Annotated in this window: 53 protein-coding genes (1 of these 53 running past the window's edge); 22 read left to right on the top strand and 31 right to left on the bottom strand. The window is 68.8% G+C overall.

All coding sequences use genetic code 11. From position 1 onward, the window contains the following. The 5 genes in view from PIJ50_RS12770 to PIJ50_RS12750 are tightly spaced (at most 46 nt apart) and all read right to left on the bottom strand, a layout consistent with a single transcriptional unit that may run on beyond the window. Positions 1–902: the 5' portion of a dipeptide ABC transporter ATP-binding protein gene (locus PIJ50_RS12770; protein WP_271975820.1), read on the bottom strand. 727 nt of this gene lie to the left of the window's left edge; 902 of the gene's 1,629 nt are visible here — the first part of the coding sequence; it begins with the start codon at positions 900–902; its stop codon lies off the left edge, out of view. Continuing rightward, positions 899–2,287, bottom strand: a complete 1,389-nt coding sequence (locus PIJ50_RS12765; RefSeq protein ID WP_271975819.1) for a M20 family metallopeptidase — start codon at positions 2,285–2,287, stop codon at positions 899–901. Before PIJ50_RS12765 ends, PIJ50_RS12770 begins: the two co-directional genes overlap by 4 nt. 4 nt (positions 2,288–2,291) lie before the next feature. Beyond that, positions 2,292–3,185, bottom strand: coding sequence for an ABC transporter permease (locus PIJ50_RS12760; protein ID WP_271975818.1), 894 nt, complete (start codon positions 3,183–3,185; stop codon positions 2,292–2,294). Next, entirely contained in the window at positions 3,182–4,099 is a 918-nt protein-coding gene (locus PIJ50_RS12755) for an ABC transporter permease (RefSeq protein WP_271975817.1), read from the bottom strand. The genes PIJ50_RS12760 and PIJ50_RS12755 overlap by 4 nt, the downstream gene beginning before the upstream one ends. 46 nt (positions 4,100–4,145) lie before the next feature. Further along, entirely contained in the window at positions 4,146–5,648 is a 1,503-nt protein-coding gene (locus PIJ50_RS12750; protein ID WP_271975816.1) for an ABC transporter substrate-binding protein, read from the bottom strand. A gap of 168 nt (positions 5,649–5,816) precedes the next feature. Here PIJ50_RS12750 and PIJ50_RS12745 point away from each other — a divergent pair, with 168 nt between their 5' ends. Then, positions 5,817–6,482 carry a GntR family transcriptional regulator gene (locus tag PIJ50_RS12745; RefSeq protein ID WP_271975815.1) on the top strand — a complete coding sequence of 222 codons (666 nt, stop codon included), beginning with the start codon at positions 5,817–5,819 and terminating at the stop codon, positions 6,480–6,482. Between the two features lie 81 nt (positions 6,483–6,563). Here PIJ50_RS12745 and PIJ50_RS12740 read toward each other — a convergent pair whose 3' ends face one another. From PIJ50_RS12740 to PIJ50_RS12730, 3 genes are read right to left on the bottom strand one after another with little or no spacing between them, the layout of a single operon-like run. Further along, positions 6,564–8,801 (bottom strand): xanthine dehydrogenase family protein molybdopterin-binding subunit, encoded by a 2,238-nt coding sequence (locus tag PIJ50_RS12740; RefSeq protein ID WP_271975814.1) that lies wholly within the window; start codon positions 8,799–8,801, stop codon positions 6,564–6,566. Continuing rightward, the gene (locus tag PIJ50_RS12735; protein WP_271975813.1) at positions 8,794–9,816 is read right to left on the bottom strand and encodes an FAD binding domain-containing protein; all 1,023 of its coding nucleotides are present in this window, start codon (positions 9,814–9,816) and stop codon (positions 8,794–8,796) included. Before PIJ50_RS12735 ends, PIJ50_RS12740 begins: the two co-directional genes overlap by 8 nt. Next, positions 9,813–10,301: a (2Fe-2S)-binding protein gene (locus PIJ50_RS12730; RefSeq protein ID WP_271975812.1), complete on the bottom strand. Its 489-nt coding sequence runs from the start codon at positions 10,299–10,301 to the stop codon at positions 9,813–9,815. The genes PIJ50_RS12735 and PIJ50_RS12730 overlap by 4 nt, the downstream gene beginning before the upstream one ends. 113 nt (positions 10,302–10,414) lie before the next feature. Here PIJ50_RS12730 and PIJ50_RS12725 point away from each other — a divergent pair, with 113 nt between their 5' ends. After that, positions 10,415–10,954 (top strand): TetR/AcrR family transcriptional regulator, encoded by a 540-nt coding sequence (locus tag PIJ50_RS12725; protein WP_271975811.1) that lies wholly within the window; start codon positions 10,415–10,417, stop codon positions 10,952–10,954. A 4-nt stretch (positions 10,955–10,958) separates the two neighbouring features. Here PIJ50_RS12725 and PIJ50_RS12720 read toward each other — a convergent pair whose 3' ends face one another. The 6 genes from PIJ50_RS12720 to PIJ50_RS12695 all read right to left on the bottom strand — a co-directional run bounded on the left by PIJ50_RS12720 (position 10,959) and on the right by PIJ50_RS12695 (position 16,980). Next, positions 10,959–11,198 (bottom strand): hypothetical protein, encoded by a 240-nt coding sequence (locus tag PIJ50_RS12720; RefSeq protein WP_271975810.1) that lies wholly within the window; start codon positions 11,196–11,198, stop codon positions 10,959–10,961. Positions 11,199–11,243: 45 nt separating this feature from the next. After that, positions 11,244–12,293 carry an HlyD family secretion protein gene (locus tag PIJ50_RS12715; RefSeq protein WP_271975809.1) on the bottom strand — a complete coding sequence of 350 codons (1,050 nt, stop codon included), beginning with the start codon at positions 12,291–12,293 and terminating at the stop codon, positions 11,244–11,246. Positions 12,294–12,300: 7 nt separating this feature from the next. Further along, entirely contained in the window at positions 12,301–13,908 is a 1,608-nt protein-coding gene (locus PIJ50_RS12710; protein WP_271975808.1) for an efflux MFS transporter permease, read from the bottom strand. Further along, positions 13,901–14,341: a MarR family winged helix-turn-helix transcriptional regulator gene (locus tag PIJ50_RS12705; RefSeq protein ID WP_271975807.1), complete on the bottom strand. Its 441-nt coding sequence runs from the start codon at positions 14,339–14,341 to the stop codon at positions 13,901–13,903. The genes PIJ50_RS12710 and PIJ50_RS12705 overlap by 8 nt, the downstream gene beginning before the upstream one ends. Before the next feature lie 401 nt (positions 14,342–14,742). After that, the gene (locus PIJ50_RS12700) at positions 14,743–16,623 is read right to left on the bottom strand and encodes a DNA/RNA non-specific endonuclease (RefSeq protein WP_271975806.1); all 1,881 of its coding nucleotides are present in this window, start codon (positions 16,621–16,623) and stop codon (positions 14,743–14,745) included. Between the two features lie 75 nt (positions 16,624–16,698). Then, a complete protein-coding gene (locus tag PIJ50_RS12695; RefSeq protein WP_271975805.1) occupies positions 16,699–16,980 on the bottom strand; it encodes a hypothetical protein in 282 nt (93 codons plus the stop codon). A gap of 130 nt (positions 16,981–17,110) precedes the next feature. Between PIJ50_RS12695 and PIJ50_RS12690 the strand changes: the two genes are divergently transcribed. Further along, positions 17,111–18,364, top strand: coding sequence for a glycerate kinase type-2 family protein (locus tag PIJ50_RS12690; RefSeq protein ID WP_271975804.1), 1,254 nt, complete (start codon positions 17,111–17,113; stop codon positions 18,362–18,364). Between the two features lie 3 nt (positions 18,365–18,367). On the opposite strand, the gene PIJ50_RS12685 is transcribed toward PIJ50_RS12690, so the two are convergent. Both PIJ50_RS12685 and PIJ50_RS12680 read right to left on the bottom strand, forming a co-directional pair. Next, positions 18,368–19,021 carry an HAD family hydrolase gene (locus tag PIJ50_RS12685; protein ID WP_271975803.1) on the bottom strand — a complete coding sequence of 218 codons (654 nt, stop codon included), beginning with the start codon at positions 19,019–19,021 and terminating at the stop codon, positions 18,368–18,370. Then, on the bottom strand, positions 18,987–21,413 hold the full coding sequence (locus PIJ50_RS12680) for a glycoside hydrolase family 65 protein (RefSeq protein ID WP_271975802.1): 2,427 nt from the start codon (positions 21,411–21,413) through the stop codon (positions 18,987–18,989). Before PIJ50_RS12680 ends, PIJ50_RS12685 begins: the two co-directional genes overlap by 35 nt. Positions 21,414–21,559: 146 nt before the next feature. Between PIJ50_RS12680 and PIJ50_RS12675 the strand changes: the two genes are divergently transcribed. After that, positions 21,560–22,543, top strand: coding sequence for a Bug family tripartite tricarboxylate transporter substrate binding protein (locus tag PIJ50_RS12675; RefSeq protein WP_271975801.1), 984 nt, complete (start codon positions 21,560–21,562; stop codon positions 22,541–22,543). A gap of 306 nt (positions 22,544–22,849) precedes the next feature. Here the strand turns inward: PIJ50_RS12675 and PIJ50_RS12670 are convergent, their stop codons facing one another. Further along, positions 22,850–23,449: a nitroreductase family protein gene (locus PIJ50_RS12670; RefSeq protein ID WP_271975800.1), complete on the bottom strand. Its 600-nt coding sequence runs from the start codon at positions 23,447–23,449 to the stop codon at positions 22,850–22,852. Positions 23,450–23,677: 228 nt separating this feature from the next. On the opposite strand from PIJ50_RS12670, the gene PIJ50_RS12665 reads away from it, so the two are divergent. From PIJ50_RS12665 to ureG, 14 genes are all read left to right on the top strand, one after another. Beyond that, the gene (locus PIJ50_RS12665; RefSeq protein ID WP_271975856.1) at positions 23,678–24,115 is read left to right on the top strand and encodes a helix-turn-helix domain-containing protein; all 438 of its coding nucleotides are present in this window, start codon (positions 23,678–23,680) and stop codon (positions 24,113–24,115) included. Positions 24,116–24,321: 206 nt separating this feature from the next. Beyond that, on the top strand, positions 24,322–25,974 hold the full coding sequence (locus PIJ50_RS12660; protein WP_271975799.1) for a Hint domain-containing protein: 1,653 nt from the start codon (positions 24,322–24,324) through the stop codon (positions 25,972–25,974). Positions 25,975–26,090: 116 nt separating this feature from the next. Continuing rightward, positions 26,091–27,248: an FAD-dependent urate hydroxylase HpxO gene (gene hpxO, locus PIJ50_RS12655; protein WP_271975798.1), complete on the top strand. Its 1,158-nt coding sequence runs from the start codon at positions 26,091–26,093 to the stop codon at positions 27,246–27,248. A gap of 246 nt (positions 27,249–27,494) precedes the next feature. Next, entirely contained in the window at positions 27,495–28,844 is a 1,350-nt protein-coding gene (locus PIJ50_RS12650; protein WP_271975797.1) for a xanthine dehydrogenase small subunit, read from the top strand. After that, on the top strand, positions 28,841–31,225 hold the full coding sequence (gene xdhB / locus PIJ50_RS12645) for a xanthine dehydrogenase molybdopterin binding subunit (protein WP_271975796.1): 2,385 nt from the start codon (positions 28,841–28,843) through the stop codon (positions 31,223–31,225). The genes PIJ50_RS12650 and xdhB overlap by 4 nt, the downstream gene beginning before the upstream one ends. After that, the gene (xdhC, locus tag PIJ50_RS12640) at positions 31,218–32,165 is read left to right on the top strand and encodes a xanthine dehydrogenase accessory protein XdhC (protein ID WP_271975795.1); all 948 of its coding nucleotides are present in this window, start codon (positions 31,218–31,220) and stop codon (positions 32,163–32,165) included. Before xdhB ends, xdhC begins: the two co-directional genes overlap by 8 nt. Next, the gene (locus PIJ50_RS12635) at positions 32,162–34,285 is read left to right on the top strand and encodes a malate synthase G (RefSeq protein WP_271975794.1); all 2,124 of its coding nucleotides are present in this window, start codon (positions 32,162–32,164) and stop codon (positions 34,283–34,285) included. Before xdhC ends, PIJ50_RS12635 begins: the two co-directional genes overlap by 4 nt. Then, entirely contained in the window at positions 34,282–34,602 is a 321-nt protein-coding gene (gene uraH / locus PIJ50_RS12630) for a hydroxyisourate hydrolase (RefSeq protein ID WP_271975793.1), read from the top strand. Before PIJ50_RS12635 ends, uraH begins: the two co-directional genes overlap by 4 nt. A 1-nt stretch (position 34,603) precedes the next feature. Then, positions 34,604–36,016, top strand: coding sequence for an allantoinase PuuE (puuE, locus tag PIJ50_RS12625; protein WP_271975791.1), 1,413 nt, complete (start codon positions 34,604–34,606; stop codon positions 36,014–36,016). Further along, on the top strand, positions 36,013–36,831 hold the full coding sequence (locus PIJ50_RS12620) for a bifunctional allantoicase/(S)-ureidoglycine aminohydrolase (protein WP_271975789.1): 819 nt from the start codon (positions 36,013–36,015) through the stop codon (positions 36,829–36,831). The genes puuE and PIJ50_RS12620 overlap by 4 nt, the downstream gene beginning before the upstream one ends. Further along, positions 36,828–37,316, top strand: a complete 489-nt coding sequence (locus tag PIJ50_RS12615) for an ureidoglycolate lyase (protein ID WP_271975787.1) — start codon at positions 36,828–36,830, stop codon at positions 37,314–37,316. The genes PIJ50_RS12620 and PIJ50_RS12615 overlap by 4 nt, the downstream gene beginning before the upstream one ends. Continuing rightward, entirely contained in the window at positions 37,313–37,759 is a 447-nt protein-coding gene (locus PIJ50_RS12610) for an urease accessory protein UreE (RefSeq protein ID WP_271975786.1), read from the top strand. Before PIJ50_RS12615 ends, PIJ50_RS12610 begins: the two co-directional genes overlap by 4 nt. Beyond that, entirely contained in the window at positions 37,749–38,369 is a 621-nt protein-coding gene (locus PIJ50_RS12605; protein WP_271975784.1) for an urease accessory protein UreF, read from the top strand. The genes PIJ50_RS12610 and PIJ50_RS12605 overlap by 11 nt, the downstream gene beginning before the upstream one ends. Continuing rightward, positions 38,366–38,980 carry an urease accessory protein UreG gene (ureG, locus tag PIJ50_RS12600; RefSeq protein WP_271975782.1) on the top strand — a complete coding sequence of 205 codons (615 nt, stop codon included), beginning with the start codon at positions 38,366–38,368 and terminating at the stop codon, positions 38,978–38,980. The genes PIJ50_RS12605 and ureG overlap by 4 nt, the downstream gene beginning before the upstream one ends. Here ureG and ureC read toward each other — a convergent pair. Genes ureC through urtA form a run of 10 tightly spaced genes read right to left on the bottom strand, consistent with a single transcriptional unit; the run spans position 38,977 to position 48,407 of the window. Then, positions 38,977–40,683 (bottom strand): urease subunit alpha, encoded by a 1,707-nt coding sequence (ureC, locus tag PIJ50_RS12595; RefSeq protein ID WP_271975780.1) that lies wholly within the window; start codon positions 40,681–40,683, stop codon positions 38,977–38,979. The two genes, ureG and ureC, sit on opposite strands and share 4 nt — an antisense overlap. Next, a complete protein-coding gene (locus tag PIJ50_RS12590) occupies positions 40,673–40,987 on the bottom strand; it encodes an urease subunit beta (protein ID WP_271975778.1) in 315 nt (104 codons plus the stop codon). The genes ureC and PIJ50_RS12590 overlap by 11 nt, the downstream gene beginning before the upstream one ends. 1 nt (position 40,988) lies before the next feature. Further along, positions 40,989–41,543, bottom strand: a complete 555-nt coding sequence (locus PIJ50_RS12585) for a HupE/UreJ family protein (RefSeq protein WP_271975776.1) — start codon at positions 41,541–41,543, stop codon at positions 40,989–40,991. Positions 41,544–41,550: 7 nt separating this feature from the next. Continuing rightward, positions 41,551–41,853, bottom strand: coding sequence for an urease subunit gamma (locus PIJ50_RS12580; RefSeq protein WP_271975774.1), 303 nt, complete (start codon positions 41,851–41,853; stop codon positions 41,551–41,553). A gap of 10 nt (positions 41,854–41,863) precedes the next feature. Further along, positions 41,864–42,640 carry an urease accessory protein UreD gene (locus PIJ50_RS12575; RefSeq protein ID WP_271975772.1) on the bottom strand — a complete coding sequence of 259 codons (777 nt, stop codon included), beginning with the start codon at positions 42,638–42,640 and terminating at the stop codon, positions 41,864–41,866. Positions 42,641–42,654: 14 nt separating this feature from the next. Continuing rightward, the gene (gene urtE, locus PIJ50_RS12570) at positions 42,655–43,350 is read right to left on the bottom strand and encodes an urea ABC transporter ATP-binding subunit UrtE (protein WP_271975770.1); all 696 of its coding nucleotides are present in this window, start codon (positions 43,348–43,350) and stop codon (positions 42,655–42,657) included. Continuing rightward, positions 43,347–44,090, bottom strand: coding sequence for an urea ABC transporter ATP-binding protein UrtD (gene urtD / locus PIJ50_RS12565; RefSeq protein ID WP_271975768.1), 744 nt, complete (start codon positions 44,088–44,090; stop codon positions 43,347–43,349). The genes urtE and urtD overlap by 4 nt, the downstream gene beginning before the upstream one ends. Beyond that, entirely contained in the window at positions 44,087–45,199 is a 1,113-nt protein-coding gene (gene urtC / locus PIJ50_RS12560; RefSeq protein WP_271975767.1) for an urea ABC transporter permease subunit UrtC, read from the bottom strand. The genes urtD and urtC overlap by 4 nt, the downstream gene beginning before the upstream one ends. A gap of 1 nt (position 45,200) precedes the next feature. Next, positions 45,201–47,090, bottom strand: coding sequence for an urea ABC transporter permease subunit UrtB (gene urtB, locus PIJ50_RS12555; RefSeq protein ID WP_271975765.1), 1,890 nt, complete (start codon positions 47,088–47,090; stop codon positions 45,201–45,203). A gap of 21 nt (positions 47,091–47,111) precedes the next feature. Further along, complete coding sequence (urtA, locus tag PIJ50_RS12550; RefSeq protein WP_271975762.1) at positions 47,112–48,407, bottom strand: urea ABC transporter substrate-binding protein; 1,296 nt, start codon at positions 48,405–48,407, stop codon at positions 47,112–47,114. A gap of 255 nt (positions 48,408–48,662) precedes the next feature. Between urtA and PIJ50_RS12545 the strand changes: the two genes are divergently transcribed. Continuing rightward, entirely contained in the window at positions 48,663–48,941 is a 279-nt protein-coding gene (locus tag PIJ50_RS12545; RefSeq protein WP_271975761.1) for a DUF6525 family protein, read from the top strand. After that, positions 48,938–50,146 carry a hypothetical protein gene (locus PIJ50_RS12540; RefSeq protein WP_271975760.1) on the top strand — a complete coding sequence of 403 codons (1,209 nt, stop codon included), beginning with the start codon at positions 48,938–48,940 and terminating at the stop codon, positions 50,144–50,146. The genes PIJ50_RS12545 and PIJ50_RS12540 overlap by 4 nt, the downstream gene beginning before the upstream one ends. A 3-nt stretch (positions 50,147–50,149) precedes the next feature. Here PIJ50_RS12540 and PIJ50_RS12535 read toward each other — a convergent pair whose 3' ends face one another. Beyond that, a complete protein-coding gene (locus PIJ50_RS12535; RefSeq protein ID WP_271975758.1) occupies positions 50,150–51,559 on the bottom strand; it encodes an alkaline phosphatase D family protein in 1,410 nt (469 codons plus the stop codon). Between the two features lie 163 nt (positions 51,560–51,722). Between PIJ50_RS12535 and PIJ50_RS12530 the strand changes: the two genes are divergently transcribed. Together PIJ50_RS12530 and PIJ50_RS12525 are read left to right on the top strand one after the other, a co-directional pair. Then, positions 51,723–54,560 carry a GAF domain-containing protein gene (locus PIJ50_RS12530; protein WP_271975756.1) on the top strand — a complete coding sequence of 946 codons (2,838 nt, stop codon included), beginning with the start codon at positions 51,723–51,725 and terminating at the stop codon, positions 54,558–54,560. Between the two features lie 14 nt (positions 54,561–54,574). Further along, positions 54,575–54,931: a response regulator gene (locus tag PIJ50_RS12525; RefSeq protein ID WP_271975754.1), complete on the top strand. Its 357-nt coding sequence runs from the start codon at positions 54,575–54,577 to the stop codon at positions 54,929–54,931. Positions 54,932–54,937: 6 nt separating this feature from the next. On the opposite strand, the gene hpaR is transcribed toward PIJ50_RS12525, so the two are convergent. From hpaR to PIJ50_RS12510, 3 genes are all read right to left on the bottom strand, one after another. Then, the gene (gene hpaR / locus PIJ50_RS12520) at positions 54,938–55,393 is read right to left on the bottom strand and encodes a homoprotocatechuate degradation operon regulator HpaR (RefSeq protein ID WP_271975752.1); all 456 of its coding nucleotides are present in this window, start codon (positions 55,391–55,393) and stop codon (positions 54,938–54,940) included. A 74-nt stretch (positions 55,394–55,467) separates the two neighbouring features. Next, entirely contained in the window at positions 55,468–56,085 is a 618-nt protein-coding gene (locus PIJ50_RS12515) for a nitrilase-related carbon-nitrogen hydrolase (protein ID WP_271975750.1), read from the bottom strand. Between the two features lie 71 nt (positions 56,086–56,156). Further along, positions 56,157–56,375 (bottom strand): IS3 family transposase (locus PIJ50_RS12510; protein ID WP_271975748.1); only part of this gene is annotated, 219 nt, incomplete at its 5' end.

The following is a 56,375-nucleotide window of genomic DNA, read 5'->3' as shown; positions in this document are numbered from 1 at the left end:
AGGGCGTGAACGGTGCGCGGCTTTTTCGTCAGCGTGCCCGCAACGTGATAGGTCTTCTCCAGCCCCTGCACGCGCAGGGCGATCTCCTCGTCCAGCACGGGGGCGGCGCCGTCGCGTTTCCTTGGCACGGCGGCGATCAGCTGGCGGGTGTACGGGTGCTGCGGGCGGTTCAGGACCTCCTCCACCGGGCCTTGTTCCACGACAACGCCCTTCTGCATCACCACGACCCGGTCCGCGATTTCGGCCACCACGTCGAAATCATGGGTGACGAACAGGATGCCCGCGTTGTGCGTGGTCTTCAGCGTCTTGAACATCGACAGGATCTGCGCCTGTGTCGTCACGTCCAGCGCGGTGGTCGGCTCGTCCGCGATCAGCAGTGTCGGGTCCATGGCCAGCGCGATGGCGATCACGATCCGCTGCCGCTGCCCGCCCGACAGCTGGTGCGGGAAGCTTGCATAGACACGGGGCGGGTCGGGAAGGCGCACCTCCTCCAGCAGTGCCATGGTCTTCGCCTTGCGTTCGGCCTTCGACAGGTTGGTGTGGGCCTTGAAGATTTCCTCGATCTGGTCGCCCACGGTGAAGCAGGGGTTCAGGGCCGTCATCGGTTCCTGGAACACCATGGCGATGCGCTTGCCACGCAGCGCCCCATGCGCGCGGCGCGACATCTTCAGAAGGTCCTGCCCTTCGAACAGCATCTGCCCGGCCGATGGCTTCAGCGCCTTGGGCAGCAGCCCCATCGCGGTGAAGGCCGTGACGGACTTGCCGGACCCGCTTTCACCCACCACGCACACGATCTCGTTCGGGTGGATGTCAAAGGACAGGTCGCGGACGGCGTGCGGCCGATCGCCGCTTTTCGGTAGATCGACCGTCAGGCCGCGAACGGAAAGAACGGGCGCGGTCATGGCTGCAACTTCCCCTCGCCGATGTCCCAGAAGAGGCCGGCCATCATGCGCGTCGCCTCCTCGGCTACGCTGACCATCATGTGTTCGTCCGGCGCGTGCTGCGAACAAGAGGGGTGCGAATGGGGGATCCACACGGTGGGCAGGCCCAGCGTTTCGGCAAACACCTCATTGGGGAGGGAGCCGCCGAAGTTCGGCTGCACGGCCGGCTCCTTGCCCGTCGTCTCGGCGATGGACTGTATGGCCAGCCGGGTCCAGGGGTTGTCGGGGTCGGTGCGGGTGGCGCGGAAGAAGCCGCGATCCATCGGCTCGATCCGGATGTCGGAAAAGCCGTGCGCGTCCAGATGTTCGCGCAAGGCGGGAAGGATGCGCTCGCGGTCCACGCCGACCACATAGCGCAGCTGGCAGGTGGCCTTGGCATGGCCGGGGATGGCGTTCACCGGTGCCTCGGGGCGGCCGCATTTGTAGGCCAGAACCTCGAAGTTGCACCAGCCATAGACCTGTTCCGGGCCCTTCAGGTCCGGCTCCCCCCAGCTGTCGTCAATGACGGGGTCGTCGGGCGTGAACTCCATCTCGATTCGTTTCAGGGCCGCGTGGACGTTGGCGGGGATGGTGCCCGGCGTCCATTCGCGGATGGCGATGCGGCCCTTGGCGTCGGTGATGGTGGCCAGCGCGTGGGCCAGCCGGATGCCCGCGTTGGGCAGAAGCCCGCCCCAGTTGCCCGAATGGTGCGCCCCTTCGCGCAGATCGCAGATCAGGTGGAACCCGTGCCCGCCCCGCGCGCCCAAGAACACTGTCGGCACATGCGTCGACACCCGCGGCCCGTCGGACGCGATCAGCACGTCGGCCGCCAGCAGATCCTTGTGGTCCACCGCCATCTCGGCCAGGCCGGGGGAACCCGATTCCTCCCCCATCTCGATCAGGACCTTGCAGTTGAAGCCAAGGCGCCCGCGTTCGGCCAGCACGATCCGCAACGCGGCAAGGTTGATCGTGTGCTGGCCCTTGTTGTCCACCACGCCGCGGCCATAGATCCGGTCGCCGGCCAGCGTCGCGTCCCAGGGGGAGCGGCCTTCCTTCCAGTCACCCTCCATGCCCCACAGCACGTCACCATGGCCATAGGTCAGGATGGTGGGGAGGGACGGATCCTCGATCCGCTCGGCGTAAAGGGCGGGGATGCGGGCCAGCTTGGTGTTGGGAAGGATGTGGCAGGTGAAGCCCATCCCCTCCAGCATGGGGCGCATTTCCTCCTCCAGATAGCCCAGATGGTCGGGCGCGCTGTCCTCTCGCGGGGATTCCGACGGGATGGACAGGCGGGCCTGAAGTTCGGACAGAAAGGTGCCGTCGGTGACATAGCGGCCGGCGGCGGCAAGAACGGTGTCGCGGGTCATGGGATCAGTTCCGGTTTTCGGGGGCCAGGGCGTCACGCAGCCCGTCGCCCATCATGTTGATGGCCAGCACCAGCACGCAGATCGCGGCGCCGGGGATCAGGATCAGCCAGCTGTCGAACAGCAGGTATTGCCGGCCTTCGGCCACCATCAGGCCCCAGGACGGGGTGGGCGGCTGCACGCCAAGGCCTAGGAACGACAGGGAGGCTTCCAAGAGGATCGCATGCGCCATCTCGAACGTGGCGATCACGGCAAGGCGGTCGAAGATGTTCGGCAGCAGTTCCTTGAACAGCAGCTTCGGGGTGGAATAGCCCATGGACTGCGCAGCCTGGATGTATTCCTGGTTGCGGATCTGCATCACGGCCGATCGCATGACCACGGCGAAGCGGTCCCACAGCAAAAGCCCCAGAACCAGCACCACGACGATCAGCGAGCCGCCGAAGATCGCGACCACGGCCAGCGCCACCATGATCACGGGCAGCGTCAGCCGCGTCATGATCAGGAAGTTGATAACGAGGTCCACCTTGCCGCCGAAATATCCGGCCAGCACGCCCATCACCGTGCCGATGATGCCCGAACAGATGACGGTGAAGATCCCGATGAGGAGGGAGATGCGCGCCCCGTGGATGATGCGGCTCAGGTAGTCGCGGCCAAGGCCGTCGGTGCCCAGGGGATGCGCCCAGTCCGCGCCCTTCAGCCAGAAGGGCGATACGGTGCGGTGCAGCATGTCCTGCTTCAAGGGGTCGTAGGGCGCGATCCACGGCGCGAAAACGGCCATCAGGAAGATCAGGCCCAGAAGGACGGCGCCGTACAGGAACACGCGGTTGGCCATGGCGCGGGCCAGAAGGCCCCGGCGTCGCGGGGTGCCTGCGGCGGGAAGGGTAAGTTCGGGGCTGGTCATTGGATGCGGATCCTCGGGTCAAGCCAGGCGTTGATGAAGTCCGCCAGCAGGACCATGACGACATAGAAGATGGCGACGATCAGCAGCACCGCCTGCACCACCGGCAGATCCATGCGCGAGATCGACTCCCACGCCAGGAAGCCGAGGCCCTGGATGCCGAACACCGTCTCGATTACCACGGACCCGCCCAGCATGTTGCCGAACTGCACCGCCGACAGCGACACGACCGGGATGACCGCGTTGCGCAGGGCATGCTTGAAGACGATCTTCCACGTCGGGATCCCCTTCGCCCGCGCCGTGCGGATGTAGTCCGAGGACATCGCCTCGATCATGCCCTGACGGATCAGGCGCATCATCGGCGGGGTGGAATAGTAGCCGAGCGCGATGGCCGGCAGCACGAAATGCCCCAGCGTGGCCGAGCCCGAGGGCGGCGCGATCCCCAGCGTCAGCGAAAACACGACGATCAGGATCAGCGCGAACCAGAAGTTCGGCATCGCCTGCCCCATCACCGCGACCAGCATCGCGGCGCGGTCGATCAGCGTGTTGGGCCAAAGCGCCGCCGCCACGCCCAGCGGGACCGACAAGGCCAGCATCACCGCCAGCGACATGACGGCAAGCGTCAGCGTGTTGGGCAGGCGGTGGGCGATCAGTTCCGCCACCGGCTGGCGGAAGAACAGGGAATCGCCGAAATCGCCCTGCACGGCCTGCCCCAGCCATTCGACATAGCGCACGGGCAGGGGACGGTTCAGACCCAGATCCTCGCGGATGGCGTCGATCTGGGCGGCGGTCGCCTCTTCGCCGGCGACGGCGATGGCGACGTCCCCCGAGGCGTTCAGAAGCGTGAAGGCAAGAAGCGAGACGGCCACGCAGACAAGCGCCGCAAGACCGATCCGCTGCATCAGGTATCGCAGCATGTGTCACCGAGGGTTGGCCCGCGCGACCGGCGCGCGGGTGCGGGGGTCACTCGTTCCAGGTGGCTTCGAAGAAGCGCGGCGTCTCGTCCGGCACGGGCGTGAAGTTCAGCTTGGCGTTGTAGACGTAGTTCAGCGCATAGGTGAAGATCGGCACCTGATAGGCCTGGTCCGAGATGCGGGCGAGGGCCTTGGCATAGGCCGCCTTGCGTGCCTCGGGGTCGATGACGCTGTTGCCTTCTTCCAGAAGGGCCGTCGTCTCGGCATCGCGGGCATAATCCACGGCCGACCCGTCATACCAATAGCCCGGCCCCGCGCTGACATCGAGGATCGACGAAGATCCCCACGCCTGGAACCACATGGGCGTCTTGCCTTCGGTCCGCGCCTGCGCAATGGCCGATGCCTGAAGCATGGTCAGGTTGGCGTCGATGCCCACCGCCGCCAGATCGCCGATGATCGCCTCCACGATGGGGCGGTCGCGATAGCCGTAGAAGTCGATGGCGAAGCCGTCGGGATACCCCGCCTCGGCCAGCATCGCTTTGGCCTTTTCCGGGTCGTAGTCGTAGACCGTCACGCCCGTGTCGATGCAGCCGAACTGGGCCGGGGCGCAGGCGGCGTTGATCGTCTCGGACCCCGCACCCACCAGCGCTTCGCGGATGCCGTCGCGGTTGATGGCGTGGCTGATGGCGCGGCGCACCTCCACGTTCTTCAGGGGCGTGTCGCCCGTGCGGCCCGCCGCGTCCATGTTCAGCGAGGCGACGCGCAGGGTCGACCCGGATTCGACCTTCAGCTGGTCCTGGCCTTCGAACTGCTGCACGGCGTCCGGCGGCACGCGCCAGATCCAGTCGAGGTTGCCGGTCATCAGCTCGATCGCCTGGGTGTTGAACTCGGCGATGCGGCGGAATTCCAGCATCTCGATCGACGGCTTGCCCTTCACGCCGCCGAAATAGTCGGCGAACGCCTCCATCTTCACGCTTTCGCCGGGCACGATCTCCGTCACGCGGTAGGGGCCGGTGCCGATGGGCTGGCGCGACATGCCGTCGGGGCCCACTTCGGCGTAATAGTCCGACGGGAAGATCGGCACGACGTTGGCGAGGTATTCCAGAACGGCGGGGAAGACGCCCTTCGTCTTCAGCCGGACAGTGTAGTCGTCGATCTTCTCCGCCCCTTCCAGGAAGAAGATGGGCTGCACGGTGGTGTGGGTGGTGACGTAGTCGATGGTGCCCACCACGTCATCGGCGGTGAAATCGCTGCCGTCGTGGAATTTGACGCCCTGCCGCAGCTTGAATTCCAGCGTGGTGTCGTCGATCCACTCGAACGACTCGGCCAGATGGGGTTCGATCTGGTTCGTGTCGTTGTTGCGATAGATCAGGGTGTCCCAGATGTGGTGGCCCAGCACGATCCCCTCGCGGATGGTGTGGGTGTAGAAGTCGATGCTGGAGGGCATGCTGTCCGATGCCCAGACGAGCGAGTTGTCGGACGGACCGGCCATCACCGGGCTGTGCATCAGGCCAGCCACAAGGGCGGTCGTAAGGGCAAGCGTTCGTTTCATGGGCATCCCTGTCGTGTTTTTCGCTTATGATTTGATCGCCGAAACAACAGCGTCTGTGGGAAGCGTAATTTTGTATACATAATTCTGTAAAGCCCCCACGTTTGGTCGGGGACCGATCTTTGCGGCCCCCCCACGACTGATGAAGAAATGTGCAGGGATCACGGGCCTTTGACGGAAATAGAGCCGATACGCAGAACCAGCCTTCACAGCGAACTGGTAAGGCGCCTGAAGGAGCTGATCGCCGACGGGGCGCTGCGTCCCGGATCAAAGCTGGTGGAAAAGGACCTGTGCGACAGCTTCGGCGTGTCGCGCACCCCGCTGCGCGAGGCGATCCGCGCGCTGGCTGCCGAGGGGCTGCTGGTGCTGACGCCCAATCGAGGCGCGACCGTGGCCACGGTGACGGAGGATCAGATCCTCGAATCCTTTCTGGTCATGGGTGCGCTGGAGGGGCTGGCGGGTGAACTGGCCGCGCCGCGCATCACGGGGGCGCAGATGGCGGCCCTGCGCGCCGCCCATGCGGCCATGCTGGACTGCCGCCGCGCCGGGGATTTGGACGGGTATTACGCCCAGAACCGCGCCATCCACGACACCATCTTCGACGCCGCCGGCAACGGCACGCTGAGCGAGACGCGCCGCATGGTGCACCGGCGGATCGTGAACCTGCGCTTCATCGCCCGCATCGGCGACGAGGAGTGGGCCATCGCCATCGCCGAACATGAAGAGATGCTGGTGGCACTGGAGGCGCGGGACGGGCCCGCCTTGGGCGCCGTGCTGCGCCGCCATCTGGAATCGAAGCGCCAGCAGGTCGCGCGCTGGCTGGCGCGTCAGGGGTAGGGCGCCCCGACCTCCACCGGATGGATCGTGAGGGCAGTGCTTTCCGCCTGCGCCCGGCGATGGCTGCCGGGCGCAGGCGGATCAGATCAGGCTTTCGGGATGGATGGGGAAGCGGTGCGGCCGCACCCCCGTCGCGTGCCACACCGCGTTGGCGATCGCGCCCACCGTGCCCGTCACGCCCAGTTCCCCCACGCCCTTGATGCCAAGGGCGTTCACGAAGGGGTCGTCCTCGTGCACCGTCAGCGCCTCGATCATGGGGATGTCGGCGTTGACGGGGATGTGGTAGCCTGCCAGATCGTTGTTGGTGAAGCGGCCGGTGCGGGCGTCGTGGATCGCTTCCTCGTGCAGGGCGAAGCCCACGCCCCAGATCATGCCGCCCAGAAGCTGGCTGCGCGCCAGTTGCGGGTTCACGATGCGGCCCACGGCGAAGGCTCCGACCAGCCGGTTCACCCGGATCTGGCCAAGGTCGGGATCGACCAGCACCTCGGCGAACACCCCCCCGTGCGAGAACATGGCCCGCTGCGCCTCGCCCTCGCGCGCGCCCTTGCCTTCGCCGCGCACCAGATCCAGCCCCGCGCGGGCGAGGATATCCTCATACGCCTCGCTCCGGCTCTCATCATCGTTGCGGTAAAGGCGGCCGCCGCGCGCGGTGACGCCCGCGTTGCCCGCCCCGAACAGGGGGGAGGCGGGGTCGTTCGTCGCCAGATCCGCCAGCTGCCGCACGGTGTCCGCGCCCGCGTTGAACAGGGCGGTGCCCGCCGTGGCCGTGTGGCCCGAGCCACCCGCCACGCCCGCATCCGGCAGGTCGGACTGCCCGGACCGGAACTCCAGCCGGTCGATGTCGATGCCCAGGCCGTCGGCCGCGATCTGCGCCAGCGCCGTCCACGCCCCCTGGCCCATGTCCGCGGCCGAGGTTTCGACAACCGCGCTGCCATCCGCGCGCAGGGTGGCGTGGGCGGCGGCCTGGAACATGGGGCAGGGGAACTGCGCCGTGCCCATGCCCCAGCCCTTCAGCAGCCGCCCTTGCCGCATCGTCCGCGGCTCCAGCGGGCGGTCCTTCCAGCCGAAAAGGTCCGCGGCCCGTTCGTAGCATTCGCGCAGGGCCTTTGACGAGAACTCCATCCCCGTGGACGGATCGGTGTCTGCATAATTCAGCAGGCGGAAGGCCAGCGGGTCCATACCAAGGGCATAGGCGGCCTCGTCGATCGCCACCTCCAGCGCGGCGGAACCGGGCGCCTCGCCCGGCGCGCGCATTGGGCCGGGGGTGCCGGTGTCGGTGCGCACGGCGCTGTGGGTGGTCCGCATCGCGGTTGTGGCATAAACGCTGTGCGACGCGTTGGACGCGCTTTCGATGAAGTCGTCGAAGGTGGAGGCGACGGCCAGCGTGTGATGGTCCAGCGCCGCGATGCGGCCGTGTTCGTCCAGATCCAGCCGCAGCGTCTGGCGCGTGGCGGGGCGATGGCCGACGGGGCCGAACATCTGGTCGCGCCGCAGCGCCAGCTTCACCGGGCGGTCCAGATCGCGGGCGGCCAGCACCACCAGAAGCTGCGCGCCATACAGGATGGCCTTGGATCCGAAGCCGCCTCCCAGAAACGGACTGCGGATCAGGATCTGCGACGGTTCGATCCCCAGATAGGTGGCGAAGCTCTGCTTGGCGAGGCCGATGGCCTGGTTCGGCGTGTCGATCTCCAGCCGGTCGCCGAACCATTGGGCGGTGATGGCGTGCGGCTCCAGCGCGTTGTGATACTGGGCCGCGGTCTCAACCACCGTGTCCAGATGGCGCGCGGCGCCTGCGCGGGCGGCGTCCATGTCGCCCGCCTCCAGCGACGGGGGGCGGCCGATGCTGACGGTTTCGGGCTGATAAGGGGTGTTGCCGTCCAGTCCGATGCGCGGGGCCTCGGCCTCGTAGCGGGGGTTCAGAAGGCGGGCGCCTTCGGTCGCGGCTTCCAGCGTGTCCGCCACCACCAGCGCGATGGGCTGGCCCGCATAGCGCACGGTGTCGTCCTGCAGGGCCTCCATCCGCCAGGCGAAGCCGTGGATCTTGGTGTCGGGATGCTCGGCCAAGGGCGGGCGGTTCGCGGGGGTGTAGACGCGGACCACGCCCGGATGGGCCAGCGCCGCCGCCGTGTCCAGATGGGCGACCCTTCCGCGCGCGATGCCTGCGGTGGCGGTGACGGCGTGCAGCATCCCCCCGGGCTGGCGGTCGGCCGCATAGGGGGCCCGCCCCGTCACCTTCAGCACGCCGTCGCGCCGCGTCATCGACTGCCCCGCGTTGGAGCCGAGGCGCACATGCGCCTGCACGTTCATCAGGTCAGCCATGATCATCTCCTTCGAAAACGGAGGCGGGAAGGGCGGGCATCCGGTCGGGGGTTCCGGCGGCGGCCAGCGTCAGTGCGCGCACGGCGATGCGGCGGGCCAGCACGATCTTGGCCGCGTTGTTGCCCGACGGCGCGGCCCCCTGCAGGGCCAGCTCCGCGGCGCGGGCGAAATTGGTCTCAATGGGCGGCTGGCCCAGAAGGGCGGCCTCGGCCCCCGTGCTGCGCCAAGGGCGGGCGGCGACCCCGCCCAAGGCTAGACGCGCGGCCACGATGCGGTTGTCCTGCACCGCGATCCCCGCCGCGGCCGACACGATGGCAAAGGCGAAGGAGGTGCGTTCGCGCAGCTTCACATAGCGGGCATGGCGGGCCATGCCGCCGGGATCGGGCAGGCGGATATGGGTGATGACCTCTCCCGCCGCCAGCGCGGGCGGAACGCCGTTCGCGTCGGGCAGGGGGTGGAAGGTGGCCATCGGCACCTCGCGTGTGCCTGCGGGGCCCGCAATCTCCACCACCGCGTCAAAGGCGGCGAGGGCGACGCACAGGTCGGACGGGTGGGTGGCGATGCAGCCGGACGTCCAGCCAAGGATGGCGTGGTTGCGCGTTTCCCCGCCGATGGCGGAACAGCCCGTCCCCGGTTCGCGCCGGTTGCAGGGGGACAGCGGGTCCATGAAATAGGAACAGCGGGTGGACTGCATGACGTTGCCGCCGGTGGTGGCCGCGTTGCGCAGCTGGGCCGAAGCGCCCGACAGAAGCGCCTCCGCCACCGCCGGGAAGCGGGCCAGCACCTGCGGGTGCCGCGCAAGGTCGGCGTTGCGGACCATGGCGCCGATGCGCAGGCCGCCCCCGTGGTCCTCGATCTGGCTCAGGGGCAGGCGGGTGACGTCCACCAGCCGCGACGGCGTGGCGACGCCGATCTTCATCAGGTCCAGAAGGTTGGTGCCGCCCGCCAGAAGGGCCCCTTCGGCCCCCACGGCGGCGCCCAGCGTGTCGGCGCGGGTGTAGTCGAACAGGTTCATGCCGCATCCTCCCGTGTCATCGTGCGGGTAGCGTCCAGCACCGCCTCGGTGATGCCGGCATAGGCGGCGCAGCGGCACAGGTTGCCGCTCATCCCCTCGCGCACGCGCTCGGGATCCAGCCCGGCCTCGGCCTCGGCGATCAGGGCCACGGCGGACATGATCTGGCCGGGGGTGCAATAGCCGCACTGGAAGCCGTCATGGCGAAGGAAGGCGTCCTGCACGGGGTGCAGGCGATCGCCCTCGGCCAGCCCCTCGATCGTGGTGACAGCGGCCCCGTCATGGGACAGCGCCAGCGCAAGGCAGGCATTCATGCGGCGGCCGTCGATCAGCACGGTGCAGGCGCCGCACTGGCCACGGTCGCATCCCTTCTTGGTGCCGGTCAGGCCAAGGCGTTCGCGCAGCACGTCCAGAAGCGTGGCGCGCGGGTCGTCCAGCGCGATGGTCTGCGTGGTTCCGTTGATGGTCAGGTTCAGGGTCTGTGTCATCTTTCCCTCGTTGGCGATAAGCTGGTGGGGAACGCGGGCCGGAAGCGGCCATGGATCAGACTATACGGAGGGTGCCTCCGTTTTGCAAGCGCGATGGAGGCGTGGATCGGAACATGGGCGAGGAGACGCCAAAGGCAAGGAAACCGCGCGCCGATCAGGCCCGCAACCGCGAGCGCCTTCTGGCCGCCGCGGGGGAGGTGTTCCGCAGCGACGGGGCAAGTCTTGAGGCCGTGGCGCGAAAGGCTGGGGTGGGAATCGGCACGCTCTACCGCCACTTCCCCACGCGCGAGGCGTTGTTTCAGGCCGTCTATGCGCGCGAGGTGGAGGCGCTGGAGGCGCTGGCGGGCACCGGCGACCTGACGGTGTGGATGCGCGCGGCGCTGGAGATGGTGGCCACGAAAAAGGGCATGGTCACGGCGCTGGCGCCCGCGCTGGACAAGGACGCGCCGTTCTTCACCGAACAGTCGGCCCGGCTGGTCGCGGCCGTGGCCGCGCTGCGCGACCGGGCGGTGGCGGCGGGACAGGTGCGGGCCGAGGTGGAGGCCGACGACCTGATGCGCGTGCTCCTCGGCCTCAGCTATGGCCCCGGGGCGGACGCGTCGCGCGCGGGGCTGCTGCTGGACGTGTTTCTGGACGGGTTGCGGCCAAGATGACCCGTCAGCGCCAGGTGGTTCCGTCGCCCCCGGCGCAGCCATAGGGCGGGACGACATTGCCGAAGGTGGCGTGCAGCTTGTCGCAGCCCCAGCGGTTCAAAGGGCCGGGCAGGCGGCTGTTGATCTCGATCCCCACCTCGTCATAGGGGGAGGTCGTGTTGGACACGTAAAGATACCAGCGCCCCCCGAAGACCGCCGCCGCTGCGACCAGAACGACGACCGCGACCGTCAACACCTTTGCCATGAGACCCCTCCCCCTGATGGTTCGCGACATAGAGCGCAGGCGGGATCAGTTGTCCATGGGCTGGTCGGTGTCGATGCTCACCTCCACCGACAGGCCGGGGACCAGCCGGTCGGCCACGGGCTGATCCGGATCGAACCCGATCCGCACCGACAGACGCTGCGTGATCTTGGTGAAGTTGCCGGTGGCGTTGTCGGTCCGCAGCACGCTGAACTCGTTCCCCGTGGCGGGGGAGAAGCTCTCGACATGCCCCGTCAGCGTCTGGCCGTCCAGCGCGTCCACGCGGATGGTGGCCTGCTGGCCGATCTTCATGCCGTGCAGCTGCGTTTCCTTGAAGTTCGCGATGATCCAGGCGCGGTGCGGCACAAGACCCATCATCTGGGTGCCGGGGCTGACATACTGGCCCACGCGGGTCCCGATCTCGCCCAGTCGGCCATCTTCGGGGGCAAGGATGCGGGTGTTGTCCAAGTCGATCTGCGCCAGTTCGGCGGCGGCCTCCGCGGCCTCGATCCCGGCCTGCGCACTGCCGCGCGAGGTTTCGGCCGCCAGCACGTCCTGACGCGCGATCTCCACCTGCGCCTCGGCCGTGTTGACGTTGGCCGAGGCCTGATCCAGCGACGCGCGGGCGTTGTCGAGATCCGATTGCGAGGTGACGCCCCGCGCCTGAAGGGTGGTCAGGCGGTCGAACTCGCGCTTGGCCACCTCATTGTTCACACGCGCCGCGTTCAACGAGGCTTCGGCCGCGGTCACCTGCGCCTCGGCCGAGGCGCGTTGCTGCGCCGCGGTGGCCAGCGCCGCCCGCTGTTGGGCAAGGTTCGCCTTGGCCTGCGCCACCTTCTGGACATAGATGCGGTCGTCGATCCGGGCCAGAAGGTCGCCGGCCTTCACCTCCTCGTAGTCCGTGACCAGAACCTCCACGACATGGCCCTGCACCTGCGGGGCGATGAAGGTGATCTTGCTGCGGACATAGGCGTTGTCGGTCCGCTGCACCGCGCTGGTGAAGGGGGGCAGGTGCCAAGCGTACAGCACCAGAAGAACGCCGATCACCCCGATCAGGACGGCGACGATGGATCCGACATGTTTGATGAGCTTGTTCATGGGTGGTTCATCCGTTGGCAGGGGTGCCGGCCGCAATCCGGGCGCTGCGCAGGATCAGCGCCCAGTGGACCAGCAGGACCGCCAGCGCGCCGGTGGCGACGCAGGCGATCATGAAGAAGATGTCGTTGTAGGCCAGCACCGTCGCCTCGCGCTGAACGGTCTGGCCCAGGGTGGTCACGGCCTGCGCCTGCCGCGCGGCGACGTCGGCCGTGGTGCCGGTGTAGGCGCCGGCATAGGTTTGAAGGCGCTGGATCACCAGCGGGTCGCTTTGCCCCAGACCTTCGTGAAGGCGGGTCGTGTGGGCGTTCTGGCGGAACTGCAGCACCGTCTGGAACAGGGCCGAACCAAGCGCCCCGCCGATGCGCTGCGTCAGAAGGAACACGATGATGAAGGACAGGATGTAGAGCGGGCCCTTCCTGAACGCCACGATCAGCCCCGCGGCCATTGCCGCCGGCAGGAACAGCGCGCTGGCAAAGGCGATCATCGCCTGGCTGACCATCATCTGCGGCGGCCGCGTCAGGCTGGTGGAGTTCGAATCCATCAGCGCCCCCGCGATGATCAGCATAAGGGCCACGGCGTGGATCGCATGCTCCCGCCCCGGTTTCAGGACGGCGGCGCTGACGATGCCGCCCAGCACGGTCATGCCAAGGATCATCCAGAACATCCCCTGCATCTGCGCGTTCTGCAGGCCCAGCGTCTGGAACAGCCCCGGCGCGCCCGACGTCTGTTCGGCCAGCACGATCCGGAAGATCAGAAGCGCCCCCGCGAATTGCAGAATGGCGGGCGACACGATCCAGCGGATGTCGATCAGGGGCGTCTTGCGGTTCAGCTCGATCAGGCCGGCAAGGATCAGCGCGGCGACCGCCCCGGCCATCATGACGCCCAGCCACCAGCGGTCGAACCACCAGTAGGACCGCCCCACCGTCAGCGCGACTGCAAGGCTGCCCATGCCGACGAAGATCAGCGGGAAGCTGACGAAGTCCCACCTCTGGATCACCTTTTCGCGCGGAACGGGCGTCAGCGGCAGAAGGTGCACAAGGGCCGCCGCGATCAGCGCCAGCGCCAGTTCCAGCACCGTCACCTGATGCCAGCCGCCCAGATCCAGCAGATGCGGCGCCAGCACGCGCGACAGGGGTGCGCCCAAGGACGTGCCCATCAGCGTCAGCGAGAGCCCCACGCTCAGCTTGTAGGGGGGGGAGAACGGCTCCAGCATGTAGAGGAAGGCGAGGGTGGAGATGGGGGCGGCGGCCATCCCGCTGAGGAACCGCACGACAACGCCGCTTTCCAGATCCAGCGCGGCCAGGTTCAAAAGCGCGGCCGCCACGAAACAGGCCAGCGCCACCTGCGCGAACAGGCGCAGGCCGAACTGCGTGCGGATCTTCACCAGCGCCACGGTCAGGGCCGCCGGCGCCAGATAGGCCGCGACGAGCCACAGCGCCTCTTGCTGCGTGGCGGAGAATTCCCCCTGCACCTGCGACAGGTTGGAGGAAAAGAAGCTCATCCCCAGCCCTTGGGCGATGCCGATCAGCAGCGAAGCGAAGACGTAGATCGCGGCCTTCGGGAAGGGCATGACCAGCATGGGCGGCGGGGCAGGGGGTGTGGACGTGTCAGTCATCCTTGGACCCGTGATCGAGATTGGCCAGAAGGCGCACCAGAACGGCGTTGGCCGCCGCAAGGTCCCCCGTCGGCACGTTTTTCAGAAGATCGGCCTGCGTGGCGGCCAGAAACCGTTCCAGATCCGCGGCGCGTTCGCGGGCAAGATCGGTCAGGAACACGCGCCGGGTGCGGCGGTCGCTGTCGTCTGCGCGGCGTTCGGCGAAACCGGCCTTTTCCAGCCCATCCACCAGCGCCACGACCGAGGATCCCGCAATGCCAAGGCACTGCGCCAGTTGCGTCTGCGTCTGCCCATCCTCGCGCCCCAGCCGGACGAGAAGCCGCGCCCGCGCCATCGACAGGCCGAGCTCCTGTGCATGCATCTCGAACCGCAGCGCCATGAGACGCGTCACCGCGGCGAGCCGTTCCATGAAATCCGAGGGGGTCGATGCCATGAGCCACCTGATAGTTAGTGGCCTAATTAATATCTTCCTGTGTGGCGTCAAGAGGATTGGCCCGAGGACACGGCCTCTGCTTTCGACGTCGAAAGGTCACGGCGTTAGACCGTGGACGCCAAGTGAAGGACCACAGGCAACCGCTGAGCCGTGGGGCGACGGGCAGGCTTGAAGGTGAGGGGTTGGGGCTGCAGATGAATCGGGAGGCCACATCACCGCGTGGGGGCGGATAAGGCCCCGCACCGGCGTTTACTAGGAAACTGGCGCGGTATCGCAAAATCTGCGCGCAGGGCGAAATCTGCCACGTACGCGGGTGATGAAGGATGATGCGCTGCTGCAACTCGGCGCCCGTTCATCCGGAACCGCCGCGGCCGACTCGAGGGCGGGCTGGGCGCCGGAGGTTAGATCAGCAGGTCCTCCACCCGCCGGATCTCCAGCACCATTCCGCGTGGGCCTGCCAGCGCCTCGGCGGCGGAGGGGCGGCCGGCGCGTTCAGGATGCTCTATCAGGTCCGCGTTGGGGAAGTCCCCGAAGTCGAGGCCGGTGCGCTCGCCCAGCTCCTCCAGACCCACCTGATACAGGCGGAACGGCTCAAAGCTCAGCGCCTCAAGGTCGCTCAGAAGGTCGGCCTGCGTCAGGATGAAGGCGGCAACGCGGGCTTCGTCATCCTCCCCCCGCCACGCGATCAGCTTCCAGAAGGTGCGGGGGATGCGCGCGTCGCGATAGGTGATGTCGTCGTCGGCAAAGATCGGGCCGCCCTGCACCGACAGGCGCAGATCGGCCACCTGCGCGCCCGCGAAGACGTGATCCTCCAGCTCTCCCCACAGGCCCGAGCGGGAGGCCTGGTTGAACCCCTGATGCTGCGGCGCGATGTTGGTGTAGAAGAAGGAGTCGCGGTTGGCCTGCCGCGCTTCCTCCACATCGCCCCAGCACAGATCGGCGCGACGGGCGATGTGGCCCCGGTCGAGGTTGTTGCCAACGTAAAGCTCATTCCCCCACTGATGCTCCTCGTCGATGCGGGGGTCGAGGGAGAAGCCCGTACGCGGCAGCTTCACGATCCGTGCGCCGTCGATGTTCCACGCGACATAGCGCGCCATCCGCCGCGCGGCCGACAGGCAGACGCTGAAATGCGTGTAGGGAATCGTCTGGCCGTCGTCGAAATTGACCGCGTCGCGCTTCAGCGCGGTCGACAGCCCCGGTTCGGGCAGGAACAGGCCCAGGAAGTCCGGGTCATAGCCGGTGCGGGGCACGGCGGTGTCCATGCCCTCGGTCTGCGGGGCGGTGGTGTCCAGCACGAAATCGAGCTTCTTCTGCAGCGAGGCCGGATAGCAGGCCAGCGCGTGCTCATCCTCCGCCCCGTCGGCCTCGCCCGCGAAATGCAGGCCGGCGAAGATGTCGGTGGCCGCGTCCCCGTCGGCGATCAGCCAGGCGGCACCGGAATCGCCGCCCATGCTCAGCTCCCCTTCCGGGGCGGGGCGGTCGGGATCGGCCCCGATCTCGAACCCGCCGATGGGCTGGGGGCCGTTCAGAAGGCCGTAGTCCAGCTTCACCATCACGTCGACGCGCCGCACGATGCCATAGGTGATGCCGGTGGTGCGGCCAGATTTCACCACCCGGTCGTCCAGATCCACGCGGGCCATGCGGCGGGGGATGACGTCCAGCCCCAGCACGGAGGGATCGTGACCGCGCCCGGCGATCCGCGCCAGCGCGCCGTCGCCGGCCGCGCCCAGATGGCTGCGCAAAAGGGTGCCGGCCCCATTCTGCGCCACCTCGTTATCGTCATAGGGCCCGGGCTGGACGATGCGGTCGCCGATGGCGCCCCCCGCCCCGTGCAGGACGTGCCAGTTCGACAGGATGCAGGGCGCGCCCGTTGCGCGGTCCCGCACGATCAGGCCCAGCGTGCCCGCCGTGCCCCCCACATGCGACACACTGATGCCGGGGCGAACGGGATCCACGCGCAGGCGGCGGTCGTCCAGCTGCCCCGGCTCCACGATCTCATACGACGGTTCATAGTCGCGCTGCACCACGTCGGTGGGGATGCGGACGCCGTCCACCTCCACCGCCTCGGGGATGCGAGCGGTGTTCAGCGTCTCGATCGCGGTTTCGCCCTTGGTGCGGACGGTGAACTGCAGGCAGATGGGCCCCGTGCCGTTCTTGCGACCGATCCCGACCGAGGTGACGTTGGGATCGTTCAGGTAGTCCATCCCCTTCAGGCGGATGTGGCGGCGCAGCGCCTCCATGTCCGGACCCGTGCCCTTGTCTTTCGCCGTTCGCTTCGCCATCGCCCACTCCACGTCTTCCGCCCCATGAAAAGGCCGCAACATGACAGGGGCAAGACAGGCCCCGCCCGCTGGCGCTTATTCGCGGCCCTGCGGCTGGCCGGGATGGCCGTCATGCTGCGGATCGGTGTTCTCGCCCGGATCCTGCGCGTCGGGTTGCACCAGCGTGGGCTTCAGGGCGCCGGCTTCGTCCTCGGCGGCGTCCTCATGCTCCTCGTCCGTCATGGGCTTGTGGCCGTGGGCGACGGCGCCGTTGTCGTCCTGCTCACGCTCCTCGGCACTTGGCGCGGGCAGGTATTGGGCCTGCGCGGCAACGGGGGCCAGCGAGGTGAGGCAGAGGAGAAGAATGCGCAGTTTCATGAGGATACCTTTCGTCGATGCCGAGGGGGAAACACCCGCACGCCGCGGGATGTTCCCCGGCCCGCCTGCCGGGGACTTGACCGGCCCCGCCTGTGCGCGAAGATGGACGTGTCAGGGGAAGGAACGGATCATGGACGCATCGCAGGCCCGGTCGCTGCTGGGGGACATGTTCGCCGCCGCCATCGGCAGCGCCGACCCCGCACGGGTTCTGGCGCGGCATCTGCCCGAACGCCCCCGGGGCCGCGTGGTGGTGGTGGGGGCGGGCAAGGCCGCCGCCACGATGGCGCAGGCGGTGGAGGCGGGGTGGCCCGACGCCGACCTGTCGGGCGTCGTGGTGACGCGCGATGGCCACGCCGTGCCCACCACCCGCATCACGGTGCTGGAGGCCGCGCATCCCGTGCCCGACCCCCGCAGCGAGGACGCCGCCACGCGCATCCTGGACGCGGTGCGGGGGCTGGGGCCGGACGATCTGGTGCTGGCCCTGATCTCGGGCGGCGGATCGGCCCTGATGACCCGGCCGGTGGAAGGGGTGACCCTGGCCGACAAGGTCGCGATGAACCGGAGGCTTCTGGCCATGGGCGCGCCGATCGGGGTGATGAACCAGGTGCGGCGGCGGTTGTCGGCGGTGAAGGGCGGGAAGCTCGCGCAGGCGGCGGCCCCGGCGCGGGTGGTGACGCTGGCCATCTCGGATGTGCCGGGGGATGATCCGGGCACCATCGCCTCGGGCCCCACGGTGCCGGACCGGACGGCGGGGGCGGACCTGTCGGACATCGTCCGCGATCTGGGTCCGGACCTGCCCGAGGCCGCGCGCCGTGCCCTTCTGGCGCCCTCGGCCCCGGTGGAATTCGTGACCGACTACCGCCTGATCGCCACGCCGATGATGGCCCTGAAGGCGGCGGCCGCCGTGGCGGAACGCGCGGGCGTCCGCCCCCTGATCCTGGGCGACGCGCTGGAGGGGGAGGCGCGCGAGATGGGCCGCATCCTTGCCGGCATCGCGCAAAGCTGCCGCGCCCACGGCCGGCCGCATCCCCCGCCCGTGGTGCTTTTGTCGGGAGGGGAGACGACCGTGACCCTGCGCACCGACAGGCCCGGGCGCGGTGGGCGCAACATGGAATGCGCGCTGGCCCTTGCGCTGGCGCTGGACGGCGCGCCGGGCGTCCACGCGCTTTTGGCCGACACCGATGGCATCGACGGGTCGGGCGAGGCGGCGGGGGCCACCCTTGGCCCCGACACGCTGGCCCGCGCCACGGCGATGGGGCTGGACGCGGGCGCGATGCTGCGCGGGCATGACAGCGAAACGCTGTTCGGCGCGCTGGACGATCTGATGCGCACCGGCCCCACGCGCACCAACGTGAACGACTTTCGCGCCGTCCTGATCACCTGACGGTCAGGACCGGAACAGGGTCAGCAGCCGGGGGTCGGTGAAATCCGGCACGGCCAGATCGGCGCCAAGGGCCAGAAGATCCTCCTCGGTCCGGGTGGTGGCAAGGGCGACGGTGGTCAGGCCCGCGCGGGTGGCGGCCAGAAGGCCGGGGGGCGAATCCTCGAAGGCCAGCGCCTCCTCCGCCGCCACGCCCAGCCGTTGCAGCCCGGTCAGATAGGGCAGGGGGTCGGGCTTCGGGCGCGTCATCTCATCCCCGTAGACGATGGTGTCGAAGCGGCCTGCAAGCCCGATCGCGGCCAGCATGTGGTCCACGTTGTGGCGCGGGGCATTGGTGACCAGCGCGATCTTCAGGCCCGCCGCCTGCGCCTCGTCCATCAGGGCCACCGCACCGGGCAGGGGCAGAAGATCGGTGGCGAAGTCGCGGAACAGCGCCTCCTTCCGGTCCAGCAGGGTCACATGCTCGGCCGCGTCATGGTTCGGGAACAGCCGCGTGCCGATGTCCACGTTGGACCGGCCCGAGACGTGCAGGCGGAAGTCCTCGTCGCTCAGGCTCAGCCCGTGTTCGGCCATCAGGTGCCGGATCGCCCGCAGGTGAACGGGGTCGGTGTGGGTCAGCGTCCCGTCAAGGTCGAACAGCAGCGCTTTGATCCGTGGCATGGTCTTTCTCCTCGTGCAGGTGCACCACATAATCCCGTCCGGGGGGAAGGCGATGCGAAACGCCCAGGATCCGAAGGGGCAGATCGCCGCCATTGCCCGGTTCCGCGCGGACGCACAACCGCCCCGCGTCCAGTTCGATCGACGCCGCATCGGTCCGGAAGAGCACGTGCGCGCAGAGCCGCCCGTGATGCGGATGGGGCGAGGGGTCGATCACCAGCGCGTCCGCCGAAGGCCGCACGCCCAGATGCACGCGCTGAAGGATGTCCAGCGTGGCCGCCATGGCCCCCAGATGCACGCCCTTTTCCGTGCCGGAATGGCCTTCCTTCTCATCGGGGTGCAGGGCCTCGCCGAACATGTCCCACGACCGTTCCGGCGCAAGACGCGCCAGCGCGCCGGCATAGATCAGGTCCGACAGGCTTGAATCATGCGAGGTGCGGGCCAGGTCCGCTTCCACCGTGCGGCGCAGGTCGTCTTGGGTCGCGGGGTGGCCCATGTGGTCCAGAAGGGCCAGCAGTTCGTCCACCGGCAGAAGGTGGACCAGCATGGCGAAGCTGGCCTGTTTCTGCACCTGAAGGGCGTTGATGTCGCGGTGCTGCGCCTCGATGAACCAGTCCAGCCGTTCGCCGGGATGGTCGCGTTCATGCGCCTCCAGGTCGAACGGCTCCAGCGTCTCGTACCGGTCGAAGGGCAGGAAGCGGCCTTCGCTGTCGCGCGCAAGGTGCAGGCGGGCGGCGAGGCCGGGCCATTCGCCGATGTCGTCACCGGTCAGCTCCAGCCGCTCCATCAGCCCCTTGCGGCGCAAAGCGGGCAGGCGGTCCAGCGCCTGCCCGGCGTGGATCAGCGTCCAGGCGGCCATGATGTTGGTGTAGGTGTCGTCGTCCACGCCGGGCCGGTCCGCGCCCGGATAACGGATGTGGAACTCGTCCGGCCCCACCACCCCGCGCAGGGACAGGCGGCCCGGATGATCCGGATGCGGCTGCGCAAGGGACGCCCACATGCGCGCGATCTCCACCATCATCTCGGCCCCATAGCCGGCCATGAAGTCCACGTCCCGCGTGGCCAGGAAATAGCGCCACACGTTCAGCGCGATGGCGGAACCGACGTGGAACTGGAACCGCGTGTCGTCGCGGTGCCAGCGGCCGGATTTGGGGTTTTCCTGAAACTCGGGCGTTTCCTCGATCCCCGTGGTGGCGCTGCGCCATGGGTAAAGGGCGCCCGCCAGCCCCTGTTCGGCCGCGCGGCGGCGGGCCGTGCCCAGACGGCGGTGGCGGTGGATCAGAGCCGAGCGCACCACCTCGGGGATGTGGAGGCTGAGGAACGAGAGCGACAGCGTTTCGTCCCAGAAGATCTGGCCGTGATACGCCTCCTGCCACCCGCGCGACGGCAGGCCTGCATCCGACAGCGAGGCGTGGGGCGAGGCCGTCTGCAACAGGTGGAAGGCGTGCAGGGCGGCGGCGCGGGCAAGATTGGGATCCCCCACCTCCACCCGGCAACGGGCCCAAAGCTGGTGCCACGCCATGACGTGATCCTTGCGCAGGTCCACGTAGCCTTGGGCGTCCCGCACCGCGCCAAGAACCGCCTGCGGCAGATCCCCGACCGCGTGATCGCGCGCCGTGTGGACAACGCCGACCTTCTCCACCCGCAGAAGGCCGCCTTCGGCCACGGACACCGCGCCTTCCACCTTTCGCCCGTCCAGCACCACGCGGGTGCGCGCGGCGATGGCCACGTCCACCCCCGTGCCCCTGGTGCGGGTGCGCGTCAGGATGCATCCGTCGCCCGCGTCTTCGCTGTGAACCCGGTCCAGCGCTTGCGGATCGTATCCGCCTTCGGTCACCGCCAGTTCATTGTCCACCCTGTCATGCACGCCGCTGCGCCATTCAATCCGGCCGGACCAGTCCTTTGGTTGAAGGCAGACCGACAGCGCGCCCAGATGCGGATGGGCCATGGACAGGAACCGTTCCTCGGTGAAATGGGTGGTGCGGCCCTGCCCGTCACGGAACAGCACCTCGCGCGACAAAAGTGCCTTCGCCATGTCAAGGCGCTGGCGATAGCGCAGGATCTCCACCCGGTCGAAGGAGAGCCAACCGGCCTCCCCCTCGAGCCGGAACGCGAGGTGGAGCCAGTTCGGCAGGTTGGCGAGCGAGTCGACAGAGACCTCCGTTCCCTCCACTTGCCCGCCAAGCCGCGCGTAGCAGCCCGCGCGGTAAAGGCCGGGATAGTGGGCCTCGCCCCGCGCCTCCTCCGGCGCGCTGGCGCGGGCGTGCAGAACGCCGTTGCCCAGCGACAGGAGGGATTCCCGCCGCCGTTCGTCGGCCGGGTCGTAATGGTCGAAGACGATCTCATACGCGGTGCTGGGCGCGGTTTCGGCGGGGCGGGCAAAGGGACGCGTCAAGGATCACCATAAACTTCGGAATTACATGGGCCAACAGGGGGGTAGGCCGGCAGTTCCGCCCCCGCCGGCGCGACAAAAGGTCCGGACGGGCATTGACGGGCGCAGGACGCCCGGACCATGGTGGCGGACCTTGGGGAGGGGACGCCATGATCCAGAAGATACACACACTGTGCCGCGCCGCGGCCGCCATCGCGCTGCTGGGCGCCCTGCCCGCGCAGGCGCAGGACTGGCCGACCGAGCCGTTGCGCCTGTTCGTGGGCTTTCCGGCCGGATCGTCGCCCGACGCCATCGCGCGCCTTGTGGCGGAACCGTTGTCGCAGGCACTGGGCCAGCCCGTGGTGGTCGACAACCGCCCCGGCGCGGGCGGCGTGATCGGGGTGCAGCAGATGGTGGCGCGGGCCCGCACGGGCCACAGCTTCGGGATGACGATCAACGGGCCGCTCACCACCTCGCAGCGTTTGCTGCCGGACCTGGCCTATGATCCGGCCACCGATGTCGCGCCCGTGGCGCTGATCGCGACCAGCCCGCTGGTGCTGACCGTGGCCGCCGATTTCCCGGCCAACGACATCGCCGGCTTCGTGGCCGAGGCGAAGGCCCATCCGAACGACATCTCCTATGGCTCCGTCGGGCCGGGATCGGGGGCGCATCTGACGACGGAGCTGTTCGCCGCCGCCACGGGAACGGAGCTGTATCACATCCCGTTCCAGAGCTATGCGCAGGTCACGACCTCGCTTCTGGCGGGGGATGTGGATTCGGGGTTCATGGCGCCATCGGCCGCGCTGCCCTTCGTGAAGACGGGGGAGTTGAAGATGCTGGGTGTCACCTCGGCCGAGCCGTTTCCGCAGGCGCCAGACGTTCCGGTGATCGCGGGTCAAGGCGGCGCGCCCGGTGATTTCCGGGCCGAGCTGTGGAACGCCTTCATCGCGCCCGCCGGAACCGACCCCGCGGTGATCGCCCGCCTGAACGCCGAGATCAACCGGATCCTGTCCGACGAGGGCATCCGCAAGACGCTTCTGGATCTGGGTTGGGAAGCGACCCCCGGCACGCCTGAGGATCTGGCAGCGCGGATCAAGGCCGACACCGTCCTCTGGGGCCGCGCGCTGTACCTGATCGAGGCGAAGGCCCCCTGAGACGTCACGGCAGGGGGATGAGATCCGCGTCATCTCCCGGCGGCAGTTGGAACCGGCCATGCGCCGATGACATTCTTGTTCAGCACGCGCGGGCGGACGAAGCCGGGGCGTTTGGGATCATTGAAATCACCGAAGTGAAAGGTGTGGACCGCGTCGACCCATTGCGTCCGTGGCTCATGCTCTCGTGGATCAGGACCATGCCGGGCTTTTGGATGGCGTGACAGGGCGGATGCAGTCCTATCGGACGATCGTCCGTCGCCTTGTTCGGGGGTGGCACCGCCGCGCGGGGCGCAGCAGTGCGGGCGGTCAGCGGAACGTGTGGAAGCGTTCGGCGTCGTCCATGAAGGTCTTTTCGCCGAACGGCGCCTCGTTCGAGCCGAAGGGCATCTGCGCGCGCAGCTTCCAGCTGGCGGGAAGGCCCCATGTGGCCGCGACTTCGGCGTCGATCAGCGGGTTGTAGTGCTGAAGGCTGGCACCGATCCCGACCTCGGCCAGCGCGGTCCAGACGGCCAGCTGGGCCATGCCGCCCGACTGTTCGGACCAGATGGGGAAGTTCTCGGCATAGGCGGCATAGTCGTGCTGCAGCTTGGCGACCACGTCCTGATCCTCGAAGAACAGCACGGTGCCCGCGCCGGCGGCGAAGCTGTCGATCTTCGTGTCGGTGCTGGCGAAGTTGGCGGCCGGAACGATGGCGCGCAGGGTTTCCTTCACGATGCTCCACAGCTTCAGATGCGCGTCGCCGAACAGGATCACGGCGCGCGAGCTTTGGGAGTTGAAGGCCGAAGGCGTCAGCCGGATCGTTTCACGGATCAGGGCGTCGACCTCGTCCTGCGGCAGGGCAAGGTCGCGGCCCAGCACGTATTGCGAACGGCGCTGGCGGAGCAGCGGGATCAGGGTGGATGTCATGGTCTGTTCTCCGGGTTGTGGTGGGCGCGATCGGGACGAACGCCCCCCGCATGTGGGAAAGATCGCCCGGAAACCACCGCGGTCAATGGCAGGGCCGCGGCCGCGTCCGGGCGGCTGATCCTAGAATGCGCCCTTTCGGCGTTGATGATAATGGGGATAAATCGGCATTTTCCGTTGTCCTCAACGCAATGATGCGGGGAACAGCGGCAAGGCGCTGCGCATCTTCTTCTGGCGAAGAAAGGGAAGTTTGCGCGGGCCGCGCGTGAACTGGACATGGCCTGCACGCCAGTGATGCCCGCCATCGCCGGGCTGGAGGATCTGGGCGTCCAGCTGTTCGTGCGCGCCATGCGGCAGGTGTCGCTGACGGCTGCGCCTTCAGCGCCAAAGCGGCAGGGGTCTGGCCACCATGGCCATGCCGGGGCGTGGCGCTGCTGCCGGGGTTCAGCATCACCGAACATCTGCGATCCAAAGCGGCTGGTGCAGGTATCCGCAGGACGGGCGCCGGAGGACCTTTGGCTGACGCTGTATCATCCGCCCTGTCAGGCCCGGCCGGCCGCTACCTTTCCATCTTCTTTGAGAAGGAGCCCCGCGCCCACACAGCTCTCGACGCCTCAGAATCGGTTGCCGCTTCGACAGGCGACATTTCGGGTCAGTTCCGCCCCTTGACGCGAAATGCACATTTGATGAGCGGAAAGATTAACGTCTGTGGCCAGATGGCCGCTGCTCGCCCAAAAAGTGAGCGATGTGTTTCAAAGAAACCTCAGTTCAGGCCCGGATATCATGAAGATTACATTAAAGCTTTACGCTTCAAGGGCATCATGGGAGGCGACGTCTAACGGACGCACTTTGATTCACATCATGGGGACCTGAGGATGAGCACCAACTCTGACGCGAATGCCGCTATCGATCAAAACCAGACCCTGGCCGGCACCACGACCAACGACACGCTGACCGGGGGCGGCGGCAGCGACACGATCACCGGCGGCGCGGGCGACGACCGGCTGGTCGGCGACGCACCTCAGGCCGGGCAGTGGGCCTTCCGCCTCTACAACTACGACTTCAGTTCGGCCAACGGGCAGGCGGGGCAAATCGAATCCGGCACGCTGGCCGGGCAGGGCTATGTGAACGGCTTCAACGTCGACGCGCTGGCACGGCAGGTCCGCGGCAACTCCACCACCGATCCCGATGATTTCGGCGTCATCTACACCAGCACGCTGAACCCCACCGTGGGCGGCACCTACACCTTCTCCACCGCGTCCGATGACGGATCGCGCATGATCATCCGCGACGAGGCGGGCAACATCGTCCCCTTCACGAACTTCGGCAGCACCACGTCGTCGGATTACCTGAACAACGACTATCACCAGGGCCTGACCGAACGGTCCGCCACGATCAACCTGCAGGCCGGCGCGAAATACACGATCGAGATCCGGTACTGGGAAAACGCGGGCGGCGACAACCTTGACGCCACCGTGACCCTCCCGGGGTCCAGCACGAAGACCAGCCTGGCCAACAGCCCCCTGATCGGCGTCCCGCCGGTCACCACGGCCGTGGACGGCGCCGACAGCCTGACGGGCGGCGACGGCAACGACACGCTGATCGGCAATGGCGGCAACGACACCCTTGCGGGCGGGGCCGGGGCCGACAGCGTTCAGGGCGACGCCGGCAACGACACGATCATCTTCGGTCGCGGCGACACGGCCACGGGCGGCACCGGCCGGGACACGTTCACGCTGAACGACGCGCTGGACAACGCCGCCAACACGGCGGACGCGCCCGTCACGCTGGACGGCGGCACCTCCTCGGACGCGGCGGGTGTGGTGGACCGGGACGTGCTGGATATGGGCTCCGCCACCGGCTACACCACCACCATCACCTCGAAGGACGATGCGACGGGCACAAAGAACGGCTATGTCACGCTGGCCGACGGCACCCGGATCAACTTCACCAACATTGAACAGATCATCTGCTTCACCTCCGGCGCGATGATCCGCACGCTGGGCGGCCTGCGCGCGATCGAGACGCTGGCGCCGGGCGACATGGTCGTGACCCGCGACAACGGCCTTCAGCCCATCCGCTGGATCGGCCGGACGACCGTGGGCGGCACCGGGGCCTTTGCGCCCATCCGCATCCGTCCGGGCGCGCTGCCGGACCTGACGGCGGACCTCCTCGTCTCCCCCCAGCACCGGATGCTGATCGAAGGGCACCGCGCGGAACTCCTGTTCGGGGAACGCGAGGTCCTCGCCTCGGCCCGGCACATGGTGGACGGCAAGCATGTCACGGTGGAGGAGACGGGCCGCGTCACCTACATCCACATGCTGTTCGACCGGCACGAGGTCGTCTATGCCAACGGTGCGGCGACCGAAAGCTACCACCCGGCCAGCTATGGCCTGGGCGGCCTGTCCGAGGAAGCGCGCGCCGAGCTGTTCGCGATCTTCCCCGAACTGCGCGCCACGCCCGAAGCCTATGGCCGCACCGCCCGCCGCGCCCTGAAGGTGTTCGAGACGCGCGCGCTGGCCGGCTGACACCGCCCGCATCCCGGCAGACGCCGCGCCGATCCTTCGGCGCGGCGTTCCGCATTCGGGCTGGTGCCGGTCCCGCCCTGTGCTAGCCTGAGCCGTGCATCAGGGAAGGGGCGGGGATGAAGGTCATCGTGATCGGCGCGGGCATCGGCGGTCTGTGCGTGGGGCTGGCGTTGCGCCAGCGGGGCCACGAGGTGTCGGTGTTCGAAAAGGTGACGGCCATCCGTCCCGTGGGCGCGGGCCTGTCGCTGTGGCCGAACGGCATCCTGTGCCTGAACCATCTGGGGCTGGGGGCCGATGTGGCGGCCTTGGGCGGCCGGATGGACACCATGGCCTATGCCGACGGCCCGGGGGGCGAGGTTCTGACGCGCTTTTCCCTTCAGCCCCTGTATGACGCGTCGGGGGTGCGGGCCTTTCCGGTGGCGCGCGCGGCCTTGCAATCCCTGCTGATGGACCGCTTCGGCCATGACGGCATCCGCCTGGGGACCGCGTTGCAAGAGGTTACAGACACCCCGACCGGCATCCGCGCCCGGTTCAGCGACGGGACCGAGGTGGAGGGCGATCTGCTGATCGGCGCGGACGGGGCCCATTCGCGGGTGCGCGCGCACTTCCTTGGCCGGGCGCTGGACCGCCGGCCCGCCGGATACACGAACTGGAACGGGCTGATCCCCGCGGACCCGCACATCGCGCCGGTGGACGGCTGGACCACCTTCGTGGCCGAAGGCAAGCGCGCCTCGGTCATGCCGGTGGGAGGGGGGCGGTTCTACGTCTTCTTCGACGTGCCAACTGCGTTGCAGGGCGAACCGTCCGGGGATCCTCTGGCCGATCTGCACCGCCATTTCGGCCACTGGTGCGCCCCGGTGCGGCGGATGCTGGACGCGGTGACGGCGATCAACCGCGTGGACATCCACGACATCGAGCCCTTCGACACTTGGGTGAAGGGGCGCTGCGTTCTTCTGGGCGACGCCGCGCACAACACGACGCCCGATCTGGGACAGGGCGCCTGCATGGCGATGGAGGATGCGGTCGTCCTTCAACGGGCCCTGACCGATCACGCCGACCTGCCCACCGCCCTGCTCCGGTATCAGGAGGAGCGGGCCCCCCGCGCCCGCGACCTCGTGCTGCGCGCGCGCGAACGCAGCGACGTGACGCATGGCGTGGACCCGGCGGTGACCGCGGACTGGTACGCCTCGCTGCGCGGTGACACGGGGGAGGGCATCCTGCGCGGCATCCGGAAGACGGTGGAGGGCGGCCCGCTGGCTTCGCGTTCCGCCTGATTGCTGCGCACCTTGGACCGGAAGCGCCTGTTCGGCTGGCATCGGGGCCTGATGGCGTCGCAAATGGAGGTCGCGCGGTGGCCCCCGCCGCCCCGGCTGGTCATGAAGACCCTGATTGCAAAGTTTCCGTGACGGACGGGGACGCCGCAGGCTAGACTTCCGCAGGACCTGCCTTACGCCGCATCGGGCAGGCCCGCGGGCCGGACATGTCCGGCGCACCGAAAAAGACCGCGGCGGGTTGATCGAATGGAGATCGCGTTTCACCTGAACGGCACACCGGTGTCACTGGACGTTTCCCCCACCCGAACCCTTCTGGACTGGCTGCGCGAGGATCGCGGCCTGACTGGCACCAAGGAAGGCTGCAACGAAGGCGATTGCGGCGCCTGCACGGTGATGGTCACCGACGATTCCGGGCCCCGTGCCCTGAACGCCTGCCTTCTGTTCCTTCCGCAGCTGCACGGAAAGTCCGTCCGAACGGTTGAAGGTCTGGCCGCGCCCGACGGCCAGCCGCACCCGGTGCAGGCGGCAATGGTGGCCTGCCATGGCAGCCAGTGCGGCTTCTGCACGCCGGGCTTCGTGATGTCGATGGCCTGCGCCCACGCCACGGGGCGCACGGACCATGACGACGTTCTGGCGGGCAACCTGTGCCGCTGCACTGGATACGCGCCCATCGTGCGGGCCGCCGAACAGGCCGCGGGGGAGCCGAAGGCCGACTGGCTGGACGCGCCCCGCCCGCCCCCGCCGGCGCTGCCGATGCGCCCAGACAACGCCGACGCGCTGGCCAACCTTTATGCCGCACACCCCGACGCCACCCTCGTGGCCGGGGCCACGGATGTCGGCCTGTGGGTAACAAAGGCCCTGCGCGACGTGTCCCCCGTCATTTTCCTGAACGGCGTCACCGATCTTCAACAGATCGAACGGGCGGGCGACACCCTGCGCATCGGCGCCGGCGTCACGGTGGAGGCGTTGCGTCTGGCCACCCGCGACAGCCACCCCGCGCTGGCCGAACTCCTGCGCCGCTTCGCCTCGCCCCCCGTGCGCAACGCGGCGACGATCGGCGGCAACATCGCCAACGGATCGCCCATCGGCGACGGGCCGCCCGCGCTGATCGCGCTTGGCGCGGTGCTGCACCTGCGCCGGGGCGACGCCCGCCGGACCCTGCCGCTGGAGGCGTTCTTCCTCGACTACCGCAGGCAGGACCGGCGCGAGGGGGAGTTCGTGGAGGCCGTGACCCTTCCCGCCCAAGCGCCGGACCTGCGCTGCTACAAGGTCTCGAAGCGGTTCGATCAGGACATCTCGGCCGTGTGCGGCTGTTTCGACGTGACGGTGGCCGACGGGATCGTGACGCGGGCGCGGATCGCCTTCGGCGGCATGGCGGCGATCCCCAAGCGCGCCCGCGCGGTGGAGGCGCATCTGATCGGCCGCCCATTGGACGCGGACGCGGCCCTGTCCGCCCCCTTCGCGCAGGATTTCACGCCGCTGACCGACATGCGCGCCAGCGCCGGCTACCGCCTGACCATCGCGCGCAACCTGCTGCTGCGTCTGGTCCATGCCCGGGCCGGGGTTCCGGTGTCCGTGCGGGAGGTGCAGCCATGATTGGCCAGCCGCTGCCGCATGACGCGGCCCCCCTGCATGTGCGGGGGGAGGCGCGCTATGTCGACGACATCCCCCTGCCGCGCGACACGTTGCATCTCGCGTTCGGCCTGTCCCCCGTCGCGCATGGAGAGGTGGAGGATCTGGACCTGTCCGATGTCCGCGCGGCCCCCGGCGTGGTGGAAGTGATCGCCCATCTGGACCCGATGCCCGACTGCTCCCCTTCCGCCCATGACGAACCGCTGCTGGCGGGCGGGACGGTGCAGTATCTGGGCCAGCCCCTGTTTCTTGTGGCCGCGGCCAGCCACGGGGCGGCGCGCCGGGCCGCGCGGCTGGCCCGCGCGACCATTCGCGCCCTGCCCGCCCTCCTGACCATCGACGACGCGCTGGCCGCGAACAGCCGGTTCGAGGAGGGGCCTGTCATCTGGCAGAAAGGCGACCTTTCGGCCCTGGACACGGCGCCCCACGTGATCGAGGGGCGGATGGAGGTCGGCGGGCAGGAGCACTTTTATCTGGAAGGTCAGGTGGCGCTGGCCCTGCCGCAGGAAGGGGGCGGTATGGTGATCCACGCCTCCACCCAGCACCCGACGGAGATCCAGCACAAGGTCGCCCACGCCCTGCACCTGCCGATGAGCGCGGTGCGCGTGGAGGTGCGGCGCATGGGCGGCGGTTTCGGCGGCAAGGAAAGCCAGGGGAACGCCCTCGCCATCGCCTGCGCCGTGATGGCCCACCGCACGGGCCGGCCCTGCAAGATGCGCTATGACCGCGACGACGACATGATGATCACCGGCAAGCGCCACGACCTGCGGATCGAGTATCGCGCGGGTTTCGATGAGGGGGGCCGCATCAGGGCCGTGGACTTCCGGCACCTGTTCCGCTGCGGCTGGTCGCAGGACCTGTCGCTGGCAGTGGCGGACCGGGCGATGCTGCATGTGGACAACGCCTACTTCCTTCCCGCGGTCCGGGTGGAAAGCCACCGGCTGCGCACCCACACCCAATCCGCCACCGCCTATCGCGGCTTTGGCGGCCCGCAGGGCGTGCTGGGGATCGAGCGGGTGATCGACCACATCGCCCACACCCTGCGCATGGACCCGCTGGAGGTGCGGCGCCGGAACTTCTACCGCGGCATGGGCACGGCGCCCGATCCCGAACCCCAGCCGGTGGTGGGGGTGGACACGAAGGCCGATCTGACCACACGCGGCGCCGAGGGAATCGAGCGCCCCGCCCCGCGCCCAGACCCCGGCACGGCCCAGACCACCCCCTATCACATGCCGGTGGAGGATTTCATCGGGCACGAGCTGGTGGCCGAACTGGCGGTGCAGTCCGACTATCACGCCCGCCGGGCGCGGATCGCCGACTGGAACGCGGCCAGCCCTGTCCTGAAACGCGGGATCGCGCTGACGCCGGTGAAGTTCGGCATCGCCTTCACCCTGACCTGGCTGAATCAGGCGGGGGCGCTGGTGCACATCTATCAGGACGGCTCGGTCCAGCTGAACCATGGCGGGACCGAGATGGGGCAGGGCCTGTTCCAGAAGGTCGCGCAGGTGGCGGCCGGCGTCTTCGGGATCGACGTCGCGGATGTGCGGATCACCGCGACAGACACGGGCAAGGTGCCCAACACCTCGGCCACGGCCGCATCCTCGGGCACGGACCTGAACGGCATGGCGGTGAAGGCCGCGTGCGAAACGTTGCGCGGGCGGCTGGTCGCGTTTCTGGCCGAACGCCATCAGGCCCGCCCGGAAGATGTCCGCTTCGCCGCCGGCCGCGTGCGGGTGGGAGGCGAGGGCTACACCTTCGCCGAGGTGGCGGCGCTGGCCTATCAGGCCCGCGTGTCCCTGTCCGCCACCGGCTATTATGCGACGCCCAAGATCACGTGGGATCGGCTGCGGGGGCAGGGGCGGCCGTTCCTCTATTTCTCCTACGGGGCGGCGGTGACGGAGGTGGTGATCGACACCCTGACGGGCGAGAACCGCATCCTGCGCACCGACATCCTGCACGACACCGGCCACAGCCTGAACCCCGCGCTGGACATCGGCCAGATCGAGGGGGGATACGTGCAGGGCGCCGGCTGGCTGACGACCGAGGAGCTTGTCTGGGACAACAAGGGGCGGCTGATGACGCACGCGCCATCCACCTACAAGATCCCGGCCTGTTCCGACCGCCCGCGCGATTTCCGCGTGCAGCTTTGGGACCGCCCGAACCCCGAGGAGACGGTGGGCAAGTCCAAGGCCGTGGGGGAGCCGCCCTTCGTGCTGGGCATCTCGGCCTTCCTCGCCCTTTCTGACGCGGTGGCGGCCTGCGGGAACGGGTCACGTTATGTCGCGCTGGACGCGCCCGCGACGCCCGAACGCCTCCTTGCGGCGGTGGAGCGGCAGCGTGGCTGAGCGGGGGTTCGACATCGAGGCGCTGCGCCGCGCCGTCGCCTGCCATGGCCGCGTGGTCCGCGTGGTGGTGGCCGCGCATCAGGGATCCTCCCCGCGCGAGGTCGGGGCCGCGATGCTGGTCTGGGACGGCGGGACCGAAGGCACCATCGGCGGCGGCGCGCTGGAATGGGAGGCAATCCGGCTGGCGCGTCAGGTCACGGCGCCCCGGCTGGAGCGGATGCCGCTGGGGCCGAAGCTGGGCCAGTGCTGCGGCGGCACGGTGACCCTGTTGCTGGAGCCGTTCACCGAAGTCACCCTGACCGGCCCTGTTCTTGCGCGGGGCGAGGGGGAGATGCCCTTGCCCGTCCGCCGCATCTTGGCGCAGGCCCGCGACCGGGGTGTCCGCCCGCCGCCGCAACTGATCGGTGGCTGGATGGTGGAGCCTGTGGCCGAGGCGGACCGCCCCCTGTGGATCTGGGGGGCGGGGCATGTGGGGCGGGCGCTGGTGGGCGTGATGGCGCCCTTGCCGGGCTTTGACGTGACGTGGATCGACACGGACCGCGCGCGCTTCCCGGACGTGATCCCCGACGGGGTGGCGCCGCTGTGGGCCGCCGACCCCGTGCCCTTTGCCGCCCACGCCCCGGTGCAGGCGGAGCATCTGATCCTGACCTATTCCCACGCGCTGGATCTGGCGATCTGCCACGCCCTGCTGCGCCACGGCTTCGGCTGGGCGGGGCTGATCGGGTCGCAGTCGAAGAAGGCACGCTTTGCCCGCCGCCTGCGGGCGCTTGGGCAGGACCCGGACCGCATCGCCTGCCCCATCGGCGATCCGGCGCTTGGCAAGCATCCCCAGCAGATCGCGGTGGGGGTGGCGGCGCAGCTTCTGGGGCGCGCGGCCCCTTGCCAGCGGGCCGACCGCCCATCAAGGTTGCGGGAAGGGGAGAAAGGGAGGTGCCGATGACGACCCATACCACACGCGCGGGGCTTGAGGTCGCCGTTCCGCTGGCCGACTTCGTGGAGGCGCGCCTTCTGCCGGGCCTGCCCTTGACGCCCGACGCCTTCTGGTCCGGCCTTTCCCGTCTGCTGGCGGAGCTTGCGCTCGAGAACCGCGCTCTTCTGGCCATCCGCGACCGGATGCAGGCGCAGATCGATGACTGGCTGACCGCACGGCGTGGCCGCGACTGGGACGCCCCGGCGTGGAAGGCCTTCCTGTCCGACATCGGCTACCTTCGGCCCGAAGGGCCGGAGTTCCGGGTCGAAACCGGTCCCTGCGACCCGGAGATCGCGCAGCTGGCCGGTCCGCAGCTGGTCGTGCCGGTGATGAACGCGCGCTTTGCGCTGAACGCCGCGAACGCGCGGTGGGGCAGCCTTTACGATGCGTTCTATGGCACCGACGCGCTACCCGGCGCGCCGCAGGGCGGGGGCTATGACGCCGCGCGCGGGGCGCAGGCCGTGGCGGCGGCGGCGCGCTTTCTGGATCAGGCGGTGCCGCTGACGGCGGGATCGCACGCCGACGTGTCCTCTTACGCAGTGAAGGACAGGGCGCTGGTGATCGACGGCGGCGCGCGGGCGCTGGCGGATCCGGCGGCCTTTGCCGGCCACGCTCCGGGGTCGGTCCTGTTCTGCCATCACGGGCTGCACATCGAGCTGATCTTCGATCCGGCGCATCCCGTGGGGGCGGCCAGTCCCTCGGGCCTGCGGGACGTGGTGGTGGAGGCGGCGCTGACCGCCATTCAGGACTGCGAGGACTCCGTGGCCGCCGTGGACGCTGCCGACAAGGTTCTGGCCTATGACAACTGGCTGGGCCTGATGAAGGGCGACCTGGCGGACACCTTCCGCAAAGGCGGGCAGGAGGTGACGCGCCGCCTGAACCCCGACCGGACCTTCACCGCGCCGGATGGCGGCACCCTGACCCTGCCGGGCCGCGCCGTTCTTCTGGTGCGCAATGTCGGCCACCTGATGACGACCGACGCCGTGCGGTTGGACGGGCAGGAGGTGCCGGAAGGGCTTCTGGACGCGCTGATCACCGTTACCGCCGGGATGCACGATCTGGCGAAAATGGATGGCCTCCGGAACTCTCGCCACGCCAGCGTCTACGTGGTGAAGCCCAAGATGCACGGGCCGGCCGAGGCCGCCTTTGCCGACCGCACCTTCGCCATGGTGGAGGACATCCTGCACCTGCCGCGCGGCACCGTGAAGCTGGGCCTGATGGATGAGGAACGCCGCACCTCTGTCAACCTGCGCGAATGCATCCGCGCGCTGAAGGGCCGCATCGCCTTCATCAACACCGGCTTCCTGGACCGCACGGGGGATGAGATCCACACCCTGATGCAGGCGGGCCCCGTCCTGCCCAAGGCCGAGATGAAGGACGCGGTCTGGCTGGCGGCGTATGAGAACGGCAATGTCGATGCGGGGCTGGCCACGGGCCTGAACGGCAAGGGCCAGATCGGCAAGGGCATGTGGGCCAAGCCCGACGCGATGGCCGAGATGCTGGCCGCCAAGATCGCCCATCCGCAGGCGGGTGCCAGCACCGCCTGGGTGCCCTCGCCCACCGCGGCCGTGTTGCACGCGATGCATTATCATCAGGTGGACGTGGCGGCGCGGCAGGATGCGCTGCGGGGCCGTGCGCCCGATCTTGACGCGCTTCTGACCCCGCCGCTGATGGGCCCCCGCAACCTGTCGCCCGAGGCCATCGCGCGCGAGATCGACAACAACTGCCAGTCCATCCTCGGCTATGTCGTGCGGTGGGTGGATCAGGGGATCGGCTGTTCCAAGGTGCCCGACATCGACAACGTGGCGCTGATGGAGGATCGGGCGACGCTCCGCATCTCGGCCCAGTTCCTGGCGAACTGGCGGATGCACGGGCTGATCACCGACGCGCAGATCGAGGATGGGCTGCGCCGCATGGCCGCCACGGTGGACCGGCAGAACGCGGGCGATCCGGCCTACCGCCCCCTGACGCCGGACGGACCGGCCTTCCGCGCCGCCCGCGACCTGATCCTGCAGGGGGCCACCCAGCCCTCGGGGTATACCGAGCCGTTGCTGCACCATTGGCGCCGCATCGCGAAAGGAACCGCATGACCCGACTGACGACGCATGTTCTGGACACGGCCTTAGGCCGCCCCGCCACCGGCGTGCGGGTGGAGTTGTGGGGGGAGGCGCGGCTGGCCGGGGCGGTGACGAACGCCGACGGCCGCACCGACGCGCCCCTGGCGACCGACCTGCCGCCTGGGGCGTATGAACTCCGGTTCCATGCGGGTGACTATCTGCGCGCGACGGGGCAGCCGGACAGCTTCCTCGACCTGATCCCCATCCGCTTCAAAGTGGGGGAGGGGGCGCATCATCACGTGCCGCTGCTGCTGTCGCCCTTCGCCTTCAGCACCTATCGGGGCAGCTGAGATGAACCGCTATCCCCGCAACCTGTCCGGCCACGGCCCCAACCCGCCCGACGCGGCCTGGCCCGGCGGCGCGAAATTGGCCATCAGCCTTGTCCTGAACCACGAGGAGGGGGGCGAGAACTGCATCCTCCACGGCGACGCCGCGTCCGAGGCGTTTCTGTCCGACATTGCGGGCGCCACCATGTGGCCGGGCGAACGGCACTGGAACATGGAGTCGATCTACGACTACGGCGCGCGGGCGGGATTCTGGCGGCTGCACGACATCTTCACCGCGCGCGGCCTTCCGGTGACCATCTTCGGCGTGGCGACCGCGCTGGCCCGCAGCCCCGAACAGATGGCGGCCATGACCGCGGCGGGGTGGGAAATCGCGTCCCACGGCCTGAAATGGGTCGAACATCGGGGGATGGAGGAGGCGGAGGAGCGTCGCCAGATCGCCGAGGCCATCCGGCTGCACACCGAGGTGGTGGGCGCGCCGCCGCGCGGCTGGTACACGGGCCGCTGTTCGGCCAATACCGTGCGGCTGGTGGCGGAAACGGGCGCGTTCGACTGGATCTCTGACACCTATGACGACGATCTGCCCCATTGGCTGGAGGTGGGCGCGCGCGACCAGCTGGTCCTGCCCTATACGCTGGAGGCGAACGATATGCGCTTCGCCACGGCCCCCGGCTACATCACCGGAGAGCAGTTCTTCCAGTACCTGAAGGACGCCTTCGACACGCTGTGGGACGAAGGCGACCGCGGACGGCCGAAGATGATGTCGATCGGCCTGCATTCGCGCCTGATCGGGCGTCCGGGCAAGGCGGCGGGGCTGATCCGGTTTCTGGACTACGCGCTGCAGACGGGCGGCGCATGGTTCGCCACGCGGGGGGAGATCGCGGCCCACTGGGCGGCCCATCATCCGCATGTGCGGCGCGAACGCCCGTCGCAGATGGACCGCGAGACGTTCGTGGGCCGCTTCGGCGGCATCTTCGAACATTCCCCGTGGATCGCCGACCGCGCCTTCGATCTGGAGCTTGGGCCCGCCCATGACAGCGCGGTGGGATTGCACAACGCACTGTGCCGCATCTTCCGCAGCGCAGGCGACGCCGAACGGCTGGGGGTGCTGAACGCCCATCCGGACCTTGCGGGCAAGCTGGCGGCGGCGCGGCGGCTGACGGCGGACAGCACCGCCGAACAGGCCAGCGCCGGGCTGGATGCCCTGACGGATGCCGAGCGGGCGGAGTTCCAGCGCCTGAACGCCGACTATGTTGCCCGCCACGGCTTTCCGTTCATCATCGCAGTGCGCGACAACACGAAGGCGCAGATCCTGGAAGCCTTCCGCGCCCGTGTCGCCCAGGACCGCGACACCGAATTCGCCACCGCCTGCCGTCAGGTGGAACGCATCGCCCTTCTTCGCCTGAAAGCCCTGCTGTGACGCAATACCATTTTCCCACGGGCGGCCTGCCGCCGCAGACGCAACTGATGACCGGCCGCGCCGTCTTCACCGACGCCTATGCCTTCATCCCGAAAGGCGTTTTTTCCGACATCGTGACCAGCTTCCTGCCGGGGTGGGAAGACACGCGCCTGTGGCTGATCGCCCGCCCCATGACCGGCTTTTCCGAAACCTTCAGCCAATACGTGATGGAGGTGGCCCCCGGCGGCGGTTCCGACGCGCCGGAGCCGGAGGCGGGCGCGCAGGGCGTGCTGTTCGTGACCGACGGCACCCCGACCCTGACGGTCGACGGGCAGGCGCATCCCCTACGGGCTGGCCACTACGCCTACCTTCCCGCCGGATGCGCGTGGACCTTGCGCAACCATGCCGACACGCCAGCGCGCTTCCACTGGATCCGCAAGCTGTGGGACGGCGCGGGGCAGGACCGCCCCGAACCGCTGATCCTGCATGAAGGCGACATCGCCCCCACCCCCATGCCCGACACGAACGGGGCCTGGGCCACCACCCGCTTCGTCGATCCGGCCGATCTGCGCCACGACATGCACGTGACCATCGTCACCTTCCAGCCCGGCGGCGTCATCCCGTTCGAGGAAACGCATGTGATGGAGCATGGCCTTTACGTGCTGGAGGGCAAGGCCGTCTACAAGCTGAACCAGGACTGGGTGGAGGTGGAGGCGGGCGACTTCATGTGGCTGCGCGCCTTCTGCCCGCAGGCCTGCTATGCCGCCGGGCCGGGGCCGTTCCGCTATCTTCTTTACAAGGACGTGAACCGGCATGCGGGGTTGCGCCTGCGATGATCCGGACCGAACGCCTGACCCCCGCCGCCTTTGCCCCGTTCGGCGATGTGCTGGACGCCGCGGGCGATCCCGACAAGATCATCAACGCGGGCCTTTGCGCCCGTTTCCACGACCGCGCGCGGATGGAGGCGGAGGGTGGCCGCCTTGGCCTGTCGATCTTCCGGGGCGAGCCGCGCAGCCTTCCCTACCGGCTGGAGATGCTGGAGCGGCACACCCATGGCAGCCAGGCCTTTCTTCCCATGACGGAACACCCGTTCCTCGTGATCGTGGCGCCGGATGCGGGCGGGGTGCCGGGCGCGCCCCGCGCCTTCCTGACGGCACCGCATCAGGGGGTGAACCTGCATCGCGGCACGTGGCACGGCGTGCTGACGCCGCTGCACGCACCGGGGCTGTTCGCGGTCGTGGACCGCATCGGCGACAGCCCCAACCTTCAGGAACACTGGCTGGACCGGCCCGTGATCATCGACCAAGGACCGAGTGAATGATCGACCATCCCCCCGCCACCGCCCTGCGCCGCAAGGGCGACTGGACCGATCCCGCCGACAAAGTGGTTCTGGATTACGAGGCGCGCTTCCTGCGGCGCAAGCGCTTGGTCTGCGCCTCGGGGCGCGGGGTCCTAGTGGACCTGCCGGAGACGGTCAGCCTGGACCATGGCGACGCGCTGATCGCCGGCGACACGGTGATCGAGGTGGCGGCCGCGCTGGAACCCGTGCTGGTGGTGACGGGCGATCTGCCGCGCCTCGCTTGGCACATCGGCAACCGCCACACCCCCTGCCAGATCGAGCATGACCGGCTGGTGATCCGCCGCGACCACGTGCTGGAAGGGATGCTTCAGGGCCTTGGCGCCACCGTCCGCCCATCGATGGAGCGGTTCACGCCCGAAGGCGGCGCCTATGGTCACGGGCGGACGATGGGCCATGCCCACTGACCTTCTGCGGCTGGTGCAATGGCTGTCGCCCGCCTTTCCCACCGGCGGCTTCGCCTATTCCCACGGGATGGAGCAGGCGATCGCCGACGGCGCCGTCCATGACGCGGCCAGCGCGCAGGCGTGGATTGCGGATGTGCTGCGGATCGGCGCGGGCTGGTCCGACGCGGTGCTGCTGGCCCGCGCGCGGGAGGGGGAGGATCTGCGCGACATCGCCCGCGCCCTCGCCCCCTCGGCCGAGCGGTTGCGGGAAACGGAGGAGCAGGGCGCGGCCTTTGCCGCCACCGTGACGGCGCTTGGCGTGCCGGTGGACCCGCAGCCCCTGCCGCTGGCGGTGGCCGCCGCCTCGCGCGCGCTGGACCTGTCCACGCGGCAGGTGGCGGCGCTGTTTTTGCACGGATTTGCCGGCAACCTCGTGGCCTGCGCCACGCGCTTCGTGCCCTTGGGCCAGACGCAGGGGCAGCGGGTGTTGCAGGCGCTGCACCCCCTGATCGACGATCTGGCGGAACGGGCGGCCACGGCGCCGCTGTCGGCCATCGCTTCGGCCACCATCGCGGGCGATCTGTCCGCGATGCGCCATGAAACCCTGGATGTGAGGATCTTCAAGACATGAGCACCGGACCCCTGCGCGTCGGCATCGGCGGCCCCGTCGGCGTCGGCAAGACGACCCTGACCGAAAAGCTGTGCGCGGCGCTGGCGGACCGCTGTTCCATGGCCGTGATCACCAACGACATTTACACGCGCGAGGATGCCGACTACCTGATGCGCGCGCAGGTTCTGCCGTCGGAACGCATCCGCGGTGTGGAAACCGGCGGCTGCCCCCACACCGCCATCCGCGAGGATGCGTCGATCAACCTGGCCGCCATCGCCGAGCTGCGGGGCGCGTTTCCCGATCTGGATCTGGTGCTGATCGAATCCGGCGGGGACAATCTGGCCGCCACCTTTTCGCCCGAACTCGCGGACCTCACGATCTATGTCATCGACACGGCGGCGGGGCAGGACATTCCAAGGAAGCGCGGACCGGGCGTCACGCGGTCGGACCTGCTGGTCGTGAACAAGACCGACCTTGCCCCCCATGTGGGCGTGGATCTTGAGCTGCTGGAGCGGGACACGCAGACCGCGCGTGGGGCGCGGCCTTACGTGATGGCCAAGCTGCGGCAGGCCGAGGGGATGGAGGCGATCATCGCCTTCCTGCAGCACGAAGGCGGCTTGTCCCTGCGCTAATACAGGAAGTAGCGCTGCGCGAGGGGCAGTTCGGTCAAGGGCTCGCAGGTCAGGATCTGGCCATCGGCCCGCACCTCGTAGGTTTCAGGGTTCACTGTGATCTCGGGGCGGGCGTGGTTCAGGATCATGTCAGCCTTGCCGATGTCGCGTGTTCCCCGCACCGCCACCGTCTGCTTCAACAGGCCAAGCTGGCCGCGCACGTCCTCCTCCATCGCGGCCTGCGACACGAAGGTGACGCTGCTGGCCGTTCGCGCGCCGCCAAAGGCGCCGAACATGGGCCGGGAATAGAAGGGCATCGCGGGGATTGACCCGTTCGGATCGCCCATCTGCGCCATGGCGATGGTGCCGCCCAGCAGCACCATTTCCGGCTTCGTGCCGAAGAAGGCGGGCGACCACAGCACCAGATCGGCGCGCTTTCCTTCCTCCACACTACCGATATGGGCGGACAGGCCGTGGCAGATGGCGGGGTTGATCGTGTATTTCGCCACGAAGCGGCGGACGCGCAGGTTATCGTTGTCGCCCGTCTCCTCGGCCAGCCGGCCGCGCTGGACCTTCATCTTGTGGGCCGTCTGCCAGGTGCGGGTGATGACCTCGCCCACCCGCCCCATCGCCTGACTGTCCGAGGACAGGATCGACAGCGCGCCCATGTCGTGCAGAATATCCTCAGCCGCGATGGTCTCGCGGCGGATGCGGGACTCGGCGAAGGCCACATCCTCGGGGATCGAGCGGTCGAGGTGGTGGCACACCATCAGCATGTCCAGATGCTCCTCCACCGTGTTGGCCGTGTAGGGCATGGTGGGGTTGGTGGAGGACGGGATCACGTTGGCCGATCCCACCACCTTCAGGATGTCGGGCGCATGGCCGCCCCCGGCGCCTTCGGTGTGGAAGGCGTGGATCGTGCGCCCGCCGATGGCGGCAAGGGTGTTTTCGACAAAGCCGCTTTCGTTCAGCGTGTCGGTGTGGATCATCACCTGCACGTCCATCCGGTCGGCCACCGTCAGGCAGCAGTCGATGGCGGCGGGGGTGGTGCCCCAATCCTCGTGCAGCTTCAGGCCGACGACGCCAGCGCGGACCATCTCCTCCAGCGCCTCGGGACGGGAGGCGTTGCCCTTGCCCGTGAAGGCGAGGTTCATGGGAAACGCGTCCGCCGCCATCAGCATCCGCCCGATGTGCCACGGGCCGGGGGTGCAGGTGGTGGCGAGCGTGCCATGCGCGGGGCCGGTGCCGCCGCCCAGCATCGTGGTCATGCCGGAATGCAGCGCGTGCTCGATCTGGTCAGAGCAGATGAAGTGGATGTGGCTGTCCATCCCGCCCGCGGTCAGGATGCGGCCTTCGCCCGCGATCACCTCGGTCCCCGGACCGATGACGATGGTCACGGCCGGTTGCGTGTCGGGATTGCCGGCCTTGCCGATCTTGTGGATCCGCCCGTCGCGCAGGCCCACATCGGCCTTGTAGATGCCCGTGTGATCCAAGATCAGCGCGTTGGTGATGACGGTGTCGACCGCCCCTTCGGCGCGGGTCCGCTGCGACTGGCCCATGCCGTCGCGGATGACCTTGCCACCGCCGAACTTCACCTCCTCGCCATAGGTGGTCAGGTCGCGCTCCACCTCGATGATTAGGTCGGTGTCGCCCAGGCGGACGCGGTCGCCGGTGGTGGGGCCGAACATGGCGGCGTAGGTGCCGCGAGAGATTTCAACCGGCATCGAGCGCCCCCATGACTTGTCCGTTGAAGCCCCAGACCTGCCGGTCGCCGCCAAAGGGCACCAGCCGCACCTCGCGCCGTTGCCCCGGTTCGAAGCGGACGGCGGTGCCGGCGGGAATGTCCAGCCGGTAACCGCGGGCGGCGGCGCGGTCGAAGTCCAGCCCCGGATTGGTTTCCGCGAAGTGATAGTGGGAGCCGACCTGCACCGGCCGGTCGCCGGTGTTGGCCACCATCAGCGTGATCGCCATCGCGCTCGCGTTCAGGGTCAGGGTGCCCGCCGCCGGGAAGATCTCTCCGGGGATCATGTCAGCCCCCGAAGGCAAGAAGAAAGCCGCCCGCCGCGACCGCCGCGCCAAGGATACGGGCGAACCGCGTCATCGCAAGGCCCGCGCCGATCCCGGCCAGATGCAGGCCGGCCGTCGCGATCACGAAGCCCGCGGCGTAGGCGGTCATCTGCCCCTGCGGCCCTTCGGCCCCGTGCGCGAAGCCGTGCGCCGCCCCGAACACGGCCAGCGCCCCCAGCGACAGGGCCAGCGGCGGACGCAGCGCCAGCGCGGCCGCCACCCCCAGAAGGATGACGGAGGCGAGGATCATCGGCTCCACCGCCGGAAGCCCCGCGCCCGCCATGCCCATCGCGCCGCCCAGCACCATGGCCGCCACGAAGGCCAGCGGCATCGCCGACAAGGCCCGCCCGCCCGTCACCGCCGCCCAAAGGCCGACGGCGAGCATCGCCAGAACGTGGTCCGTCCCGCCGATGGGGTGCAGCAGGCCCGCCTGGAAGGGCGATCCGTGGTCATGCCCCGCATGGGCCAGCGCCAAGGAGGGCGAGAGGATCAGGGCGAGTGTCAGGAGATGTGTCATGGAACCCTCAGCGGATGGGATGATGAACGGTGACGAGCTTTGTGCCGTCGGGGAAGGTCGCTTCGACCTGAATGGCGTGGATCATCTCGGGGATGCCGGGCATGCACTGGTCGGCGGTCAGGACTTGGCCGCCCGCTTCCATCAGGTCGGCGACGGAGCGGCCGTCGCGCGCGCCTTCCACCACGAAGTCGGTGATCAGGGCCATCGCCTCAGGGTGGTTCAGCTTCACGCCCCGTTCCAGCCGGCCCCGCGCCACCATGGCGGCCAGGCTGACCATCAGCTTGTCACGTTCCCTTGGCGTCAGATTCATTGTCGTTCCCTCATATCTGCCACACGCGCGGCAACGGTTCCCGGCGCAGGGCCAGCAGCAGCCGCGCCACCTGCCGGCGCAGGAGCCAGCCGTCGCCCGCCCGCATCCGCACCACCATCTTGCCGCCAAAGGCGGAGGCGGCGGCCTCCACCCCCCCGACCCCAAGCGCGGCGCGGGCGGGGTCCAGCGCATCTTCCGCGCCCGGGCCCACCATGGCAAGCGTCGCGATGGCCCGCGAACCCGCAAGCCCGGCGGGACCCGCGCACAGCGCCGCCTTGTCCAGCCGCAGCCATTCCAGCAGGACGGGCTTTTCCCCGCGCCACACCTCGCGCCGGTCGGACAGGTGCAGGTCGCGGACCGTTTCGCCCATGGCGGCGCGGCCCAGCACCAGCATCTCCAGCATCAGGCAACCGGCGTCGGGGGCAAGGTCGATCCGGGTGATGCGGTCCACCCGCGCGCGGTCATACAGGATCGTTTCCTGCGGCAACCAGTCGAGCCAGCCGTCCACGCGGTGGGACACGCGCACCGTCGCCACGCCGCCGCCCGCGTCATAGGCGCGTTCCGCCGTCTGGGTGGTGGCGATGGCACGCCCGGTCACGTCCAGCGACATCTCCAACCGATCCCCGCCCGTCAGCCCGCCCGAGGTGTTGAGAAACACCACTTCGGGCGGCCCCTCCACCCGCGGCAGGATCGCTTTGGCCGATCCCTGCTGGCGCAGCGCGGTCAGGCGCATCCGCCCGTCGCGCAGCGTCAGCGCCGCATGGGCCTTGCCTGCGCTGCGTTCCATCCGCACGGGTGCGTTCACACCGACACCGCCGCCTTCATCCGCTCGCGCCCCAGCTCCTCGCGCGTGCCGGAGATGTCGACGGTGCCGCGCTTGAGGATGTAGACGCGGTCGGCCAAGTCGTAGGCGAAGTCGAAATACTGTTCGACCAGCACGATGGCGATGTCGCCCTTGTCGCGCAGATAGCGGATCACGCGGCCGATCTGCTGGATGATGTTGGGCTGGATGCCTTCGGTCGGTTCATCCAGCAGCAAAAGCTTCGGGTTCATCATCATGGCGCGGGCGATGGCCAGCTGCTGTTGCTGCCCGCCCGACAGGTCGCCCCCGCGCCGCGCGCCCATGTCGCGCAGCACGGGGAACAGGTCGTAGACCTCTTCGGGGATCCGGTGGGGCTTCGGTTGCGTCGCGAAGGCGGTCTGCAGGTTCTCGGTCACCGTCAGCAGGGGGAAGATCATCCGCCCCTGCGGCACCACCGCCACGCCGCGTCGTGCCAGCGCCTCGGGGCGCAGGGGGGGCAGCGCCTCGCCGTCCAGCCAGACGCGGCCGCCCGACCGCGGATGCGTGCCCGCGATGGCCTTCAGGAGGGAGGTCTTGCCCATGCCGTTGTTGCCCATGACGCAGGTGACCTCTCCGGCCCGTGCCTCCATGTCGATGCCGTGCAGGATCTGGCTGCCGCCATAATGCAGGGTCAGGCCTTCGGTCTTCAGCATCATCCGCGCCCCAGATAAACGTCGATCACCTGAGGGTCGGCGGTCACGTGATCCAGCGACCCTTCGGCCAGCACCGACCCTTCATGCAGCACCGTCACGCGGCAATCCAGCCGGCGCACGAACTCCATGTCGTGTTCGACCACCACCACGGCGCGGGTCGTGGCCAGACGGCGCAGCAGGGTCGTGGTGTGTTCGCGTTCGGCCAGCGTCATGCCGGCGGCAGGTTCGTCCACCAGCAGCAGAAGCGGGTCCTGCGCCAGAAGCATCCCGATCTCCAGCCACTGCTTTTGCCCGTGCGACAGCTCGCCCGCGACACGCGTCAGGTGGGGGGCAAGACCCACCTCCTCGGCCAGATCCTGCACCTGGTCGCGGTGGCGGGAGGTGGGGCGGAAGCGCAGCACGGCGAAGGGGTTGCGGGGGGCGTTCAGGGCCATCATCAGGTTGGCGAAGACGCTCTGATCCTCGAACACCGTCGGGCGCTGGAACTTGCGGCCCACGCCCGCGCGGGCGATCTGCGCCTCGGTCATCCGCAGAAGGGACCGGGGCGGATCGCCGAAGATTACGTCGCCCGCGTCGGGGCGGGTCTTGCCCGTCACGATGTCCATGAAGGTGGTCTTGCCCGCGCCGTTCGGGCCGATCACGGCGCGCAGTTCGGCCCGGTCGATGGCGAAGGACAGGTTGTTGATCGCGCGGAAGCCGTCAAAGCTAACGGAGACGCCCCGCACCTCCAGAAGTGCGCTCATCGGAAGAGCCCCCCGATGCCCTTGGGCGCCAGCAGCGTGACCAGCACGAAGGCCAGCCCCAGCAGCACCTGCCACCAGTCCACCCAGTCGATGGTGTAGAAGCCCAGCGGGATGGACGGCGCCCGCCCGCCCGTGAACCAGCTGGACAGCAAGGACACGACCGCCGCCCCGATCACCGCGCCATAAAGCCGCCCGCGCCCGCCGATCGCCACCCAGACCGCAAGGTAGATGGAGGCGATGGGCATCATCTCGGCCGGGTTGATGATGCCGGCCTGCGGGTAGTAGAGGGCCCCCGCGATGGCGGCGATCACGGCCGTCAGGGTGAAGACGAAGAGCTTGAACCCTTCGACCGGATAGCCGAGGAAGCGGACCCGCTGTTCGTCGTCGCGGATCGCGCGGATCACGGATCCGAACTTGCCGCCCACGACCCAAGCCGCCAGCAGGTAGCCCCCCGCCAGCGCCAGCGCGGAGGCCCAGAAGAGCCACAGGGCCGTCACCTCTTGCGGGGCGGACACGCCGGGCAGGTTCTGCAACCCCGACAGCCCGTTGTTGCCGCGAAGGCCGCTGTCGTTCTGGAAGAGGTAGAGCGCCAGGGCCAACGTCATCGCCTGCGTCAGGATGGACAGATAGACGCCCGTGACGCGGCTGCGGAACGCCAGCCAGCCGAAGACGGCCGCCAGAAGCCCCGGCACCAGCACGACCAGCAGCAGTTGCAGGGGAAGGGAATGCGCGAAGCTCCAGATCCACGGGATGTCGGAGGTGCCGACCACGCCGAAGATCTGCCCGCCGATGCCCTGCCGGATCTCCTCGGCCGTGGGGGGCAAAGGCTGGCCGGACAGGGCCTGCACCACGATGGCTTCCGTCCGGGCCCACATCAGCCACATCCCGATCATGTAGCCGCCAAGCGCGAAGAACGCCATGTGGCCAAGGGACAGGATGCCGGCATAGCCCCAGACCAGATCCATCGCCACCGCGGCCAGGCACAGGCACAGCGTCATCCCCAGCGTCTTCACGAAGGAGGTGGAGATCAGGCCGCCCCCCGCCATGACCGTGACGGCGGCGGTGGACAGGGCCAGAAGGGCCAGGAAGATCAGTGTCGAACGGCGCATGTCAGTCCCCCGCGGCCCGGCCCTTCAGGGCGATGATGCCCCGCGGGCGGAACTGGATGAAGACGATGATGAACAGGATCATGTAGGTCTGGGCGGCCAGCGTGTTCGAGGGGTTCAGCCACTCGATCCCCTTTTGCAGGAAACCGATCAGCGCCGCCCCCGCCAGCGTGCCGAAGATGGACCCGACGCCGCCCACGACCACCGTCATGAAGCTTTGCACGATGTACTGCTGCCCGATTTCGGACGTGACCTGCGCGAAGAGACCGATGGCCACGCCCGCGATCCCGGCGATGCCGGACCCGAGTCCGAAGGCCAGCATGTTGATCCGGCCCGGAGAGATGCCCATCGAGGCGGCCATGGTCGGGTTCTGCTGCACGGCCCGCACCTCCAGCCCCAGACGGGTGCGGCGCATGATGAAAAGGTAGAGGCCGAGGAACAGAAGCGCGAGGACGAGGATTGCGATGCGGATCCAGCTGATCGCCACCACGTCGTTGATCACGAGCGATCCCGACAGCCAGTCCGGCGCGGTCAGGGGGCGGGCCTGCGTGCCGAAGATGTTCTTGGCCAGCTGCTGCAGCAGGATCGACACGCCGAAGGTGGCCAGCAGCGTTTCCAGCGGGCGCTTGTAAAGGTGGCGGATCACCAGCCGCTCCAGCACCACCCCGGCGGCGAAGGTGACAAGGAAGGCCAGCGGCAGCGCCACCACCAGCGACAGGGTGTAGTTCGGCACGACCTGCTGCACGACATAGCCGGTATAGGCGCCCATCATGATGAACTCCCCATGCGCCATGTTGATGACGCGCATCACGCCGAAGGTGATGGCAAGGCCGATGGCCGCAAGAAAGTAGATCGAGGCCAGCGACACCGCGTCCATGGCAAGGTCTGCGGCCTGCATGGCGCCCACCTTCGCGTCGATCCCGCGCAGGGCGGCACGGGCGGCGTCGGTCACCTGCGCCTCCGGCTCGGCATAGATCTCGGCGAAGGTGGCGGAGGCGAGGGCGGCGTCCACCTCATCCTCGGTCGCGGCCGGGGGCACGGCGCCGGAGGCTTCGAGCGCGGAATAGGCGGCGTCGCGGGCGTCTTGCGTGTTCAGGCTGGCCACGGGGATGCCGGCCACCTGACCGTTCTGGATATGGGCCACCAGCGCCTGCTGCGCGGCCTCGCGCGTCAGGCGTGCGGGAGCGAGGCCGGCCTGCACCAGAAGGTCGTAGGCGGCTACGCGGCCGAGTTCGGACACGGGGATTTCACGCGCGATGTTGCCCTGCGGTTCGTCCACCGTGGCGACGCGGGCTGTGGCCAGCAGCGGGTTCAGCGCCGCCCGCACGTCCAGCGACAGGGACGAGCCGAAGCTCTCGATCGCCGCCACCCGCGCCGCGGGGTCGGGATCGAAGCGCAGGGTCAGCAGGCGTTCCAGCCGTTCCAGCGCCGGGTCGGGGGATTTCTCCAGCGCCGCGCGGACCAGCGGCAGATGGTCGGCCGACGGGTTGCGGGCGATGGCGTCGATGGCCGCCACCCGCGCCGCCGGATCGGGATCGGTCAGCTGGAACTGCACCAGCGCGCCCGCGATCAGGCCCCGCACGCCCGCATTGGGGCGCAGCACGGTGGCCTTGCCCGCCACGGGCTGGCCTTCAAGGCTTGTCGCGGCGTCGCCGTCGGTCAGCACGAAGGTGCCATCCTCCAGCACTCCCAACCGGCGATCCTCCCACGCGGCCAGAACGGTGGCAGCCAAGGGATCGCCGCTGGCGGCAAGGGCGTCGATCACCGGGCCGATGCTAGTGCGCGAGGGCTTCTCGATCTGGTCGCGATGCACGTCCAGCACGGCCGCTACGTTTTGCGCATGGGCGGGCAGGGCCAGCACCAGCGCCAGCAGAAGGGGCAGCAATCCGCGCATCATCGGTCCGTTCGGGAAGGGTCAGTAGTTCGACTTCTGCTGCACGCAGGTCTTGGTTTCGGTGTTGTACATGCCGCAATCCAGTTCCTGCCAATCGGCCTCCAGCACCGCTGATTCCGGCAGGAAGTCGGTCCAGGCGTCGCCGGCCACGGGTTCCGTCTGGCTGATGATGTCGAACTGGCCGTCGTCGCGGATCTCTCCGATCAGCACCGGCTTGGTCAGGTGGTGGTTCGGCAGCATCCTGGCCGTGCCGCCCGTCAGGTTCGGAACCTCCTGCCCGTACATCGCGTCGCGCACGGCGTCGACATCGGTGGTGCCCGCCTTTTCGGCCGCCTGCACCCACATCTTGAAGCCGATCATCGTGGCTTCCATCGGGTCGTTCGTCACGCGGCTGTTGTCGCCCGTGAAGGCGTGCCATGCGTCGATGAACGCCTCGTTTTCCGGCGTGTCGGCGGATTCGAAGTAGTTCCAGGCCGCGAGGTGGCCGACGAGGTCGGTCGTGTCCAGACCCGACAGCTCCTCCTCTCCGACCGAGAAGGCGATGACCGGAAGATCCTCGGCCGAGACGCCGGCGGCGGCCAGTTCCTTGTAGAAGCCGATATTGGCGTCGCCGTTGATGGTGGAGATGACGCCCACCTGCTTGCCATCCGCGCCAAGCGCCACGACGTCCGCCACGATCTTGGACCAGTCCGACTGCCCGAAGGGGGTGTAGTTGGTGAAGATGTCGCCCGTCGCCACGCCCTTGTCGCCCAGATACGCCGACAGGATGTTGTTGGTGGTGCGCGGATAGACGTAGTCGGTGCCCAGAAGGGCGAACTTCTCGACGCCCAGCTCCTCCATCATATAGTCCACGGCGGGGATGGCCTGCTGGTTGGGCGCGGCCCCGGTGTAGAACACGTTCTTCGAGGATTCCTCGCCCTCGTACTGGACGGGATAGAACATCAGGCCGTTCAGCTCCTCCAGCACCGGCAGGACGGACTTGCGGCTGACCGAGGTCCACGCCCCGAAGATCACGTCCACGTCGGACACGGTCAGCAGCTCGCGCGCCTTTTCGGCGAACAGGGGCCAGTCGGAGGCGGGATCGACGACCACCGCCTCCAGCGGGCGGCCAAGGACGCCGCCGGCCTTGTTCTGCTGATCGACCAGCATCAGGACGGTGTCCTTCAGCGTGGTTTCAGAAATGGCCATCGTGCCCGACAGCGAATGGAGGACGCCGATCTTGATCGGCTCTCCGCTGGGGGCGATTTGCGCATCCGCCGCCCCGGAAACCGCCAGCGCCAATCCCGCGCCGGCCACAATGCGCTTCACATCGAACATGTCCCCACCCCTGCTGTTCCGGCGATCATTCATGCCGCCCGTTTCCCGGTGATAGGATCATCTTCCCCAACCCACCAAGCGAAGCCGGGGCGGCCGGTGGAGCCCGGCCGTTTCTGCCTGCAACTTCCTCATCGGCGGGGATCGGCGCCTTGTTTTCGGGCAGGGCGCGAAGTTCCGGGGCGGAATTTCCGGTTGCTGTCCGCAGATCCGCCACGTAGTGATAACGTAACGTGATACCATAACATAGAGAGTGGGATGCGCCGCAACCTGTGCACCAGCCTGAAACGGCGAACCTCGGCCAGTCCGATGGCGCGCTTCGACCGCCTTCCGCAGGATCTGCGCGACTGGCTGCGCGACGCCGCCCTTCCATGGAGCGCCACGTCCGCCCTGCGCCTGTGGCAGCGCGCGATGAAGGAAAGCGGCTGCCCCCACCACGCCCGCGCCTGCCTTTGCCAGGCCGAGGCGCGGCTTCTGGCCCGCGACGCGCCCCGCATCTGGGGCACGCAATACCCAACGAACGGAGGACACCCATGATCCACACCCGCCTTCTGACGGCCGCCTCGGCGCTGGCCGCCGCCCTGGCCGGCCCCGCCTGTGCCGAAGACACGCAGTCTGTCTGGCGCGTGTTCGTGGGCGATCACGCCGCGCCCCGGATCACCGCCTTCGATCTGGCCGATCCCGACACGCGCTGGACCTTTGACACCAAGGGTCAGGCAAAGCTCTATTCTGCCGCTAATGGCGCCGCGGTGGTGGCCGTGCAGTCAGACGACGATCAGGTGAACCTGATCCGCAGCGGCGTGCGCCTTGTGTCGCATGGCGATCATTCGGACCTGTCGGTGTCGGACCCTTCGGCGATGGACGCGGTCCTGACGGGGCCGCGCCCGTTCCATGTCGTCACCCATGGGGGCACCACCTCCATCCAGTATGACAAGGGCGGCTATGCCGAGTTCCTGTCGGACGCCGCGCTGGCCGAGGGCACGGTGACGCCCACCCGTTTCCCGCAGGCCCGCGCCCATCACGGCTTTGCACTGCCCTTCGGCGACCTGTTCCTGTCCTCCGTCGCGTCGGACGCGCCGGTGGAGGGGGACGCCGCCCCGCCGCGCCTTGGCCTTCAGGCCTTTGCGGCGGACGGCACGGCGGCCGGGGATCTGGCCACCTGCACCGGCATCCATGGTGAGGCGCTGTCGGGCGCCTATCTGGCCGCCGGCTGCAAGGAAGGCGTGCTGACCGTGCGCGAGGGGGAGGCGCCGGAGTTCAACCTGCTGCCCTATCCCGCCGACTGGCCCGAAGGGACGACCGGCACGCTTTTGGGGGCACGGGCGATGCAGGTCTTCGTGGGCAATTACGGCGCCGATGGCGTGGTCGTGGTGGACCCCGAGGACGAACCGCACTTCAAGTTCGTGAAGCTGCCGTTCCGGCGGGTGGACTTCGTGCTGGATCCGGCCGCGCCCCAGTTCGCCTATGTTCTGACCGAGGACGGGACCCTGCACCGCCTGAACGTCCTGAAGGCCGCGCTCGAGGACGGCGGGCGCGTGACCGGCCCTTATCCGATGGACGGCCACTGGAACGACCCGCGCCCGCGCCTTGCCGTGGCCGACGGGCAGATCCTTGTCACCGACCCGGCCGCCGGGATGGTCCATGTGGTGGCCGGCGACACGCTGAAGGTCACGCAGGACATCGCGGTGGGGGGCACGCCCTACAACCTCGTCGCCGTCGGCGGGTCGGGGATGCAGCACTAGAGGTCAGAGGGGGAGGGCGGGGGAGGTCCCGCTTTCCTCCAGCTGCCATTGCGCCTGCCACGCGCCATGCTCGCGCCGCAGGGTCAGGTAGTTGCGTTGCGCGACATAGCGGCCGAACTGGCCCGGGATGCGCCTGATGCGGATCGGGTGGCCGGGCAGGGGCGCGTCGCCCAGGCTGGACAGCGCGCCCAGAAACCGCGCCCAGCCCTTCGGCGGCGGGCGGTGCGAGATGCCGGAGGCCACGAGCTGGTTCAGCGTGACCCCATCCCCAAGGGGCATGGTGCCGCGGCCGGCCAGATGGATCTCTCCGGACAAAACGGCGATGTCGCCGCCACCTGGCCCCAGCGTCACCATCCGCCGCAGCATCCTTTGCCATTCGGCGCGGTGGGCGTGGCTTTGCCACTGGTCGCGCAGGTCATCCTCGAACCGCTGCATCCGGGGGACCAGCATCATCACGCTTTCCAGCAGCGACAGGCGCGGCCCCAGCAACGGCACGCTGGACATCAGGAGGCACTTTTCGCCGTCCAGCGGCGCCTGCCCGTCCATGAAGGCCCAACCGCCGTCGCCCATGATGCGGTGGCGCGTGCGCTCGGACCGCAGGTCCGGGGCCAAAAGGCGCAGGCCCGGCGCGCGCACCTCCCATCCCAGATGGGCGCCGGACGGGTCGGCGAAGCGGGCGGGAAGGTCGCCCTCGGGGGCGGCGGCCTGAAAGATCAGGAAGGCCTCGCGCGCGGCGTCGAACAGGGTCCGGCCGATGGCGGATTCGGTCGCCTTGCGGCGCAGGGACCCCCAGCCGTCGCAGATGTCATGGTCATCCCATTGCATCAGCGACGGGATCCGCGCCACGGCCCATGCAAATTCGGGGGCGGCGTACAGCGCCGCATAGCGCTCCATGAAGCGTTCGCGCAGGTGGTGGCGCAGGTCGGCCAGCGCGACGGCCGAGGGAGTGTCCGGCAGGTGGTCCGGCCAGCCTTCGGTCAGGGGATGGCCATCCGTCGCCTCGTCGGCATAGACCTGATCGCCGCCGTGCAGCAGCAGGGCGAAGGGCTCGGCCTGATGGTCGCGCCCCAGCGTTGCCCACATGGCGTTGCGCTCGGACCCTTCGCGGCCCAGATCGCCGATCTCCTCTCCGTTGCACGACACGTAGGCAAGGCGCAGGGGGCCGGACAGATCGCCCTGCACGGGAAAGGTCGTGCCGTTCCACCGGTATCCCGACGGGCGCGGCGGCAGGTGGAAGCGCGCGCGCCAGACGGTCACGTGGTCGTAGTCGGCGATGGGCAGCGCGGGGCTGGTCCCATCCTCCGTCACCACCGGCGGGGGCTGCTGCCCCTTCGGCCCCAGGAACAGCGCCGCAAGGTGAAGCCCGTCGGGCGTGGCGGCGTCCAGGAACAGGACCGGGCCGAGTGTCTGCATGTCGTGTGTCCGCCTTGCGTTGCTCCCCCTGCGTTGTGAGGGTTTCGCGGCGGGATGCAACCTGCCCATTGGTCGCGGGCCCTTCGCGGGGCGCCCATCATGCGAACTTGCCCCCGGCCCCGGTAGGTGAGAGAAAGGGCCGAGATGCAGAACAGAGATACCGATGCCGTCCGACGCCGTTGATGTGCCCGCATTTTCCTTCGACGAACGGGCCCGGTCGGCGGCCCTGCATCGCTATGGCATCCTCGACACCCCGCGCGAGGAGGATTTCGACGACATCGCCGCCATCGCGTCCGAGGTGTGCCAGACCCCCATCGCCGTGGTGAACTTCATCGACACCGGCCGGCAGTTCTTCAAGGCCGAGGTGGGCTTGGGCGTGCGCGAAACGCCGCTGGACACGGCCTTCTGCGCCCGTGCCATCCTGTGCGAGGACATGATGATCGTCCCCGACGCCCTGCAGGACCCGCGGTTCGAAGGCAATCCACTGGTGCATCAGGCGGGGGGCTTGCGGTTCTATGCCGGGGCGCTTCTAAAAACGCCCGAAGGGTTGCCGATCGGCACCGTCTGCGTCCTGGACAGGAAACCGCGCAACCTGGACGCCCATCAGGTGCGGACGCTGCGTCTTCTGGCCCGGCAGGCGATGACGCAGGTGGAACTGCGCGCCTCTCTGGCGGCGACGCAGCGGCTGTCGGCGCATCACCGGCAGGTCATCGACAGTTCGGTCGATTACGCGATCCTGTCGCTGGATCTGGACGGCAACGTCACGGCTTGGAACCAGGGCGCGCGGAACATCTTCGGGTGGAGCGAGGCGGAGATGCTCGGCCGGCCCGGCGACATCATCTTCAATCCGGCCGACCGCAGCGTCGGCATCCCGGATCTTGAGATGGAGGTCGCGAAGGCCACGGGCCGCGGGGCCGATGAACGCTGGCACGTGCGCAAGGACGGTTCGCGCTTCTTCGCTTTGGGCGAGATGATGCTGCTGAAGGACGATGCGGGCCAGCATGTCGGATACGTCAAGATCCTGCGCGACCGGACGCATGCCCGCCGGCAGGCGCAGCGTCTGGCGCTGTTGTCCGAAGCCTCCGCCGCCCTTCTGAACACCGACGATCCGGGATCGACCCTGCGGCCCATTCTGGAAGGCGGCACGGACACGATCGGCTTCGAACAGTGCTATGTCTACGACATCGCCGCCGAGGACGAGCAGTTGTTGCTGCGCCATTCAGTGGGCGTGACGGAGGAGACGCGCATGGCGCTGAGCCATGTCAGCTTCGACGTGCCCCTGTGCGGGATCGTGGCGCAGACCGCCGAACCCGTGGTCCTGTCCGATCTGGCCAAAACGGAGGAGCCGCGCCACCAGATCGCCCGCATCACCGGCATGCAGGCCTACGCGGGCTTTCCGATCTGCGTGCGCGACCGGGCCGTGGGCGTCATCTCGTTCGGAAGCGTGGAACTGCCGGCCTTCGACGACGAAACGTTGGCCTTCTTCCAGACCATCGCGCGCTTTCTGTCCGTCGCGCGCGAACGCGCGGACGACGCGCAGGCCCTGCGCGACGCCGAACAGCGGTCGCGGCTGGCCCAAGAGGCGGGTGGCATCGGCACCTTCGAGATCGAGGTTGCGACCGGCACGGTGGTCGGATCGTCGGAATTCTTCCGCATCTTCGGCGTGACGCCGCTGGACAAGACCACGACCCGCCTGTTCCAGGACATCGTGGTGCCCGAGGATCGCGAGGCCGCATCCCGCGACGCGCGCCACCCGCAGGGGATGGCCCCCGCCGATCTGGAATACCGCATCCGCCGCGCCGACGACGGCAAACTGCGCTGGATCGCCCGGCGCGCGGAATACATCCGGGACGACACGGGCCATATCCGGTCCATGTGCGGCACGGTGCAGGACATCACCGACAAGAAGATCGCGGCCCTTCGGCAGGAAGCGCTTCTGGAACTGGGCAACAGCGTGCGCCACGCCGCCCGCCCCGAGGAGATGATCGAAACGGCCTGCCACCTCGTGCTGCGGACGCTGGACGCCTCGCGCGCGGGGTATGCGGTCGTGGACCGCCGGGCGGGCCTTTACGTCGTGACGGGGGAATGCCTGGCCCCCGGCGTTCCAAGCGCGAACGGCCGCTACGAGTTGTCGCTGTTCGAGAAGACCACGGCCCAGCTGGAAACCGGCCAGCCGCTGGTCCTGTGCGACGCCGAGGCGGAGGCCCGGCTGGCCGCGGACGCCGGAAGCTATCATTCCGCGGCGGTGGCCGCCCAGATCAGCGTGCCGCAGATGCGCAAGGACGAACTGGTGGGCGCGCTCTTCGTGCACCAGACCGAGCCGCGCGACTGGACGGCCGGAGAGGTCGATTTCATGCGCCGCGTCGCCGACCGCCTGTATGCCGCGCTGGCCACGGCGCGGGCGGAAAAGGAACAGGCCGTCCTGAACCACGAACTGTCGCACCGGCTGAAGAACAGCCTGTCCATGGTGCAGGCCGTCGCCAGCCAGACCCTGCGCGGGGCCACCGACCAGACCGCGCTGCAGGATTTCCTGCGCCGGATGCAGGCTTTGTCGGCGGCGCATGACGTGCTGCTGCACCGCAACTGGGAGGCGGGATCGATCCGCCAGACCATCCAGTCCACCCTCGCCACGCTGGCGGGGCCCGAACGGCTGCGCCTTGGCGGACCGGACATCGAACTGGGGGCGCGCAGCACCCTCAGCCTGTCGATGCTTTTGCACGAACTGGCCACCAACGCCGTGAAATACGGCTGCCTGTCGGCCGATGCCGGCACCCTGCTTCTGGCGTGGGAGATCGAGGACGTTGCCGAAGGGGAGCGTGACCTCGTCCTCGTCTGGCAGGAGGCGGGCGGTCCCGAGGTGCGGCCCCCCACCCGCAAGGGCTTCGGCTCGCGCCTGATCCAGATGGGTCTGACGGGAACCGGCGGGGTGGAACTCAGTTATGAGCCGTCGGGGTTCATTGCAACGATCCGGGCCCCCCTGTCCGAGTTGCAGAGCGCCTGACAAGGAAGATGCCCATGCCCGCCCCCACCATCCTCGTGGTCGAGGACGAACCGATTTTGCGAATGGCCGCCCTGGCCATGATGGACGACGCCGGGTTTGAGGCAGTCGGCGCCCGATCCACCGAAATGGCAATCCGCATCCTGGAAACCTGCCCCTCGATCCGCGTGGTGTTCACCGACGTGGATCTGGGGCCGGGGCCGGACGGGCTGTGGCTGGCGTCGCGGGTGCGCGACGGCTGGCCACCGGTCGGGGTCATCGTCACCTCCGGTCACCGGCACGTCACGCAGGCGGCGGTGCCCGAAGGCGCGGTGTTCCTGGGCAAGCCTTACCTTGAGGAGCAGGTTCTGGATCAGGTGCGCCGCTTCGCCTGACGTCCGTCAGGCACCGGGCCGCCGGATCCGGGCCGTCAACGCGTCGAGTTCCGCCAGAAGCCGGTCTATCCGCGCTGCGCCGAGCGCCGTTTCCAGCGCGGCATGGATGGCCGCGCTTTGCGACGTCATCTTGGCCGTCAGGGCACGGCCCTGATCGGTCAGGCGGATCTGCTGGCGGCGCGCGTCGCCCGGATCCCGCGCCAGCGCCACCACGCCGCGCCGTTCCAGCGTCCGCAGGATGCGCGTCAACGAGGGCGCGAGGATCGCCGTCCCGCGGGCGAGGGCCGAGGCGTCGACGGTGCCCGCTTCCTCCAGCAGCCGCATCACGCGCCATTGCTGTTCGGTCAGGTCATGGGCGTTCAGCAGGGGGCGGAAGCCGTCCAGAACCGCCTCCCGCGCGCGCAACAGCGCCATGGGCAGGCCCATCCCGGGGTCGGTCCATCGGATCTCGTTTTCGTTCACGCACATGCTCCCTCTGCCGGAGCATCTTCCGCCTTCCGCCCGCCGGTGGCAAGCGGGCCGTCGCCCCCCCCGGCTTACCCGCTCCCCTCCGGCGCGCGGGTCAGATCGCGGAAGCGGTAGGGGCGTTCGTTGGCCAGGGAGGGAATCGCGGCGCACGTCGCCTCCACAAGGCCAAGGTCCAGATCAAGGACGACCATCTTTTCCCCCGTGCCCAGATCGGCCAGCGTGCGGCCCCATGGATCGACCGCCAGCGACCGGCCCCAGGTCTTGCGGCCGTCGTCGTGCCGGCCTTCCTGTGCGGCGGCGATCACGAAGCAGCCGTTCTCCACCGCGCGGGCGCGGCACAGAAGCTCCCAATGCGCCTCTCCGGTGGCCATGGCGAAGGCCGAAGGGATCAGCATCACCCGCGCGCCGGCTTTGGCGTGCTGGCGGTAAAGATGGGGAAAGCGCAGGTCGTAGCAGATGGTCAGCGCCATCGGCCCCCATGGTGTGGGCGCCAACACCGCCTCGGATCCCGGAGAGTAGCGGTCGGATTCGCGGCTGGCCGTCTGGCCCGGCAGCGCGACGTCGAACAGGTGGATCTTGTCATAGCGCGCGACGATCCCGCCTTCGGCGTCGATCAGGTGGGCGCGGTTGACAAAGCGAGGATCGTCCCCCCGGCCCGCATCGGGGTCGATCCGGTCTGGATCCACATCCGGTGCCGGCGGGCCGCCGCGCGAAGGGCGGCAAGAAAGGGATCCTCCGCTGAATAGCCCCGAGTTTCTTAGACGCCTTCACGTCTCATCATTTGCTGCCGCTCGAACTCGGCGGGCGACAGCATCCCGTTTCTCACGTGCTTTCGCTTCGGGTTGTAGAACATCTCGATGTAATCGAACACGTCCTGCCTCGCGTCGTGGCGTGTCTGGTAGGTTCTGCGCCTGATCCGTTCGCGCTTGAGCAGGTTGAAGAAGCTTTCGGCGACGGCGTTGTCATGGCAGTTGCC

Origin of the sequence: Falsirhodobacter sp. 20TX0035, assembly GCF_028307215.1 — a bacterium.
Lineage (GTDB): Bacteria > Pseudomonadota > Alphaproteobacteria > Rhodobacterales > Rhodobacteraceae > Falsirhodobacter.
This window is presented reverse-complemented; position numbering and strand designations above follow the sequence as displayed.

Bases quoted from the DNA above. Each gene is read 5' to 3' on its own strand.
- urtE (WP_271975770.1), bottom strand. From the start codon at position 43,350: ATGATGCTGAAGACCGAAGGCCTGACCCTGCATTATGGCGGCAGCCAG.
- PIJ50_RS12675 (WP_271975801.1), top strand. From the start codon at position 21,560: ATGATCCAGAAGATACACACACTGTGCCGCGCCGCGGCCGCCATCGCG.
- PIJ50_RS12545 (WP_271975761.1), top strand. From the start codon at position 48,663: ATGCGCCGCAACCTGTGCACCAGCCTGAAACGGCGAACCTCGGCCAGT.
- PIJ50_RS12750 (WP_271975816.1), bottom strand. From the start codon at position 5,648: ATGAAACGAACGCTTGCCCTTACGACCGCCCTTGTGGCTGGCCTGATG.
- PIJ50_RS12720 (WP_271975810.1), bottom strand. From the start codon at position 11,198: ATGGCAAAGGTGTTGACGGTCGCGGTCGTCGTTCTGGTCGCAGCGGCG.
- urtB (WP_271975765.1), bottom strand. From the start codon at position 47,090: ATGCGCGGATTGCTGCCCCTTCTGCTGGCGCTGGTGCTGGCCCTGCCC.
- PIJ50_RS12670 (WP_271975800.1), bottom strand. From the start codon at position 23,449: ATGACATCCACCCTGATCCCGCTGCTCCGCCAGCGCCGTTCGCAATAC.
- PIJ50_RS12635 (WP_271975794.1), top strand. From the start codon at position 32,162: ATGACGACCCATACCACACGCGCGGGGCTTGAGGTCGCCGTTCCGCTG.
- urtC (WP_271975767.1), bottom strand. From the start codon at position 45,199: ATGCGCCGTTCGACACTGATCTTCCTGGCCCTTCTGGCCCTGTCCACC.
- PIJ50_RS12535 (WP_271975758.1), bottom strand. From the start codon at position 51,559: ATGCAGACACTCGGCCCGGTCCTGTTCCTGGACGCCGCCACGCCCGAC.
- PIJ50_RS12730 (WP_271975812.1), bottom strand. From the start codon at position 10,301: ATGACACAGACCCTGAACCTGACCATCAACGGAACCACGCAGACCATC.
- PIJ50_RS12755 (WP_271975817.1), bottom strand. From the start codon at position 4,099: ATGCTGCGATACCTGATGCAGCGGATCGGTCTTGCGGCGCTTGTCTGC.
- PIJ50_RS12590 (WP_271975778.1), bottom strand. From the start codon at position 40,987: ATGATCCCCGGAGAGATCTTCCCGGCGGCGGGCACCCTGACCCTGAAC.
- ureC (WP_271975780.1), bottom strand. From the start codon at position 40,683: ATGCCGGTTGAAATCTCTCGCGGCACCTACGCCGCCATGTTCGGCCCC.
- PIJ50_RS12710 (WP_271975808.1), bottom strand. From the start codon at position 13,908: ATGACTGACACGTCCACACCCCCTGCCCCGCCGCCCATGCTGGTCATG.
- PIJ50_RS12695 (WP_271975805.1), bottom strand. From the start codon at position 16,980: ATGAAACTGCGCATTCTTCTCCTCTGCCTCACCTCGCTGGCCCCCGTT.
- PIJ50_RS12685 (WP_271975803.1), bottom strand. From the start codon at position 19,021: ATGCCACGGATCAAAGCGCTGCTGTTCGACCTTGACGGGACGCTGACC.
- PIJ50_RS12705 (WP_271975807.1), bottom strand. From the start codon at position 14,341: ATGGCATCGACCCCCTCGGATTTCATGGAACGGCTCGCCGCGGTGACG.
- PIJ50_RS12605 (WP_271975784.1), top strand. From the start codon at position 37,749: ATGCCCACTGACCTTCTGCGGCTGGTGCAATGGCTGTCGCCCGCCTTT.
- PIJ50_RS12525 (WP_271975754.1), top strand. From the start codon at position 54,575: ATGCCCGCCCCCACCATCCTCGTGGTCGAGGACGAACCGATTTTGCGA.
- xdhB (WP_271975796.1), top strand. From the start codon at position 28,841: ATGATTGGCCAGCCGCTGCCGCATGACGCGGCCCCCCTGCATGTGCGG.
- PIJ50_RS12765 (WP_271975819.1), bottom strand. From the start codon at position 2,287: ATGACCCGCGACACCGTTCTTGCCGCCGCCGGCCGCTATGTCACCGAC.
- urtD (WP_271975768.1), bottom strand. From the start codon at position 44,090: ATGAGCGCACTTCTGGAGGTGCGGGGCGTCTCCGTTAGCTTTGACGGC.
- PIJ50_RS12615 (WP_271975787.1), top strand. From the start codon at position 36,828: ATGATCCGGACCGAACGCCTGACCCCCGCCGCCTTTGCCCCGTTCGGC.
- PIJ50_RS12585 (WP_271975776.1), bottom strand. From the start codon at position 41,543: ATGACACATCTCCTGACACTCGCCCTGATCCTCTCGCCCTCCTTGGCG.
- hpxO (WP_271975798.1), top strand. From the start codon at position 26,091: ATGAAGGTCATCGTGATCGGCGCGGGCATCGGCGGTCTGTGCGTGGGG.
- PIJ50_RS12610 (WP_271975786.1), top strand. From the start codon at position 37,313: ATGATCGACCATCCCCCCGCCACCGCCCTGCGCCGCAAGGGCGACTGG.
- ureG (WP_271975782.1), top strand. From the start codon at position 38,366: ATGAGCACCGGACCCCTGCGCGTCGGCATCGGCGGCCCCGTCGGCGTC.
- puuE (WP_271975791.1), top strand. From the start codon at position 34,604: ATGAACCGCTATCCCCGCAACCTGTCCGGCCACGGCCCCAACCCGCCC.
- PIJ50_RS12660 (WP_271975799.1), top strand. From the start codon at position 24,322: ATGAGCACCAACTCTGACGCGAATGCCGCTATCGATCAAAACCAGACC.
- uraH (WP_271975793.1), top strand. From the start codon at position 34,282: ATGACCCGACTGACGACGCATGTTCTGGACACGGCCTTAGGCCGCCCC.
- PIJ50_RS12540 (WP_271975760.1), top strand. From the start codon at position 48,938: ATGATCCACACCCGCCTTCTGACGGCCGCCTCGGCGCTGGCCGCCGCC.
- PIJ50_RS12740 (WP_271975814.1), bottom strand. From the start codon at position 8,801: ATGGCTGACCTGATGAACGTGCAGGCGCATGTGCGCCTCGGCTCCAAC.
- PIJ50_RS12700 (WP_271975806.1), bottom strand. From the start codon at position 16,623: ATGGCGAAGCGAACGGCGAAAGACAAGGGCACGGGTCCGGACATGGAG.
- urtA (WP_271975762.1), bottom strand. From the start codon at position 48,407: ATGTTCGATGTGAAGCGCATTGTGGCCGGCGCGGGATTGGCGCTGGCG.
- PIJ50_RS12530 (WP_271975756.1), top strand. From the start codon at position 51,723: ATGCCGTCCGACGCCGTTGATGTGCCCGCATTTTCCTTCGACGAACGG.
- PIJ50_RS12715 (WP_271975809.1), bottom strand. From the start codon at position 12,293: ATGAACAAGCTCATCAAACATGTCGGATCCATCGTCGCCGTCCTGATC.
- PIJ50_RS12760 (WP_271975818.1), bottom strand. From the start codon at position 3,185: ATGACCAGCCCCGAACTTACCCTTCCCGCCGCAGGCACCCCGCGACGC.
- PIJ50_RS12735 (WP_271975813.1), bottom strand. From the start codon at position 9,816: ATGAACCTGTTCGACTACACCCGCGCCGACACGCTGGGCGCCGCCGTG.
- PIJ50_RS12575 (WP_271975772.1), bottom strand. From the start codon at position 42,640: ATGGAACGCAGCGCAGGCAAGGCCCATGCGGCGCTGACGCTGCGCGAC.
- PIJ50_RS12650 (WP_271975797.1), top strand. From the start codon at position 27,495: ATGGAGATCGCGTTTCACCTGAACGGCACACCGGTGTCACTGGACGTT.
- PIJ50_RS12725 (WP_271975811.1), top strand. From the start codon at position 10,415: ATGGGCGAGGAGACGCCAAAGGCAAGGAAACCGCGCGCCGATCAGGCC.
- PIJ50_RS12690 (WP_271975804.1), top strand. From the start codon at position 17,111: ATGGACGCATCGCAGGCCCGGTCGCTGCTGGGGGACATGTTCGCCGCC.
- PIJ50_RS12580 (WP_271975774.1), bottom strand. From the start codon at position 41,853: ATGAATCTGACGCCAAGGGAACGTGACAAGCTGATGGTCAGCCTGGCC.